This is a genomic window from Nonomuraea sp. NPDC001699 (assembly GCF_053596455.1).
In genome coordinates, this window is the sequence record NZ_JBSFGF010000021.1 from 1 (window position 1) to 57,671 (window position 57,671).

Genomic DNA, 57,671 nt, shown 5'->3' on the forward strand with positions numbered 1-57,671 from the left:
CTGGCACGCACGTCGTGCGGCGCCGCTTCCGTTCGACGCTACTTGCGCTTGCCGACCTCTTCGGTGAGCTGCGGGACGACCTGGTGCAGGTCGCCCACGACCCCGTAGTCGGCGAGCTCGAAGATCGGCGCCTCCGGGTCCTTGTTGATCGCGATGATGGTCTTCGCGGTCTGCATTCCGGCCCGGTGCTGGATGGCGCCCGAGATCCCGGCCGCGATGTAGAGCTGCGGCGAGACCGTCTTGCCCGTCTGGCCCACCTGGAACTGGTGGGGGTACCAGCCGGCGTCCGTGGCGGCGCGCGAGGCGCCCACGGCCGCGCCCAGCGCGTCGGCCAGGCCCTCGATGACGGAGAAGTTCTCGGCGGAGCCCACGCCCCGGCCGCCGGAGACCACGATCGCGGCCTCGGTCAGCTCGGGCCTGGCGCCCTTCTCCTGCTTGACGCGCTCGACGATGCGGGCGGCCTTCGCCGCCTCGCTCAGCGCGACCGACACCTCCTCGACGGCCCCGGCGCCCGCGGCGGCCTGCGGGGCCGTCGAGTTCGGGCGTACGGCGACGATCGGGGTGCCCCTGCGCACCTTGGAGTGCACGTTGACGCCGCCACCGAAGATGGACTGGTCGGCCACGAAGCCCTCGGACAGGCCCACGGCGTCGGTGATGACGCCGGAGTCGGTCTTGACGGCCAGGCGACCGGCGACCTCCTTGCCCTCGGCCGTGGCGGCCACGAGCACCGCGGCGGGCGACTTCTCGGCGACGAGCTGGGCCAGCAGCTCGGCCTTGGGCGCCACCACGTGGTCGACGATGTCGGCGGACGCGGCGTCGTAGATCTTCTCGGCGCCGTACTCGGCCAGCTTGGCCTTGGCGGCGTCGCCGAGGCCGGGGCCGGCCCAGACGGCGGCGGGCGTGCCGAGCGAGCGGGCCAGGGTCAGCAGTTCGAGCGTGACCTTCTTGACCTCGCCTTCGACCTGCTCCACGAGAACGAGAATCTCCGACATATCAGTAAAACCCCCGTTCTCAGATGAACTTCTTGGAGGCGAGGAAGTCGGCGGCCTTGGAACCGCCGTCGCCCTCGTCCTTGACGATCGTGCCGGCGGCGCGCGGCGGCGCGGCGGCGAAGTCGACCACCTCGGACCAGGCGGCACCCAGGCCGACCTGGGCGGCGTCGATCTCGGCGTCGGCGATGGCCAGCGTCTCGACCGGCTTCTTCTTGGCCGCCATGATGCCCTTGAAGGACGGGTAGCGCGGCTCGTTGATCTTCTCGACCACGGACACGACGGCCGGCAGCGTGGCCTGGACCTTGTCGTAGCCGTAGTCGGTGATGCGCTGGACGCTGATCGAGGAGCCTTCGACCTCGACCTTGTTGGCCAGGGTGAGCTGGGCCGTGCCCAGGCGCTCGGCCAGCATCGCGGCCAGCACGCCGGTACGGGCGTCGGTCGACTCGGAGCCCAGGACGACCAGGTCGAACCCGATCTTCTTGAGCACCTGGGCCATCGCGTACGAGGTGGACAGCGCGTCGGAGCCGTGCAGCGCGTCGTCGCTCAGATGGACGGCCTTGTCGGCGCCCATGGCCAGGGCCTTGCGGATGGTCTCGGTGGCCTTGCCCGGGCCCATGGTGAGCACGGTGACCTCGCCACCGTGCGCCTCCTTGAGCTTCAGCGCCTCCTCGACCGCGTACTCGTCAAGCTCGTTGACCACGCCGTCGACGGCGTCACGATCGAGCGTGTTGTCATCGGACCGCAGCTTGCGCTCGGTCGCCGTATCGGGGACCTGCTTCACGCAGACGACGATGTTCATGGCCGGTGGCCGACCTCCCGTGTTCGCGTGCGCCCACCGCGTCGCTGCGATAGGCGCCGAATGCAATGCTGACCAGACTGCCAGGTTCCCGACGGGCTCCTGACACGGGGTGGGTCAGAGTCGTGCCCTGGCTCCCGCGGTCATGTTACCCGTGGGTAGCTTACGCGCAAACCGGCGGTTCCCGCGAAAAGCCCTCCCGTTCCCACCATACCGAACTTTATTCGGTACGGTCCGACCGCCCCCATGGGGAAGTCAGGCGGACAACAGGAACACGATGCCCACCACCAGAGCCGTACCCGCGAACAGGGCCAGTGTGAACGTGCTGAACACCGCGGCGAGCCCGAAACAGAGCCCCACCACCCCCGCCACGCTCACCAGGTCGGTCACCATCCGGCTCTGCCGGAACGGCCCCCGCGAGAACAGCGCCACCCCGGCGTCGCTCACCACCCCCAGCGCGTAGGCGGCCAGCAGGAAGAGCGCCACCTCCGGCAGCGGCCCGCGGGCGGCCGCCGCCAGCAGCGACACGAACAGGCCCGAGCCGATGAGCCATCGCCTGCGCACCTTCTCCCGGTGCCGCGCCCTGGACTCCTCGACCGACCTGCGACGGCTGTCGCCCGGCCGCCACTCTCTCGTGCTCATGTCGTCGGCCGGCCGGGGACCCACCGCCGTGGCCGAGGGACGGGGACCGGCCGGGCGTACGTGCGGGACGGCGGCGACGCCCAGCCGGGCGCAGATCCGCGCGGCCGTGGGACGCGCGGCGGGGTCGGTGGACAGGCACTCGCGTAACAGCGGCGCCAGCCACTCCGGCACGCCCTCCAGGTCGGGCGGGTGGTGCACCACCCGGTAGGCCACCGCCGAGGCCGGCCCCTGCCCGTACGGCTGCCGTCCGGTGGCGGCGTAGGCCAGCGTCGCGCCGAAGGAGAACACGTCGGCCTCGACGCCCGCGCTCCCGCCTTCGAGGATCTCCGGGGCCAGGTAGCCGGGCGTGCCGACGACCGCGCCCGAGGCGGTGACCGACAGCGAGTCGAGCGCGCTGGCGATGCCGAAGTCGATGACGACCGGGCCGTCCTCGCTCATCATCACGTTGGCCGGCTTGAGATCGCGGTGGACGACCCCGGACTCGTGCATGGCGAGCAGCGCGTCGGCCAGCCCCGAGGCCAGGGCGGCCAGGTCGGCGACCGGCACGGGCACGGCGCTGAGCGGGCGGCCCTGGACGTAGCGGGTCACCAGGTAGGGCCTGGAGCCGTCGAGGGAGGCGTCGAGCACCTCGGCGACGTGCGGACCGCCGACCCGGCGCATGGTCTCGACCTCGCGGTCGAGGCGGCCGAGCGCGAGGCCGTCGGCCGCGACGTGCGGATGCAGCACCTTCACCGCGACCGTGCGCCCCTGGGCGTCGAGCGCCAGATGGACCTCACCGAAGCCGCCCGCGCCGAGCCGGGAGAGAAGCTCGTAGGGGCCGAGGCGCTCGCTCATACCTCATCTCTCCCCCGCCACGCCGACGGGGACACTCAGGACCACGGAGTCAGGAAGCCCAACCCCAGTCCGTCGAGCAGACTTTCGATCAGACCGGTGATCAGCCCGATCGTGCTCTGCCTGGCGTCGCTCGCCAGGCCGTCGATCACGCTCTGCGGGGCCCGCCAGGGCGCCCAGACCGGGTCCTGGCCGAGCGCGAACATCGCCGCGAACAGCGCCGCCGTGCCCACCGCGACGACCGCTACCAGCGCGGCGCCGGGGCTGCGCAGCACGCCGGTGAGCGTGCGGGTCACGGCCTTGCGCGGCGCGCCGCCGCCCGGCAGCACGAACAGGCCGCCGGCGAACGCGCCCGCGGCGAAGGCGGCGGCCTGGTTGGTGCCCATGCCGCCGGCCCAGTGGAGCGCGCCCCAGACGCACGCGCCGAACAGCAGCGCGAGCGGCACGTGGACCAGCGTCACCAGCGCGGCCTTGACCAGCGCCCACGGCGTGCCGACCAGCGCGAGCAGCGGATCGGCCGAGCTGCTGCCGCGGATCTGGCGGCGCTTGACCATGTCGCCGAACAGGTACTCGCCCACGCGCAGCACCACCGCAAGCGCGACGGCCACCGCGCCCACCACGACGGGCATCATGACCGTCAGCGCCACCAGCGTGACCAGCAGCAGCAGCCCGGTCACCTGGGCGCCGAACAGATACCTCTTCCGCTCCGCCGGCGGCACGTGGCTGCGCGGCTGGGGCGGCGGCGTGTAGGGGCGCGGCTGCGGCGGCGGCGCCGGGTAGCCCGCCACGCGCTGGTCGGTGCGCGGCACCGGGCGCGCCGACGTCGGCGCGGGCACGTAGGGCGGCGGCCGCTCGTCGCGCCGCGCGGGCGGCGGGGGCGGCGGGGGCGGCGCGGCCTTGCGGTACTCGACCGGCGGCAGCAGGTCGGAGAACGTGTCCATGGCGCGCGTGCCGCTGCCGATGCGCTTGGTGCCGGTCGGCCCCTCGAACTCGTTGAACGTGGTCACCGACGGGTCGAGCTCCCTGGCCATCCGCAGCAGCTCCTGCGCGCTCGGCCGGGCGGTGGGGTCGACCCGCAGCGCGCGCGACAACCAGCCGCGCAGCCACGCGGGCGCCCGGTCGAGCTGGGCCCGCCCCTCCATGATGTTGAAGCAGACCGCCTCGAACGTCCCGGTGCCGAACGGCGGCGCGCCCGTGGCGGCGAAGAACACCGTCGAGGCCAGCGCGTGCACGTCGGCCGCCTGGGTGATGTCGCTGTCGCGGATGATCTCGGGCGCCAGGTAGCCAGGCGTGCCGACGAACATGCCGGTCTGGGTCAGCCGGGTCGCGTTCACCAGGTGGGCGATGCCGAAGTCGATGACCAGCGGCTCGCCGTCGACCAGCATGACGTTGGACGGCTTGAAGTCGCGGTGGATCACGTCGGCCGCGTGGATGGCGACCAGCGCCTGGCACAGCCCCTGGGCCAGCCTGATGACCTGCCGCGCCTCCAGGGCGCCCTCGCTCAGCACGGTCTCTTCCAGCGTGCGGCCCGGGGCGAAGCGGGTCACGACGTAGGGCTGGCCCCCCACCAGCTCGGCGTCGATGACCTCGGCGACGTGCGGGCTGCGCACCCGTCGCATGGTCTCGACCTCGCGCGTGAGCCGGTCGCGGGCCTTGAGGTCGGCGGCCACGTGCGGGTGGAGCACCTTGATGGCGACCTCGCGGCCCTCACCGTCGAGACCCAGGTGGACGACCCCCATGCCGCCCTCGCCGATCTTTCTGACGATGCGGTAGGGGCCGAGGCGTTCCGGCGCTTGGATGCTCATCGCCACCTTCCTCGGCTCAGCCGCCCTTCAGGCTGGTGAGCTGCTTCGTCACGGGTGTGACGTCCAGCGGACTCCATACACTCCCCCTTGGCGTGTCCCCGAACGTGCCATAGGCGAGGATCAGCGAGAGCGCGGCGCCCACCGCCAGCACTCCCGCCATCACCATGGCCGCTGTTCTCGAGGGTACGAGCGATGAGAGCGTTCTGCGCATCTGCCGCCCCGGGCCCTCGACGCCCGGCCCCGCGCAGAGGGTCCAGAGCGCGACCGCGGCGCCCCACGCGAGGGCGTTGGCCGAGTCCATCTTGACCACCACGCTGAGCAGCAGCGTCACCGGCAGGCCGAGGATGAGGGCGTACAGGACGAGGGCGAGCGTGATGCCGACGGACTTGGCCAGCGCCTGCGGCCGGGCGAAGACCCTGAGCACGTCGAGCGCGGCGGCGCCGGCGGGCCGGCGGCCGTTGAAGGCCGGCTGGGCCAGGTCGGCCGCCCGCAGCAGCACGGCGATCGGGATCGCCACCACCGCCACGAGGACGGGCGCCGTCACCGCCGCCACGATCATGAGGATCAGCAACATCGCGCTCGCCACCCCGTACGCCTTCGAGCGCTGCAACGTCTGCCCCGGACGCGCGCCCGGGTTGTACGGCTCGTGAGCGGCCTGCGGGTCATGGGGCGGATATTGCTGCTGCACCGGGATGTAGGGCGGCGGCTGCGCGGGCACCGGGCCCGGCCTGCCGTAGTCGTGCTGCTCGGCCGCCGCGTTGCCCCGCCGGTGGTCGATCGCGTCCGGGCCGGCGTTGACCCGTCCGTAGTCCATGGCTTCGGGGACGACGTTGGCACGGCCGTAGTCCATCGGCTCCGGGACGGCGTTGGCGCGGCCGTGGTTCACGGGTTCCGGGCCGGCGGCGTACCGGCCGTGGTCCACCGGCTGGGGGCCGGAGCTGAGCCGGCCGAACTCGGCCGAGTCCGGGCGCACGCGCCGGGTGGGCACGTCGGCCTCGTGGTGGTCGATCTGCGGGTGCGACTGCGGCTGGGGGTGGAGCGGAGGCTGCTGCTGCGGCCAGGGCTGGCTGGGCCCGGCCTCGCGCTGGATCTGGCGAAGCTCCTCCGGCGACACCCGGCGGGTCGGCCACGGGTCACCCGCGCCCGGCAGCTCCGCGCCGTGGTCGGCCGGCCCGGCGCCCTGCCCGGACAGGCCCTGCCCGGACAGGCCCTGGCCGGGAAGCCCCTGGGCCGGCGGTCCCTGAACGGGCAGCCCCTGGGCGGGCGGTCCCTGGCTGGGCAGCAGCGAGACGAAGTGGGGGTCGGCGGGCGGCTGGACCGGCTGCTCCTGGCCGTCGATCAGCCGGCGCGGCGTCATCGGCGGCGTGGAGACGTCGTAGGAGGGCTTCTCCCCCACGAACGGCGCCCGCCTGGTCGGGTAGTCCTCGGGCGCGTCGGGCCGCGGCACGGTGGAGATCTCGTCGGGCCCGCCCAGCGGCGGCCTCGGCAACATCCGGGCCGTCTGCTCGGCCAGGTCGGCGGCCTTGGGCCGCTTGGCCGGGTTGCGCTGGAAGCCCGCCTTGAGCAGCGGCTGCAGCTCGGACGGCACGCCGCTGATGTCGGCCTTGCCGGCGGTGATGTTGTAGAAGATCATCTCCAGCGTGCCCTTGCCGAAGGGCGGCTGGCCGGTGGCGGCGTAGAGCAGCGTGCCCGCCCAGGCGTGGATGTCGACCTCGGGGCCGGCCTCCTGGCCTTCGATGATCTCGGGCGCGAGGTAGCCGGGCGTGCCGATGAACATGCCGGTCTGGGTCAGCCGGGTCGCGTCGACCGCCTGGGCGATGCCGAAGTCGATCAGGACCGGCTCGCCGTCGAGGATGAGCACGTTGCCCGGCTTGAGGTCGCGGTGGATCACGCCGACGGAGTGGACCTCCGACAGCGCCGAGGCCACGCCATGGGCGATCCGGACCAGCGCGGGCAGGTCGAGCGGCCCGTCGTCCTTGACGATCTCGTCGAGAGGACGGCCGGGCACGTAACGCGTGACGATGTAGGGACGATGACCGGTTACGTCCGCATCGACCACTTCTGCAATGAATTTGCTGCGGACCCGGCGCATGGTCTCGACCTCACGCGAAAGCCGCCGCCTGGCGACCTCGTCACCGGCGACCTCTCCGCGCAGGACCTTGACCGCCACCTGCCGGCCCTGAGGGTCGACAGCGAGGTGGACAACGCCCATCCCGCCTTCACCGAGCCGCCTGAGCAGCCGGTAAGGGCCTAGTCGGTCATCGTTCATGGCATGAAGCACCATACCGGCTTAATCCCCGCCCACGAGATGAACCATGAGGCCACATTCCCAGTCGTACAACGTCCGATACGGCCTCATCGGTTTCCCATCCAACGGTCTCGAATTGGCTTCAGTTCGGCTTCGGCGCCTTCAGGTGGTCAGGGACAGGACCTCGGCGCCCTTCAGCCCGGCCAGCGTGGCGCCCGGGACGGCGAGCTTCGACCTGCGCAGGCCGCTGCCGATCACCACCCTGGGATGGGCGGCGACGTGCTCGTCCACCAGGACGGGCCAGTCGGAGGGCAGCCCGAGCGGCGTGATGCCGCCGTACTCCATGCCGGTCAGCTCGACCGCGTCGGCCATCGGCGCGAAACTCGCCTTCCGGGCGTCGAGGTGCCTGCGCACCACGCCGTTGACGTCGACGCGCATCGTCGCGAGCACCATGCAGGCGGCGTAGCGCGTCTCGCCGCCGCGCTTGGCGGCCACGACCACGCAGTTGGCGGACTCGTCGAGCCGTACGCCGTAGCGTTCGCAGAACGCGGCCGTGTCGGCCAGGTCGGGGTCGATCTCCGTCACCTCGGCACCCTCGATGCCCGGGACGGCGAGCGCCACCGGCTCGGCCAGCAGGTCACCACGGTCGGTCGCGGGCACCCAGTGCAACGTCATCCTCGTCTCCTCGATCGCTCTTCCCCGACCGACCCTATGCCGGTCGCGAAAGCAGCGTGCGACGTCACGTGGACTGCAACACCCGCTGGTGCAGCAGGGTGACGACGCTGCGGGCGGACTCCATGGCGCCTGCCTGCCAGGCGATCAAGTGGGTGAGCCAGTCGCCCGCGAAGTAAACCCTTCCGGCGGGGCGTTGCAGAAGAGTGAAGGACGAATCAAAGGAGGGCCAGTACATCCAGCCTCCCTGGATGTGCTCCTGACGGTGCCAGGCGATGGAGACGCTGGACAGGAGGTCCTGACGGTATTTGTCGCCGTGGATCTTCCTGCCCTGGGTGAGCGCCTTGCGCCGTCTGTCCTCGGGGGTGAGGGAGCCGTACAGCTCGGCGTTCTGCTCGGTGTTGTAGTAGCCGACGATCAGGCCGCGTTCGGAGTGGTAGCCGTGGGAGGGGTACCAGATGTGGGTGATGTCCAGGTCGGTCTCGGTGACGCCGCCGTAGATGCGGTCCTCCAGCTCCCACCAGCGCCTGCCGTACTCCAGGCCGATCTTGCCGGCGGCGATGGGGATGGGGGTGCTCAGTGCGCTGGTGATCTGCGCTCCGAGGTTGTGCGGGATCTTGGCGAGGAGGTGCGGGGGGAGGGTGGCGACGCAGTAGTCGGCCTTGACGCTGCCGCCGCTGTACGCCACCTCGACGCCGTCGTCCAGGGTCGTGATCCTGGTGACCTTGGCGCCGGTCCTGATGCGGTCGGCCCCGACGGCCTCGGTCAGCTTCCTGACGATCGCGTCCATGCCGCCGACCGGCTGGAACATGGGGGTGGCCATGTCGTAGCCGAAGTCGTTGGTGATGGCGCGGCCGGTGGCGGCGGCCAGGACGTCGTGCAGGGTGCCGGGGGGCGGGACGGGGGTTCCGGTGTCGAGCGCCGGGTACTTCGTGAACCCGCGCCGGGATGAGCCCTCGTAGTCGAGCTTGGGCCCCAGGTCGCCGAACCGGCGGAGGAATTCGAGCAGGCGCTGCCGGTCGTCGGCGGTGATCGCCTTGTCGAGCGCACCGATATTTGTGGCTTTGGCCAGCAGTTCTGCGACATATCCGTACATGTCGGCTCGGGCGGTGCGAGCCCGCACGGTCCTGCCGTTGGTGTGGACGTACGCGGAGGCGTTGTTGTTGACGAACGTCTCGATCGGGACGCCCAGCTCGCGGCAGTAGTCGAGGGTGACCATCCAGGGGGCGATGCGTCCGGGCCCGGCGTTGAAGTAGACGCCCTCGCCGAGCCTGACGTCCTGGGCCGGGCCGTTCAGCTCGGTCAGGCGGTCGCCGCCGCGCAGCGTGAGGTTCCGGCCGCCGGCCCTGTCCCTGGCCTCCAACAGGGTGCAGTCGTAACCGGCCTTGCCCAGCTCGTACGCGGCGGTCAGCCCGGCCACGCCCGCGCCGAGGATCACCACCTTGGCCGCGCCCTTGCCGCGCAGGGAGAAGTCGCCGGGGCGCGGCGCGGCGAACTCCTTGTCCTGCTCGGAGGGGGCGAGCCCGAGCGCGCCCATGGCGGCGTACATGGCGCCCGCGCCGCCCACCGCCCCGATCCCGACGAGCAGCCCCCGCCGGGTCAGCGCCGCGCCTTCCACCGTCACCCGCTCCCTAGGTCAGCAGTTACCGACATGTCAGCCGTAGGGCCCGCTGCCGCAGGCCACCTGGCCGCCGATGGTGGCGAAGATCCCGAGCAACGCCATGATCTGGCGGAAGTCGTCGGTGGTGAACTCGGTGTGCCGCGAGCCGACGGTCTTCACGCCGGGCACCAGCGCCACCGCCGCCGCGATGGCGGTCGAGTTCCACTCCACTCCCAGCGTGTACGGCGCCTCCACCCGGTAGGGCGTGAAGTCGCTCAACCTGGAAAGCCCGCGAGCGGCGGCCTCACGAATCTTCGCCTGGGCGACGCTCGGCGGCAGCAACTCGGCCGAGAACTTGTCGATCCCCTTCTTCACCGCGACCGTCTCGACGTCGCCGAGCAGCTCGCGCGCCTCCTCGCCGACGGCCTCGTCCCCGGTCACCAGCACCACGGGCACGCCGTGGAAGCCCGCGCACGCCGCGACCAGCCGGGTCTCGCCGCACAGCTCGCCGTTGAGGTAGACGTTCTGGATCTCCTTGCCCATCCACGTGTGGTTGAGCACGCCGTGCTGGACGCCGGCCCTGGCGTGGTAGCCCACGAAGCACGCGGCCTGGAACGTGCCGTCGAGCCCCTGGGCCATGCGCTGGGCCTTGCCCGGCCCCCTGATCAGGGTGGCCCGCGGGTCCAGGAGGTCGATCCGCAGGTTCTTGGTGGACCCGTGCGCGTCGTTGACCAGCACCGACCCGGCGCCGGCCGCGAACGCGCCCTCGACGGCGGCGTTGGCGTCGGCGGTCATCAGCTCGCAGCCGCGGTCGTAGCCGCGCTTGCCGGCGTGCATCTCCTCGGGGTCGGTCAACCCCGTCACGCCCTCCATGTCCACCGACAGATAAACCTTCACGCAGTCAACTCCTCGTACGTCACCGGATCCGTCCCGTGGACGGTCACGCGCCCCACGTCTCCACCTGCCGCACCTCGGCCTCGGTCATGAGACCGACCTTGGAGGTCAGGAAGGCGGCCGCCTCCGTCCGCCACGGCTCGGGGATCTCCTCGATCGCCGGCGGGTAGCAGTGGTCGAGCCAGCTCGTGGACTCCTCGGTGGCCTCGAAGTAGTCGAGGGCCTTGGCGAACAGGGACCGTTCGATGCCGGGGACGCGGGCCAGGCCGTACTCGATCATCTCCTGGCCGCCGTAGGGCGGCGGCTGCAGCCACTTGCGGGCCACGGGACGGTCGGCGGTGACGGGCGTGTCCAGGGGACGGCGCTCGACGGCGGCCTGGATGAGCTCCTTGTACAGGCACTTGCCGCAGGTGCGGCAGGGGCCGTCGGTGCCGCGCAGACACCAGCGCACCTGGTCCTTGAGCTCTGAGTTCAGGGCCAGCCGCATGGTGACGGCCTCGCTCACGCCGCCGACCGGGAGCACGATGTGCACGCCCGCGGCGGCGAACAACCGGCCCCACGCGCCGTGCGGCGCCCACATGGGGTTGTCAGGCGTGAACCGCAACAAGTAACGGTCGCCGCCGAGCCAGCGTGAACCGAGTTCATAGCCGAAGCCCAGGCCACCGAGGTTCATCCGGTCGGCCAGCAGCAGCGCCCCCGCCGCGACGGCGTGGTGCTCCGGATAACCCGGACGCGGCTCGGCGAGGGTGAACTCCAGGTCGGAGGTGACGGTGGTGAGCTCGCGGCCGGTCCGCTCGGCGAGCTTGGCCAGCACGTCGGAGCGGTAGTGCGTCCACCGGTTGGGCACCCTCGGATGCGGCACCCGGCGGAAGTGCACGAACGGCGCCGACGGATGGATGGCCGCCGCGGCCACGGAGTCGGCGCCGCCGCTGTAGGAGAGGGCGAGCCTGTCCCCGGCCCGGCGCGGCTCGGCGCCGACCGGCCCGGCCTCGATGCCCCAGCCGTCGTGCAGGGCTCCGGCCACCTCCGCGGAGACGGCCCGGTCGAAGGTGATCCGCCGCCTGGTCCAGGGCGCCACGATCGTCCAGGCGGCCACGGCGAACAGGTCGGGGTGGGCGTCGGCGGGCACGCCGCCGATCGAGCAGGAGTTGGTGGCCAGCTTGACGGGGTGGTCGTCGGCCGCCCTGCCGGTGATCTCGTCCTCGGGGTCGAGGCGGAAGGTCAGCTCGCCGCCGGACCAGGTCACGCGCACGGCCGGCCCCCCTCGGCGGCCCCGGGGACGCGGGCTCTCAGGTCGTCGACGGCCTGCCAGACGAGCACCTCGTTCTGGAGCACGCCGTCGAGGGCCTTCGCGGTCTCCTGCGCCAGCCGGTGCGCGTCGTCCAGCTTGGCCTTGTCGATCAGCGGGGTGATCAGCGGCGGGCGGGCGTCACGCAGGCGCTCGACCTCGCCGTGCAGGGTGGCCATCTCCCTGCGCAGGGTCTGGACCTCCCAGAGCGCGTCCCGGATGTCCTGCCGGTGGTCGGCGACGGAGATGTAACGGGAGTCGAACCACGAACGCACGGCTTGACGCAGCCGGGCGGGGACCGGGACGCGCATCATGGAACGCCACCATACTGGCAAACCCGCTCCCCCCTGGACGGCCTACTCCAAAGGGTTGTATTCGTACGGCGGCCGGACGGTCACCGTCCGGTGAACTTGGGCTTGGCCTTCTCCGTGAAGGCCCGCATGCCGATCCGGGCGTCGTCGGTGGCGAACAGGCCCGAGAACTGCAGGCGCTCGATCTCCAGGCCCGAGGCGAGATCCACCTCGACGCCCTGGTCGACGGCCTGCTTGGCGGCGCGCAGCGCCACGGCCGGCCCGCCGACGAACGTGGCCGCCCACTCCAGGGCCGCCGTGTAGACCTGCTCGTCCGGCACCACCCGGTCGACCAGCCCGATGGCCAGGGCCTCGGCGGCGGCGACGTGCCGGCCGGTGAAGATCAGGTCCTTGGCGCGGGACGGGCCGACGAGGCGGGGCAGGCGCTGGGTGCCGCCCGCGCCCGGGATGAGCCCGAGCAGGATCTCCGGCTGGCCGAGCCTGGCCGACTCGCCCGCGACCCGGAAGTCGGCGCACAGGGCCAGCTCGCAGCCGCCGCCCAGGGCGTAGCCAGTGACGGCGGCGATGACCGGCTTGCCGATGCGGGCCACCGTGGTGAAGCACGCCTGGAGCGTGCGGGAGTGGGTGGACATGTCGGCATAGGACATGTCGGCCATCTCCTTGACGTCCACGCCGGCGGCGAAGACCTTCTCGCCGCCGTAGAGGATCACCGCCTGCACCTGGTCGTCGGCATCGACCTGAAGCGCCGCCTCGACGAGCTCCCGCTGCGTCTGGACGTCGAGCGCGTTCATTTTCGGACGGTCAAGACGGATCGTGGCGATCTGGTCGGCCACCTCGACGCTCACAAACTCACCCATGAGGCGAACCTAACAGAGCGCTCCCCGCTCACCCCGCTGCGGCCGACCTCACCGCGTCGGCGGTCTTCTCGCTGTTCGACACGCGTACCAGCGCCGCCGACAGGCGGACGAGCTCGTCGCCGGAGCCGGCCAGGCGGACCAGGCCGCGTTCCTGTCGGGGCAGCCCCAGCCGGGCGGCGCCGTCCAGCACCCGTCTGTCCAGGTGCGGCGCGACCTGCGGCCAGACGCCCTGGACCTCGCGCAGGAAGATGTCGGCGCCGGTCGGGCCGATGCCGGGGAACTCCCGCAGCAGCTCGCCGATCCGCCCGGGATCGCCCCCCGCCTCGTCGCGCAACCTGCGCAGGTCGCCCTTCCAGCGGTCGAGCAGCAGCTCGGCCCCCTTGCCGAGCATGGTCGAGGTGCGTTCGTCGTAACGCCTGTAGTGGCCGCGGCCGAGGGCGTCCACGCGGTCCTGCCAGCTCGCCCGCGCCATGGCCCGTGGCGTGCGGTACCCGGCCGCGAACAGCTCGCGCGCCGCCGCCACCGCCACCCCGGACGAGATCCGCGCGCTCAGCAGCGTGGCCAGCACGAGGAGCTGGTACAGCGGCCGCGGCCGGTCGGCGAGCTTGATGCCCGCCTCCCCGGCGAACGTCTGGCCGCACTGTTCGAGCAGGGCGTCCAGCACGCCCTTGTCCTTGTCAGCCATGACGCTCCGCTACCCCCGTGGCGGGCGCTCATCCCGGCCCGGCGCGTTTGCCGCCCTGGTCGCAGGGGAGGCGGGGGTTCTCCAGCGGGAAGGAGCTCATCGTGCTGACCCTGACTGACAACGCCGTGGTCGCCATCCGTGACCTGATGGTCGGCGAGGACGTGCCCGCCAATGCCGGCCTGCGGATCTCCCCCAAGCCGGACGAGGCGGGCACCTTGGAGGTGTCGCTCGCGAGCACGCCGTACGCCGGGGACCAGGTCATCGAACAGGAGGACGTCCGGGTCTTCGTGGCCGAGGACGCGGCGCCCATCCTCGACGACAAGTCACTGGACGCCCAGCCGGGCACGCCGGGGCATCCGACGTTCCGGCTGGACCGCCGTACCTGACCGCCGTACCTGAACCGCAGCCCCTGACGGACGCTCCCGGCGGCCCGCCCGGCAGCTCAGGGCCGCCGGGAGGCCGTCAGTGCGCCTCGCGGCCGGCGCGCACGGCGTCGGCCAGCTCGACCAGCAGGCGCTCGGTCTCGTCCCAGCCCACGCAGGCGTCGGTGACGCTCTGCCCGTACGTCAGGCCCTCCACCGGACCGGGCTCCTGCCGCCCCGGCAGCAGGAAGCTCTCCACCATCAGCCCCGCGATGCCCTGCTCGCCCGCCGCCAGGCGCCCGGCCACCTCGCGGACCACCGCCGCCTGCCGTACGTGGTCCTTGCCGCTGTTGCCATGGCTGGCGTCGATGATCAGCCGTTCCGGCAGCCCGGCCTTGGCCAGCAGCGCGAGGGCGTCGCCGATGGACTGGGGGTCGTAGTTCGGGCCGGTGCGCCCGCCGCGCAGGATGACGTGGCAGTCGGGGTTCCCGGTGGTCGAGACGACCGCGGCCCGGCCCTCGTCGTCGATGCCGAAGAACACCTGCGGGTGCGAGGCGGCCTTGACGCCGTCGATGGCGACCTGCACGTCGCCGTCGGTGGCGTTCTTGAAGCCGACCGGCATGGACAGGCCGGAGGTGAGCTGGCGGTGCACCTGGCTCTCGGGCGTGCGGGCGCCGATCGCGCCCCAGGTGACGGCGTCGGCGATGTACTGCGGGCTGGTGGGCTCCAGGAACTCGCAGCCCACCGGCAGCCCGGTGTCGAGCACGTCGAGCAGCACCGTCCTGGCTAGGCGCAGCCCGCGCTGGACGTCGTGGCCGCCGTCGATGTCCGGGTCGTTGATCAGGCCCTTCCAGCCGATGGTGGTGCGCGGCTTCTCGAAGTACACGCGCATGACGACGCAGAGGGCGTCCCCAAGGTCGCGGGTGGCGGCGGCCAGGCGGCGGGCGTAGTCGAGGGCGGCCTCGGGGTCGTGGACCGAGCACGGGCCGACGATGAGCAGCAGGCGGTCGTCGTCGCCGGCGAGCACATCGCGCACCGCGTTCCTGCTCGCCGCCACCAGGGCCTCGCGCTCGGGGCCCAGCGGCTGTTCACCGATCAGCTCGCGGGGCGTGGGCAGGGGTTCGAACGAGTTGATACGCAGGTCGCTGGTCGTGGTCATGGGCTGTGTCCTCCGCTTTCGATGGGAGTTGCGAAGGCGGTACGGCCCACATCCGTGGCCCCCGGAGCCGTCCGCCTGAACGACGAAAGGCAGAGACGGACGTCTCTGCCTTTGGGCTCCGGGTGATCAGTAAGTCAGCGCATGTGACCTTCGGCTCCACCCGGAGCCGCCACATAGCGCCAAAATCGGCTGATCACTGACATGCTGTTGACGCTAGCAGACGCCCGGTGACGGCTCCAAATCCCGTCCGCTATCCGAGATCGGATTCCCAGCCCGGTTCGCGCAGGTCGCCGAGCCCGTAGAGCCCGACCAGGGTGCCGTCGGCGCGGGTGACGACGACGTGGTCGACGTTCGCGCCTTCCATGCGCCTGGCCAGGGCGTCGAGCTGCTCGCTGGGCCGTACGGTGGTGACGCCGGTGTCCATGGCGGCCTCGGCGGTGCCGGTCAGGTCGGCGCCCTTGAGCTGGCGCGACCCGATGACCCCCTGCACCACGTCGTCCCTGTCCACCACGACGGCGAGCCCGGCCGGGTCGGCGACGATGCGTTCGCTGAGCTCCTCCAGCGGGTCCTCCAGATCGGCGGTGACCGGGTCGCGCCGGGCGCCCGAGCCCACCAGGACGGCCTCCCCCTCGTACGGCAGGTCGGCCGACAGCCAGTCCATCTTGCCGAGGCCGTAGTCGTGCACGTCGGCGAAGCCGAGCCGGACGAGCCGGTGAGCGGCGCGCGGGCTGAGGTCGCAGAGCCAGTCGTGGCAGTAGACGACGACCGGGCGCGACCGGTCCAGCAGGTCGTCGGCCAGCCGGTCGAGCGAGCCGAGCGGCAGGTGCACGGCTCCGGGCAGGTGCGCCCAGGCGTACTCCCGCTCGGGCAGCACCTCGGCGAGCTGGGCGCCGCGCGTCGCCAGCAGGTCCTGGACGCCCTCACGGTCGATGATCTCCGTCATGAGGCGCTCAGCGCTCCCCGCCGTGGGGCCGTTCTGACTTGGGCCCTTCGGCGCGGTCGCCGCCCACCTTGCGCGGGCTCTTGGCCGGGTCCGACTGGAGTTTCCTGGCCACGCGCTTCTTGAGCTCCTGCTCGCTCAGCCCTTGCCGGTCCAGCTGCTTGCGGAGCCGGCGGCGCTCGTTGTCGTAGGAGTGACTTCCGGGTCGAGGCATGACAGCTCCCCCTCTCCTCCGTAGGCCCGCCTACCCAGCCCCTCACCTGGTAGTCCTTCGTATCGGCCTGCCGGGCCCGGTCCGGCGGGCCGTTAAGCGATGAAAAATATCTTCGCAAAGTTCTCGCCAGAGAAGGAAAATGTTGAGACGCTGATCGCGCACCACCCCCCAGTCAAGGAGCGGTTCATGCGCAGAGCGCTGGCGATCGCGGTCGTCGCCTTGTTGCCCTTAACCCAAGTGCCCTCGGCCTCCGCCGAAGAGCCCGCCGACCGGCAGCAGGCATTCGCCGCGGCGGCCGACGAATTCAAGGTCCCACAGAGCGTGCTGCTCGGGGTCTCGTACCTGGAATCGCGGTGGGAGGCACACGCGGGCCAGCCGTCGAACAACGCCGGGTTCGGCCCCATGCACCTGACCGACGCGGCCGCGTACACCACCTCGAACCACCACGGAGAGGGCGAGGAGGACGCCCGCGGCGACGAGACCAGGCCGCTCGCGGCCACCCCGGCCCCCGCCCCGGCGGAGATCCCCGCCTCGCTGCGCACGATGGAGCGGGCCGCGCAGCTCACCGGCGAGAGCCACGAGCGCCTGCGCACCGACGACGCGGCCAACATCCGCGGCGGCGCGGCGCTGCTCGCCGACTACCAGAAGAGCCTCGGCGCGCCCCTGAGCGCCAACCCGGGCGAATGGTACGGAGCCGTCGCCAAGTACTCCGGCGCCGAAGAGGCCGACGCGGCCAAGTTCTTCGCCGACGAGGTCTACACCACCATCCAGGAAGGCGCCGAGCGCACCACGGACGACGGGCAGAAGGTCACCCTGCCCAAGGTCCCGGACCTGGAGAAGATCGAGAAGTGGCTGGAGAAGCTCGGCCTGCGCCCCGCGAGGCGCGACGGCGTCGAGTGCCCGGCCTCGATCTCCTGCGAGTGGATCCCCTCGGCCTACCAGGAGCTCCCGCCGGACGACTACGGCCACTACGACCTGGCCAACCGGCCGGTCAGCCAGAAGGTCGACTACATCATCATCCACGACATGGAGGGCTACTTCCTCCCGTCGATCAAGCTCAACCAGGACCCGAACTACGGCGCGAGCTGGCACTACTCGGTCCGGTCCAGTGACGGGCACATCGCCCAGCACATCAAGACCAAGGACGTCGGCTGGCAGGCCGGCAACTGGTACATCAACTCCAAGTCCGTCGGCATCGAGCACGAGGGCTTCCTGGCCGAGGGCAGCACCTGGTACACCGAGGCGATGTACCGCTCGTCGGCCCGGCTCGTCCGCTACCTGGCGCTCAAGCACGGCGTGCCGCTCGACCGCGCCCACATCCTGGGCCACGACAACGTCCCGGGCACGATCCCGAGCACGGTGCGCGGCATGCACGAGGACCCGGGGCCGTTCTGGGACTGGGCGCACTACTTCCAGCTCATGGGCGCGCCGCTGCACCAGCTCGGCGGTCCGAAGTCCGGCTCGGTCATGATCAAGCCGGACTTCGCCACCAACAAGCCCTACTTCTACGGCTGCGACCGCAAGAACCCCGAGGCGGCCTGCCCGCCGCTCAGCGCCGGCACCGTGTGGCTGCGCACCGAGCCGCGCGAGGACGCCCCGCTGATCAAGGACATCGGCAAGCACCCCACCGGCGGCTCGCTCTACAGCGTGTACGACCACAGCGCCAGGGCCAGCACGGGCCAGCGCTTCGCCGTCGCCGACCGTCAGGGCGACTGGACGGCCATCTGGTACCTCGGTCAGAAGGCGTGGTTCAACAACCCTGCGGGCGCCCCGACCGCGGTCCCGTCCATGGGGCTGGTCGTCACGCCGAAGCCGGGCAAGGCGACCGTACCGGTGTTCGGGCGGGCCTATCCGGAGCAGGAGGCGTATCCGGCCGACATCCCGTACCAGGCGGTGACGCCGCTGCAGTACACGTTCTCGGCGGGCGAGAAGTACACGCTGGCCGGGCCGGCCGCCGCCGAGTACTTCCGGGCGGTCACGTTCAACCTGGAGGACCACAAGGTGGTCAGGGGGAAGACGAAGTACCTGGAGATCCAGTTCGGGCACCGCGTGATGTACGTCAAGGCTGACGACGTGCAGGTGACGTTCTCCGGGTGAACTCCTTGACGGCGCGCCTGGTGCTCGCGAGCGCCTCCTGAGAGGAGTCGAACGTACGCTGGGCGACGCCGACGAACACGCAGTCGACGACGAGGAGCTGGCTGATCCTGCTGGCCAGGGCGCCGGGACGGAACTCCGTCTCGCGCCCGGCCGAGATCAGCACGTGCTCGGCCAGCTCCGCGATCGTCGAGCGCGGGTTGTTGGTGACGGCCACCGTGGTGGCCCCCGCCTCACCCGCCCGGCGCAGCGGCTCGATCACGTCGGGGGTCTCCCCCGAGGTGCTGATGCCGATCGCCACGTCGCCCGTCTTCAGCAGGACGGCGCTGGTCAGGGCGAGATGCGCGTCCTGGAAGGCGTGGCTGGACAGGCCGATGCGCAGCAGCTTCTGGGCGACGTCCTCGGCGACTAATCCCGAGGCGCCCACGCCGTAGGCGTCGATGCGCCTGGCCCCCACGATCGCGTCGACGACCAGGCCCAGGCGCTCGCTGGTGAGCTGGGCGACGGTGTCGTTGATGGCCTCCGACTCGGCCCTGGCCACCTTCTGGATGACCTCCGACAGCGGGTCGTCGGGCGCCAGGTCGCCGGGCACGAGCCGGTCGGGCTGCGCGGCCGCCGCGGCCAGGGCCAGCCTGAGCTGGGGGTATCCGGCGAAGCCGAGCAGCCGCGCGGTGCGCACGATCGTGGCCTCGCTGGTGCCGGAGGCGGCCGACAGCTCGGTGATGGTGCTGCGCGCGACCGTCGCCGGATCTTCCAGGATGAGCCGGGCGACGGTCTGCGCGGCAGGCGTCAGGGACGGCAGGACACCGCGGACCGTGGCCACCAGATTGTCGGCCCGCAGGCCGTTCCCGCTGTCGTCCACGGTCCTGATTATGCACCGCTCGACCACCGGCCCGACCTCGTCCGGATATATCAGCGCAACGTACCGTTCGTCATACCTACCGGCTCCTCGGGGACGGCGATCAGCCCCAATTCCGCCGGAGTGGCAGCGAACGGGTGATGCGGGACGACCCGGACGGTGTACCCGAAAGCCCCCGTACGGTCGAGCGGCACCCGGCCCGTGTAGTGGGCGTGGCCGTCGTCCTCCAGCGATTCCACCGCCAGCCGGGCGTAGCGCGGGTGGACCAGCTCGTCGTGCGGCCCGACCTTGCCGTACGCGGCCTCGACCAGCACGTCGCCGGGCTCCAGGTCGCCGAGGGCGATCGTGGCCCGCAGCTCGACCGCGGCGCCCACCTCAGGGGTGTCGCCCACGCCCGACGCCTCGACATGCTCGACCCGCACCCCCGGCCAGGCCCGCGTGACGCGCACCCGCCAGGCCGCGAACGCCCTGGCCGCGGCGTAGGAGTCGGCCGACAGCGCGCGGGCCGACTTGGCAGCCGGGGTGTAGAGGCCCACGACGTAGTCGCGGAGCATGCGCCCGGCCAGCACCTTGGGCCCGAGCGAGGCCAGGGTGTGCTTGACCATCTCCATCCACCTGCGCGGCAGCTCGTCGAAGGGCCGGTCGTAGAAGCGGTCGGACACCTCGTGCTCGATCAGGTCGTACAGGGCGCCGGCCTCCAGCTCGTCGCGCCGGTCGGGGTCGCTGACCCCGTCGGCGGTGGGGATGGCCCAGCCGTTTGTGCCGTCGTACCACTCGTCCCACCAGCCGTCGCGGATCGACAGGTTGAGCCCGCCGTTCAGCGCCGACTTCATGCCCGAGGTGCCGGACGCCTCCAGCGGCCGCAACGGGTTGTTCAGCCACACGTCGCAGCCCTGGACCATGAGCTGGCCGAGCGTCATGTCGTAGTCGGGCAGGAAGACGATCCGGTGGCGCACGTTGTGCTGGTCGGCGAACTTGACGATCTGCTGGATCAGCTTCTTGCCGCCCTCGTCGGCCGGATGCGCCTTGCCGGCGATCACGATCTGCACCGGCTTGTCCGGGTCGAGCAGCAGACGGGCCAGCCGCCGGGGATCGCGCAGCATCAGCGTGAGCCGCTTGTACGACGGCACCCGCCGGGCGAAGCCGATCGTCAGCACGTCGGGGTCGAGCGCGTCGTCGATCCAGCCCAGCTCGGCGACCGAGGCGCCGCGCTCGCGCCACGACCTGCGCAGCCGCTCGCGGGCGCCCTCGACCAGCCGCCTGCGCAGCTTGCCGCGGATCTCCCAGATCTCCTTGTCGGAGATCTTCTGGACGCCCTCCCAGCCGCGGGCCCGCTCGATCAGCGAGGGCAGCTCGCGGCCGGCCAGCTCCATGAACTCGCGCCCGACCCACGTGGGCGCGTGCACGCCGTTGGTGATCGAGCCGATCGGCACCTCGTCGAGGTCGAAGCCGGGCCACAGGTCCTTGAACATCTCCCGGCTGACCTCGCCGTGCAGCTCGGAGACGCCGTTGACGCGCTGGGCCAGGCGCATGCCCATGACGGCCATGTTGAACCGTCCGGGCTCGGCCTCGGCCCCCAGGGCCAGGATGCGCTCGACGGGCACGGTCGGCCAGGCGGCCTCGCCGCCGAAGTGGCGTTCGATCAGGTCGCTGGGGAAGCGGTCGATGCCCGCGGGCACCGGCGTGTGCGTGGTGAACACCGTGCCCGCGCGTACGGCCTCCAGAGCCTCGTCGAAGGACATGCGCGACTCGGTCAGCTCGCGGATGCGCTCCAGGCCGAGGAAGCCGGCGTGGCCCTCGTTGGTGTGGAAGACCTCGGGCTCGGCGTGGCCGGTGACGCGGCAGTAGGCCCTGATCGCGCGTACGCCACCCACGCCCAGCAGGAGTTCCTGCATGAGCCGGTGGTCGGTGCCGCCGCCGTAGAGGCGGTCGGTGACGTCGCGGGCGGCGGTGTCGTTGTCGGCCACGTCGGAGTCGAGCAGCAGCAGCGGCACCCGGCCCACCTGCGCCACCCAGACCTGGGCGTGCAGGACGCGGCCCTCGGGCAGGCCGAGCCGGATCTTGACGGGTTCGTCGCCGTCCTTCAGCAGGGTCAGCGGCAGCCCGCCGGCGTCGAGCGCCGGATAGTGCTCAAGCTGCCAGCCCTCCGGCGAGAGCGACTGGGTGAAGTAGCCGTGGCGATAGAGCAGGCCGACCGCGAGGATCGGCACGCCCAGGTCGCTGGCCGCCTTGAGGTGGTCGCCGGCGAGGATGCCGAGACCGCCCGAGTACTGGGGCATCGCGGCGGCGATGCCGTACTCGGGGGAGAAGTAGGCGATGGCGCGTGCGACGTCGGGCAGCGTCTGGTACCAGCGCGGCGATGTCATGTATTCGCGCAGGTCGTCGGCCGCGTCGGCGAGACGGCGGAGGAAACGGCGGTCGGCGGCCAGCTCGTTGAGCCGGGCCGGTGTGACGGCGCCGAGCAGGGCCACGGGATCGTGGCCGACCTTTTCCCACAGAGCCGCGTCGACCTCGGCGAAGAGGTCGAGTGTCTCCGGGTGCCAGGACCATCGGAGATTGTGCACGAGCTCGCCCAGGGCGGCCAGCTCCGTGGGCAGGACGGTGCGGACGGTAAACCGGCGGATAGCTCTCACGTTTCTGCACCCTACGGGCTAGGAGGGACCTCTCAGTCCTTCACCCCCAAGAAGCACCTTCAAACCCCGGCCCGCAACAAGCATGAAGTCGGACGATTGGGGCAACTTTCCTCTTTGTTGGCTCTCCCGGGAACACACTCGGGAGGTCTATCCGCTGCTGTCCAGTATTTACGTGCAAGGATCGTTACTGCCGGGGTAGGCCGTATCCAGCGGTCCCTCACGGTTGCGAAATCTTGCACATACGGAAAGCCTCCGGCGGCGCCGAGCGCGCCGTCGCAAACCCTGCGATTGCGATGATCGGACGAATTCCCATCACGGACATCTCCCCCGTCGTCGACTGCGGGCAGTGGCCCGCCAAGGCGGTCGCCGGCGAGACCTTCCAGGTCTCGGCCACCGTCTTCCGAGAGGGCCACGATGCCGTGGCCGCGGGCGTGGTGCTCACCTCGCCCGATGGACAGCGTGGCCGCCTGAGACCCATGCGCGAGCTCGCCCCCGGCACCGACCGCTGGGGTGTGGACGTGTGCATGCCGGCCGAGGGCGACTGGATGTTCCGCGTGGAGGCGTGGAGCGATCCCATCAGCTCGTGGCTGCACGACGCCGAGATCAAGATCCCGCGCGGGCTCGACAGCGACCTGATGTGCGAGGAGGGGGCCCGCCTGTTCGAGCGGGCCGCCAAGGCCGTCCGTACGGCCGACTGCCCCGCCCTCCCCGGCGGCCAGGCGGGCGCCGCGAACGGCCACTCCAGGAACGGGATGGGCAACAGCAAGGGCAACGGCAACGGCGACAGCGCGTGCGGGCACCGGGCGGCGCTGCTGTCGGTCGCGGCCACGCTGCGTGACGAGGAGCTCGACCCGCGGGCGCGGCTGTCCATCGCCCAGGTCCCCGAGACGGCCGCGCTGCTGGCGGCGCACCCGTTCCGCGAGCTGGTGACCAGGGCGAAGCCGTACAAGGTCAGGGTCGACCGGCGCAGGGCGCTGTACGGCTCCTGGTACGAGTTCTTCCCCAGGTCCGAGGGCGCGGTCGTCAGCGAGACCGGCGTCTCGAAGTCGGGCACCTTCCAGACGGCGGCCAAGCGGCTGCCCGCCATCGCCAAGATGGGCTTCGACGTCGTCTACCTGCCGCCGATCCACCCCATCGGCCAGACCTTCCGCAAGGGCCGCAACAACACGCTCAGCCCGGAGCCCGACGAGCCCGGCTCGCCGTGGGCGATCGGCTCCGAGGACGGCGGTCACGACGCGATCCATCCCGATCTGGGCACCCTTGAGGACTTCGACGAGTTCGTCAGCCGCACCCGCGCCCTGGGCATGGAGGTCGCGCTCGACTTCGCCCTGCAGTGCGCGCCGGACCACCCGTGGGTCAAGGAGCACCCGGAGTGGTTCACGATCCGGGCGGACGGGACGATCGCCTACGCCGAGAACCCGCCGAAGAAGTACCAGGACATCTACCCGATCAACTTCGACAGGGACCCCGAGGGCATCTTCGCCGAGGTCCGGCGGGTGCTGCGGCACTGGATGGAACACGGCGTGCGGATCTTCCGGGTGGACAACCCGCACACCAAGCCGGTGTCGTTCTGGGAGCGCATGCTGGCCGACATCCACGCCACCGATCCGGACGTGGTGTTCCTGGCGGAGGCGTTCACCCGGCCCGCGATGCTCCAGACGCTCGCGAAGGCCGGCTTCCACCAGTCGTACACGTACTACACATGGAAGAACTCCAAGTACGACGTGGAGACGTACCTCTCCGAGCTCGCGCACGAGACGTCGGCGTTCCTGCGGCCGAACCTGTTCGTCAACACCCCGGACATCCTGCACGAGTACCTGCAGCACGGCGGCGTGCCGGCGTTCAGGATCAGGGCCGTGCTGGCCGCTCTCGCGTCGCCGACCTGGGGGGTCTACTCCGGGTACGAACTCGCCGAGAACGTTCCTGTGCGCCCAGGGAGTGAGGAATACCTTGATAGTGAGAAATATCAGTACAAGCCACGCGACTGGGCGGCGGCCGAACGCGACGGAAGGACCCTCGCCCCGCTCATCACCCATCTGAATTTGTTCCGAAGAGCGCATCCGGCGTTGCAGGAATTGCGTAACCTACGGTTCCACAGGGTCGACCATCCGGACATCGTCTGCTTCTCCAAACGGCTTCCGGGCGCCTATGACACGGCCACACGAAGGCACGGGCTGGGCGACGTCGTTCTGGCGGTTGTCAATCTGGATCCGTACCACACCCACGAGGCGACGGTAGATCTCGACCTGCCCGCCATCGGTCTCGACTGGAACGCCGAATTCGTCGTGGACGACGAACTGTCGGGCGAGTCCTACCGCTGGAGGCAGAGCAACTATGTGCGTCTCGACCCTCACATCCAGCCTGCCCACATTCTCACCGTACGAGCCGCGCCACGGTAGAACAGAATTCAGCGGGGAGTCTTCAACGTGTGTGAAAGCGCCCTCCTCATGAGCCCCTCGTGGGGGAGCTCATGAGCGCCACACCCATTCCCAACACCTTTGACGAGGAAAAACCGCGCGACCCTTACTGGTACAAGCGCGCCGTCTTCTACGAGGTTCTGATCAGGGGATTCGCCGACTCCAACGGCGACGGGACCGGAGACATCAGAGGTCTGATCAGCAAACTCGACTATCTGCAGTGGCTGGGCGTCGACTGCCTCTGGCTGCTGCCCCTGTACGAGTCGCCGCTGCGTGACGGCGGCTACGACATCGCCGACTTCATGAAGATCCTGCCCGAGTTCGGGGACCTGGGGGACTTCGTGAAGCTGGTCGACGAGGCGCACAAACGCGGCATGCGGGTGATCGCGGACCTCGTCATGAACCACACCAGCGACGCCCATCCCTGGTTCCAGGCCTCCAGGCACGATCCGGAGGGCCCGTTCGGCGACTTCTACGTCTGGTCGGACACCGATGAGAAGTACCAGGACGCCCGGATCATCTTCGTCGACACCGAGACGTCCAACTGGACCTACGACCCGGTGCGCGGCCAGTACTACTGGCACCGCTTCTTCCACCACCAGCCCGACCTCAACTACGAGAACCCGGACGTGCAGGAGGCCATGCTGGAGGTGCTGCGGTTCTGGCTGGACCTCGGCATCGACGGCTTCCGCCTCGACGCGGTGCCCTATCTCTTCGAGGAGGAGGGCACCAACTGCGAGAACCTGCCCAGGACGCACGAATACCTCAAGAGCATCCGGCGCGAGGTCGACCGCCTCTTCCCGGACCGGGTGCTGCTCGCCGAGGCGAATCAGTGGCCTTCGGACGTGGTGGAATATTTCGGCGATCCAGTAGGCGGCGGGGACGAATGCCACATGGCATTCCACTTCCCGCTCATGCCCCGCATTTTCATGGCGGTCCGCCGGGAGTCGCGTTACCCCATCTCTGAAATCCTGGCACAAACGCCGAAAATTCCGGAACATTGCCAATGGGGGATTTTCCTCCGCAACCATGATGAGCTGACGCTCGAAATGGTGACGGACGAAGAACGCGACTACATGTACACCGAGTACGCCAAAGATCCCCGTATGCGGGCGAACGTCGGCATCCGCCGGCGGCTGGCGCCCCTGCTGGAGAACGACCGCAACCAGATCGAGCTGTTCACCGCGCTGCTCCTGTCGCTGCCGGGCTCTCCCGTGCTCTACTACGGCGACGAGATCGGCATGGGCGACAACATCTGGCTCGGCGACCGCGACGGCGTCCGTACCCCGATGCAGTGGGACCCCGACCGCAACGCCGGGTTCTCCGACTGCGACCCCGGGCGGCTGTACCTGCCCGTGATCATGGACCCGATCTACGGCTACCAGGCCATCAACGTCGAGGCCCACCAGAAGAACGCGGGATCGCTCCTCCACTGGACCAAGCGGATGATCGAGATCCGCAAGCGTCACCCCGTCTTCGGGCTCGGCGAGTTCGCCGAGCTGAACTCCTCCAACCCCAGCGTGCTCGCGTTCGTCCGGGAGCTGGGCGACGACCGGATGTTGTGCGTCAACAACCTGTCGCGCTTCCCGCAGCCGGTCGAGCTTGACCTGCGCAGATTCGTCGGCGTCTCCCCCGTGGAAACCATGGGAGGGGTCCCATTCCCGGCAATTGGCGAACTACCGTATCTTTTGACGCTTCCCGGGCATGGGTTCTATTGGTTCACACTCCCACCGGCACACACCCAGGAGGAGTAGGGCGTGATAGACGAGCTCCTTGCCGCATGGATCGGCCGCCAACGATGGTTCGGCGGCAAGGGGCGCCCGATCGACCGTTTGTCGATCGAATCGGACGTCGAGCTGACGCCAGGACTCCGGCACCTGATCGTGGCCGTCTGGCAGGAAGGCTCGCGCGACCGGTACCAGATCTTCATGGGCGAGCGGCACGAGCTGCCCGACCGGCTCAACCACGCCCTCATCGGCAGTCTCGGCGAGACCTTCTTCTACGACGCCGTCCATGACGCGGACAGCATGAGCTGGCTGCTGGAGGGCATGGCGGGCGACGAGACCCGCAGCGGGCTGCGCATGCGGCACGCGCCCGGCGTCACCATCGACACCGGCCAGCGCAGCCTGGTGCTGGGGGCCGAGCAGTCCAACACCTCGCTCGTGTACGGCGACTCCTACATCTGCAAGCTGTTCCGGCGGCTGATCCCCGGCGTCAATCCCGAACTGGAGATCATCAGCGCCCTGGCCGCCCGGCACGCGCCGAACATCGCCCAGCCGTACGGGTGGATCGAGGCCGACCTGGACGGCACGGACACCACGCTCGCCTTCATGCAGGAGTACCTGTCCAACGCCAACGACGGCTGGGACCTCGCGCTGACCAGCGTCCGCGACCTGTACGCGTCGCTGCCGGAGGTCACCGCCGCCGAGGCGGGCGGCGACTTCGCCGCCGAGTCCGTACGGCTCGGCGTGGCCACCGCCCGCGTCCACCACGAGCTGGCCGCCGCCTTCCCCACCGGGCTGGTCGAGATCCACGAGGTCAAACGCATGGCCGAGGGGTTCCGGCGGCAGCTCGGCCGGGCCGTGGCCGAGGTGCCCGAACTGCGGCCGCACATGCCGGCCCTGGAGGACGCCTATCACCAGGTGGAACTGCTCACCAGGGAAGTGCCCGTGCAGCGTGTTCACGGGGATTACCACCTCGGCCAGGTGATGCGCACGCCCACCGACTGGGTGGTGCTCGACTTCGAGGGCGAGCCGGGGCAGCCGCTGGCCGAGCGCCGGGCGCTGTCGTCGCCGCTGCGGGACGTGGCGGGGATGTTGCGCTCGTTCGACTACGCGGCCAGGCACCTGCTGGCCGGCCACTCGCAGGCCGCCGAGCTCCTGCCCCGGGCCGAGGCCTGGGCCGACCGCAACCGCACCGCCTTCCTGGAGGGGTACCGGGAGGGAGGCGGCGTGATCACGGTGGGCGACGCGGCGCTGCTGCGGGCGTTCGAGCTGTCGAAGGCGGTGTACGAAGTGGTCTACGAGGCCCGCAACCGCCCGTCCTGGGTCTCCATCCCCCTGGCCGCCTTCCAGCCCCGCCCCTCCTGACCCTGCCGGCCGGTCCGATGCCGGACTCGGGCTCAGCGCAGCTCTTCGACCAGGCCGGGCAGTCCTTCGGCGCCGTGTCCGCGGGCGACCCGCTGGTCGATGATGGTCTTCATCGGCAGCAGGAGGTCGGGCTTGACCTGCTGTTCCCTGAAGGCGCGCACCAGGTTCTCCATGCCGGACCTGTTGATCTCCAGGTTCGACATCAGGGTCGTGTAGTCGCGGGACTCGACGGACCTGGCCCACTCCGGCTGGAGGGAGGCCATCGCGTTGAGCCACGGGACCAGGAGGGTGCTGGTGAAGTCGGTCAACGGATAACCGGCGGCGTCGACGAGCGCCATCGCCTCCAGGGCGCCGGCGATCTGGCCGTACATGCCGGTCAGCATGGCCAGGTCGAGGAGCGGGGCCATGCCGGGGTCCGTGCCCACGTAGCGGGGCTCGGCCATGGCGCGGAACGCCTCCTCGTAGTGGTCGTACGCCGCCTGCGAACCGCTGTAGAGCACGAGCGCGCCGGGCCGGCCGATCATCTGGGGCACGGCCATGATGCCGCCGTCCACGTACTCGCCGCCGCGCGCGGCCACCCATTCGGCCGCCTGGCGGGCCTCGACGGGCCGGCCGGTGGTCAGGTTCGCCACCACGCGGCCCTCCAGCGGGGCGTCGGCCAGCAGCTCGTACACGGCCGGGTAGTCGAGCACGCAGACGATCACCAGCGGACTCGCCGCGACCGCCTCCGCCACCGTCGCGGCGCGGGTGGCGCCCCTGGCGACCAGGGGGTCGGCCTTGTCCGCCGAACGGTTCCACACGGTGACGCGGTGCCCGGCGTCCAGGAGGCTGCCGGCGAGCGCCGCGCCCATGAGGCCGAGCCCAATGACCGAAATTTCTTGTGACATTTCGTGATTCCTTAGTGTTTGACTGATGCGTTCACCCTGCCTGCGGGGGGTTATGGTCTGATTCGGAGTTGCTTATGGGGGGCGGAGTGCGGTTCGGGGTGCTGGGGGCGCTCGCCGTGTGGGGGCCCGGGGGCGAGCCGGTCCAGGTGCTGGAGGTCAAGGTCCGGGCGCTGCTGGCCGACCTGCTGATCCACGCCGGACGGCCGGTCTCCGCCGACCGGCTGATCGAGGACCTGTGGAGCGGCAGGCCGCCGGCGAACGCCCTGGCCGCGCTCCGGGTGAAGGTGTCCCAGCTCCGCCGGGCGCTGGGCGACCGGGAGCTGGTGGCCTACCGGGCGCCGGGTTACCTGCTGCGGGTGGAGCCCGAGGCCGTGGACGCCGGGCGGTTCGCGGCCCTCGTCGGGCAGGCGCAACGCAGCGCCGACCCCCGGACCCGCGCCGGGCTGCTGCGGCAGGCCCTCGACCTGTGGCGGGGGGCCGCGTTCGCGGAGTTCGCCGACGAGGAGTTCGCCAGGACGGCCGTGGCCAGGCTCGACGAGCAGCGGCTGGTGGCCGTGGAGGAGCTGGCCGAGGCGCGGCTCGGGCTGGGCGAGCACGCGCTGCTGGCGGCCGAGCTGACCGACCTGGTGACCGAGCACCCGCTCCGCGAGCGGCTGCGGGCCGCGCACGTACGGGCCCTGTACCGGGCGGGGCGGCAGAGCGAGGCGCTGGCCGGCTACGCCGACCTGCGGACGCGGCTGGCCGACGAGCTGGGGCTCGATCCCGGTCCCGAGCTGGTGGCGCTGCACCAGGCGATCCTTGAGCAGGACCCGGCGCTCGACGGGCCTGGACGGCGGCGGACGAACCTGCCCGCGCCGCTCACCGGCCTCGTGGGGCGGGAGGAGGCGGTGGCCGAGGTGCGCGCCCTGCTGCGGGGCAACCGGCTGGTCACGCTCACGGGCCCCGGCGGGGTCGGCAAGACCCGCCTCGCGCTCGCCGCGGCGGACTCCCCCGGCCCGGCGGGCTTCGGCGGCGGCGTGTGGCTGGTGGAGCTGGCCGGGCTGCGCGCCGGGGCGCCGGCGGTCGAGGTGGCCGAGGCGGTCGCGGGGGTGCTCGGCCTGCGGGACGACGTGGCCGGCGCCGCCGAGGACCTGACCGCCCGGCTGGCCGGCGTCCTGGAGGGCATGGAGACGCTGCTCGTCCTGGACAACTGCGAGCACGTCGTCGAGCAGGTCGCCGCGCTGGCCGGACGGCTGCTGCGGGCCGCCCCCGGCCTGCGGATCCTGGCCACCAGCCAGGAGTCGCTGCGCATCGAGGGCGAGGCCCTGTGGAGCGTCCCGCCATTGGGACGGGAGGCGGCGGCGGAGCTGTTCGCCGCCCGCGCGGGCATCGAGCCGGACGCCGACGTCGCCGAGATCTGCGCCCGGCTGGACGGCATCCCGCTGGCCCTGGAGCTGGCCGCGACCCGGATGCGCACGCTCACCCCGCGCCAGCTCGCCGAACGGCTGGACGACCGGTTCAGGCTCCTCGCCTCCGGCCGGCGCGGCGCGCCCGCGCGGCAGCAGACCCTGCGCGCGATGATCGACTGGAGCTGGGAGCTGCTGCGCGAGGACGAGCGCGTCGTGCTGCGGCGGCTGGCCGTGCACGCCGACGGGTGCACGCTGGAGGCGGCCGAGGAGGTCTGCGCCGAGCCGGGGGTCGACGTCCTGGACGCGGTGGCCAGGCTGGTGGACCGGTCGCTGGTGGTGCGGGCGTGGGGCGACGGGGAACCCCGGTTCCGGCTGCTGGAGTCGGTGGCGGCGTACTGCGTGGAGCGGCTGGACGCGGCGGGCGAGCCGGCGGACGTCCGGCTCCGGCACGTGCGCCACTACACGGGCCTGGCCGAGCGCGCGGAGCCGTACCTGCGGGGGCACGGGCAGCGGCGCGCGCTTGCCCGGCTCGACGCGGAGAGCGGCAACCTGCGCGCGGCGCTGGAGACGGCGGTGCGGCTCGGCGCGGCGGCCGAGGCGCTGCGGCTGGTGAACGCCCTGGCCTGGTACTGGGTGCTGAGCGGCCGGCTGGGCGAGGGCAAGCGGGCACTGGAGGCGGCGCTCGCGATCCCGCCGGACGATGAGGCGGACGACGATCCGGGCGCCCCGCGGGCCAGGGCGTGGCTGGCGGGCATGCGGCTGCTGGTGGGACAGCCGCCGGGCCCGGACGTGGCGGAGCTGTTCCCGGCGATCGAGGACGCCCGGGAGCGGGCCAGGGCGCGGTGGTTCGTCGGGTTCGCCCTGTTCGGGTACGACGACCTCTCGGTCAGCGCAGGAATGGTCGAGACGGCGTTGTCGGAGTTCGGCGAGCTGGACGACGAGTGGGGCATGGCCGCCGCCCTGACCGTCAGCGCCAGGTGGGCGGGGATGCGCGGCGACCTGGAGGGCATGCGGCACGCCGGCGAGCGCGGCCTCGCGCTGTTCAGGCGGGCCGGTGACCGCTGGGGCGAGCTGCGGGCGGCGGAGTGCCTGGGCAGCCACGCCGAGATCATCGGCGACTACGACCGCGCCGCCGGGCTGCGCGCGGAGGGCCTGCGCATGGCCGAGGAGCTGGGCCTGTGGAGCTCGGTCTCCGACGCGCTGTCCCGTCTGGGCCGGATCGCCATGTTGCGCGGCGACCACGCGGCGGCCGAGGACTACCACGAGCGGGCCAGGCGGCTGGCGGTGTCGCAGTCGAACCGTCCGGCCGAGGAGTTCGCCGAGATCGGGCTGGCGCTCGGCGCGCGCCGGCAGGGACGCCTCGACGAGGCCGAACGGCTGCTGACAACCTGGCTGGACTGGGTGCTGGACGTCTCCGGCGAGCCGGGCGCGGCGCTGATCCTGGCGGAGCTGGGGTTCGTGGCCGAGCTGCGCGGCGACGCGGCGGGCGCGCTGGAGTTCCAGCTTCGCGGGCTGGCCGCCGCGCGCAAGATCGGCGACCCGCGCGCGACCGCCCTCGGACTGGAGGGCCTGGCTGGGGCGCGGGCGCTCGGCGGGCGGCACGAGGACGCGGCCCGGCTGCTGGGCAAGGCCGCCGCGCTCAGGGCGTCCGTCGGCGCGCCGCTTCCGGCGGGCGAGCGGGGCGACGTGGACCGGATCACGGCGCTCGTGATCGCGAGCCTGGGAGCGGCGGCGCTGGCGACCGGCCTCGCCGAAGGGGCCGGCATGACGGTGGACAATCTTCTCCAGGACGCCGCAGGGGGGTGACCCGCGCTCTTCAGGGCGTGTCCAGCCACGACACGGCCAAGGATCATCCATGACGATCCCGCCTACTTCTGCGATCATCCCGGGATTTTGCACATTCGGTGATTGTCACCGTGAAAGCGGGCAGTGCCTGAGATGGACGGTCATCATAAGGCAGGGTTGGGAGCATGCCCATGAGGACAGAGCTCGACCGCCTGGCTGGCGGGGCACACCACGATCCGCACTCCGTGCTCGGAGCGCATCCCGTCTCGGGCGGCGTGGTGTTCCGCGCGCTGCGCCCGCTGGCCGAGCGGGTGCAGGTGGTGCTCGACGACGGCACGGCCCACGACATGAGACATCAGGCCCACGGCGTGTTCGAGACCACGGTCGGCGGGCTGGACAAGGTGCCCGACTACAAGCTGCGCGTCCGGTACGCCGGCGGGGAGCCGTACGAGGTCAGGGACCCGTACCGGCATTGGCCCACGCTGGGCGAGGTGGACCTGCACCTCATCGGCGAGGGGCGGCACGAGCGGCTGTGGGAGGTCCTGGGCGCCCGCGTGATGGAGCACCAGGACGTGCCCGGCACCGCGTTCGCCGTCTGGGCCCCGAACGCGCGCGGCATCAGGGTCGTCGGCGACTTCAACCATTGGGACGGCACCGCCTACCCGATGCGCTCGCTCGGCCGGTCGGGCGTGTGGGAGCTGTTCGTCCCCGGCCTGGACGCCGGTGAGCGGTACAAGTTCCAGATCCTCGGCGCCGACGGCCTCTGGCGCGACAAGGCCGACCCCATGGCCCGGCGGACCGAGGTGCCCCCGATGACCGCCTCCGTGATCGACCAGTCCTCCTACACCTGGGCGGACGACGACTGGATGGCCGAGCGGCACGACCGGCCGGCGCAGCTCGGGCCGATGAGCGTCTACGAGGTGCACCTCGGGTCGTGGCGGCCGGGGCTGTCGTACCTGGAGCTGGCCGACCAGCTCTCCGAGTACGTGGCCGACATGGGGTTCACGCACGTGGAGCTGCTGCCGGTCGCCGAGCACCCGTTCGGCGGCTCGTGGGGCTACCAGGTGACGTCCTACTACGCGCCGACGGCCAGGTTCGGCACCCCTGACGAGTTCCGGCACTTCGTGGACCGCATGCACCAGCGCGGCATCGGCGTGCTGCTGGACTGGGTGCCGGCCCACTTCCCCATGGACGAGTGGGCTCTGGCCCGCTTCGACGGCACCCCGCTGTACGAGCACGCCGACCCGGCCAGGGGCGAGCACCCCGACTGGGGCACCTACGTCTTCGACTTCGGCCGCAGGGAGGTCAAGAACTTCCTGGTCGCGAACGCGCTCTACTGGCTGAAGGAGTTCCACGTGGACGGCCTGCGCGTGGACGCGGTCGCCTCGATGCTCTACCTCGACTACTCGCGCCGCGAGGGCGAGTGGACCCCCAACGTCTACGGCGGCCGGGAGAACCTGGACGCGGTCGAGTTCCTCAAGGAGATGAACTCGGTCTGCTACCGGGAGGCTCCGGGCATCTCGACCGTCGCCGAGGAGTCGACGGCCTGGCCCGGCGTCTCGCGGCCGGTGCACCTGGGCGGGCTCGGCTTCGGGTTCAAGTGGAACATGGGCTGGATGCACGACACGCTCGAATACCTGCGCCGCGAGCCGATCTTCCGCCAGTACCACCACCACCAGATGACGTTCTCCCTCATCTACGCCTATTCCGAGAACTACGTGCTGCCGCTGTCGCACGACGAGGTCGTGCACGGCAAGGGCTCGCTGCTGGGCAAGATGCCGGGGGACGAATGGCAGCGCTTCGCCCAGCTCAGGGCGTTGCTGGCGTTCATGTGGGCGCATCCGGGCAAGCAGCTGCTGTTCATGGGCGGCGAGTTCGGCCAGGGCTCGGAGTGGTCGGAGGAACGCGGGCTCGACTGGTGGGTGCTGGAGTTCGACGGGCACAAGGGCGTCCAGCGGCTCGTCCGCGACCTCAACAGGCTCTACAAGGAGACCCCTGCGCTGTGGGAGCAGGACGGCAGGCCGGAGGGGTTCCGCTGGATCGACGCCGACGACGCGTCCGGAAACACGTTCTCGTTCGTCCGGTACGCGGCGGACGGGTCGGCGGCGGCCTGCGTGGTCAACTTCAGCGGCGGGCCGCACGAGAGCTACCGGCTCGGCCTCCCGTACGGCGGCCACTGGGCGGAGGTCGTCAACACCGACGCCTACGACTACTGGGGCAGCGGCGTGGGCAACATGGGAGGGGTCGAGGCCGAGGCCGAGGCGTGGCACGGGCTGCCGTTCTCCACGACGTTGCGAGTGCCGCCGATGGGCGCGGTGTGGCTGACCAAGGAGGCGCCGGCCGATCCGCTGAACATTTGAGGTGCGTGCGCTGAAAGTTCGGTGAGAAACAGGGCTGGACCCTGTGCTGGCGGGATAAATCGCCCTAAACTCCGAGATCATCCCCTTCGGAGGACGCGTGCGATTTCGCCCCCTGATCGTGAGCTCGATCGTGCTGGCCCTGTTATCAGCCTCGGTCCCGGCGTTCGCCGACGACCCGACGCCGACGCCGACGCCCTCCCAGAGCAAGCTGGAGGAGGGCCTCGCGCTCGACGGCGACACCACCCGCGCCATCGTGGAGCTGACCGACGCGGCGCAGCACGAGCCGGTGGCCGGCGCGGCGGCGGCCCAGAGCGTCGACGTGCTGCTGCAGCCGCAGAGCCAGCCGTTCATGGTGGTGGAGGGCACCGCCGAGGAGCTGGCCAGGCTGGCCGAGGACCCGCGCGTGACCTCCATCCACCGCGACCGGACGTACGCGCCGGCCGAGGTGGGCTCCAACATCACCCAGATCGGCGCGGACAAGGCCCACGAGAAGAACTTCACCGGCGCGGGCCAGAACGTCGTCATCCTGGACACCGGGATCGACCGCGACCACCCGTACTTCGCGGGCCGGCTCGCCGGTGAGGCGTGCTTCTCGGCGGTGGAGAGCGGCGTGGAGTCGCTGTGCCCCAACGGGCAGCCCCAGCAGACCGGCGAGGGCGCGGCCGACGCCACCACCGCCAAGTGCCTGTCCGGCGGCGTGAACCTGTGCGAGCACGGCACGCACGTCGCCGGCATCGCGGCGGGCAGCGGCGGCGTGGCCCCGGGCGCCGGGATCATCGCTGTGCAGGTGTTCAGCCGGGTCAACGACGAGGACATCTGCATGGGCGAGTCGTCGTGCCTGCTGGCCTTCGAGTCGTCGCTGCGGCTGGCCATGGACTACGTGACCACGCTGACCCAGCCCATCGCGGCGGTGAACCTGAGCCTGGGCGGCGCGCTTTCGGAGACCGACTGCGACGCCACCGAGGAGGGCGCGGTCTTCAAGCCGAAGATCGACGCCCTGCTGGCCAAGGGCATCGCGACCGTGGTCGCCGCCGGGAACGAGTTCTTCGAGGGCGCCTCCTACCCCGCCTGCGTCTCCTCGGCGGTCGCGGTCGGCGCGAACGACGGTGCCGACGCCATCGCCGACTTCTCCAACCGGGGCTCGCTGGTCGACTTCTTCGCCCCGGGCGTGGACATCCAGTCCTCGGTGCCGGACAACCAGATGGCCGTGCACAGCGGCACCTCGATGGCGACGCCGCACGTGGCCGGCGCGCTGGCGCTGATGAAGGCGGCCTCGCCGCAGACGCCCATCGCCGACCTGATCAACACGCTGAAGACCACGGGCCGGCCCTACCAGTACGAGGCCAACGGCGCGCAGGTCACCACCCCCCGCCTGGACGTGGGCGCCGCCCTGGCCGGCACCCCCACCCAGCCGCCGATCAGCCAGGCGCCGACGGCCGGCCCCGGACCCGACCCGACGGACGGCAGCGGCCCCACGCCCGAGCCCGACCCCACGGACGAGCGGGACCCCGCGCCGGCCCCGACGTCCTCGGCCACGCCGGTCCCGCTGCCCACGGTCACGGTCACGGTGACCGTCACGCCGACGCCCGCCCCCTCGGCCGCCGCCGTCTGCACGCGCGGCACGGCCGGCGCCCGGATGACGGCCGGGAAGTGGGCCGTGGAGATCCACCGCAGCAGCGGGACGATCCCCGACAACACGCTCAACTGCTACCTGAAGCTGATCGGCAAGGCCAGCAAGGTGTTCCCGGAGCTGACCAAGGCGTCGTCGCTGGGCAAGGCGTACCGGGTGCTGAAGGGCACGAAGACGACCAGGGACAAGCTGGACGGCGCGCTGCTGACGGCCTGGCTGAACTGGGCGCACGGCACGAACGGCACCACCGTGCTGACCGCCGCGGAGAAGGTGCGGCTGAGCGGCTCGGCGTCCAAGGCGGCGCTGAAGAAGGCGACGAAGAACGTGCTCAGATCCCTCTGAGCGGCTTCACCAGGGCGAGGGCCGGTCACCTCCGACCGGCCCTCGCGCTTTCCCGCCGCAAGGCAAAAAGGCACTCAGCTTTCCCTGCTTTCACATAGGTCACGCACATCGCACTTGTCACACCCGGGGATGGACACCTCACATCGGACGATCCTCGGAGGAATAAGTGAGGCTACGGTCCCTGTCGGCCTGCGCCGCCGCGCTGGCCGCGACATCCGCCGTGCTCTGTACGGCGCCACCCGTGCACGCCGACGCGCACGACACCGGCGACCCGGTCATCAGCCCCGCGCTGGTCGCGGAGGTCCAGGCCAAGAGCAAGGTGCGCTCGATCATCCAGCTCAAGCCGGGTCAGAACGTGCAGGCCGTGGCCAAGGACCTCGAACAGGCCTCCGAGGGCAGCCGGGTCCTGGAGGCGGCCCAGTCCCCCCACTTCTTCGTCGCCGAGCTGGACGGGAAGACCCTGGCCCAGCTCAGCAACGACGAGCGCGTCCAGGCGGTCTACAAGGACGAGCTGCGGCCGGCCGTCCTGGACACGAGCACCCGGCTCATCGGCTCCGACCGGGCCAACGCGGCCGGCTGGACGGGCCGGGGCACGACGGTCGCCATCCTCGACACGGGCATCGACCGCGACCACCCGTTCTTCGCCGGCCGGATCGTGGACGAGGCGTGCTTCTCCTCCTCCGACGCGAGCGACGGATCGGTCTCGCTCTGCCCGAACAACCAGCCGAGCCAGACCGGCCCGGGCGCCGCCGACGCCGAGACCGCCCAGTGCGTCGTGGACGGCGTCAACGCCTGCTCGCACGGCTCCCACGTCGCGGGCATCGCCGCCGGCCGGATGACGACCGGCGCCCCCTCCGACGGCGTCGCGCCCGGCGCGGGCATCCTGCCGATCCAGGTGTTCAGCCGCATCGACAGCGCGATGACGTGCGCGGTCATCGGCTCCCAGGCGCCCTGCTTCCTCAGTTACACCTCCGACCAGAAGCTGGCGCTGGAGTACGTAGCGCGGGTGGCCGCGGCCCAGCACGTCGCCGCGGCGAACCTGAGCCTGGGCGGCGGCGGGCCCTACCGGGCGAGCTGCGACTCTGACCCGAACGCGGCAGGGCTCAAGCCGGACTTCGACGCGCTGATCTCCCTCGGGGTCGCGCCCGTGGTCGCGGCCGGCAACAACGGCTTCCCCGACGGCGTCTCGGCGCCCGCCTGCATCTCCTCCGCGATCGCGGTGGGCGCCACCGACGACCGGGACGCGGTGGCCGGCTTCTCCAACCGGGGCACGCTGCTCGACCTGTTCGCGCCGGGCGTGGGCATCAGGTCCGCGGTCCCGGACGACACCTACGCCGACAAGAGCGGCACGTCGATGTCCACGCCGCACGTGACGGGGGCGTTCGCGCTGATGCGGCAGGCGTACCCGAACCTCACGGTGGCGCAGCTCCTCCAGCGGTTGCAGTCCACCGGCCGGAGCATCGGCTACGCCTCGGGAGGCGCCCAGGTGCGCACGGCACGCATCGACGTGTTCGCGGCCACGGCCCAGGGCGCGCCCAGGGCCTGAGACCGGAAGGGCCGGACGCCCGATCCGGCCCTTCCACGACGAAGCCTTGCAAACCACCCTCTTCCACGCCCCACCCGAAATGTGTCGCTTAGGGTGGCTATATGGACGCAGGCAGGGCGATCTTCGAAACCGTCGACAAGCTTCGCCAGCGGCGCACCGGCCCGCTGGTCCTGGAGCTCGATCTCACCGAGGGCCTCACGGAGGGACCGCCGGCCGACCCGGTCGCCGCGGTGTTGTCCATGCGCAGGACCCGCCTGTCGGACGTGCTGTCCGGGCTCCGGCGGGCCGGCCGGGACTCCAGGGTCAAGGCGCTGGTGGTCAAGCTCGGCGGCAACCCCCTGGGCCTGGCCATGGTGCAGGAGCTGCGCGAGGCCGTCACCCGCTTCCGCGCCTCCGGCAAGCTGACCGTGGCCTACGCCGAGACGTTCGGGGAGTTCAGCGGGGGCACGGTCCCCTACTACCTGGCCACCGCGTTCGAGCGGGTCTACCTCCAGCCCAGCGGCGACGTCGGGCTCACGGGCGTGGCGATGGAGCAGCGCTTCCTCAAGGGCGCGCTGACCAAGCTGGGCGTGGAGGTGGAGGCGGGGCAGCGGCACGAGTACAAGACCGCGGTCAACACCTTCACCCAGGAGCACATGACCGAGCCCCACCGCGAGTCGATGACCCGCATCGTGGAGTCGGTCGCCGAGCAGCTCGTCCGCGGCATCGCCGAGGGCCGCAGGCTCGACCCCGGCAAGGTGCGCGAGCTGATCGACCGCGGCCCCTTCACCGCGTCCGAGGCGCAGGAGACCGGCCTGGTGGACGCCCTCGCCTACCGCGACGAGGTGTACGACGAGGTCAGGCAGGCCGCGGGCGGCGAGGCGCACCTGCTGTTCGTCTCCCGGTACGCCAGGAGCGCGGCGGTGCGGAAGTTGCCGCACCCAATGGCCGACAGCATCGCGCTCGTGCACGGCCACGGCCAGATCAGGAGCGGCCGCAGCGGACGCAGCCCGCTCGGCGGGGGCGGCGCGATGGGCTCCGACACGATCAGCGCGGCGCTGCGCGCGGCCCGCCGGGACGAGCACGTCAAGGCCGTGGTCTTCCGCGTGGACAGCCCCGGCGGCTCGTACGTGGCCTCCGACACGGTGTGGCGCGAGGTGACGCTGACCCGCCGGGTGAAGCCGGTGATCGTCTCCATGGGCGACCTGGCGGCGTCGGGCGGCTACTTCGTGTCCATGGGCGCCGACGTGATCGTGGCCCAGCCCGGCACCCTGACCGGCTCGATCGGCGTTTATGGCGGCAAGCCCGTCATGGCTGACTTGCTCCAAAAAATCGGGATAAATACTGAACTGGTCGCCGACGGGGTGAACGCCGGCATGTTCTCCACCGCCCGGGGCTTCTCCCCCGAGCAGTGGGACCGGGTGAACGCCTGGCTCGACCGCATCTACGACGACTTCGTGGGCAAGGTCGCCCAGAGCCGCGGCCTCACCCGCGAACGCGCCCACGAGCTGGCCAGAGGCCGCGTCTGGACCGGCGCGGACGCCCACGCCAACGGCCTGGTGGACGAGCTGGGCGGCCTTGAGCACGCCCTCGGCCTGGCCCGCGAACGCGCCGGGCTGGCCGACGACGCCCCCGTGCGGGTCTACCCCAGGCTCAACCCGCTGGAGCGCCTGCGGGGCCCGGAGTCCAGCGAGGACAAGTCCGCCGCCCTGGCCAGGATGCGCCTGGACGCCTGGGGCCCGCTGGCCCGCCTGTCGGCCGAACTGGGCCTGCCCGCCACCGGCCCGCTCTCTTTGCCCGGTTGGTACATCATCAGATAATTTGATCTTGTATCCACCCTGATCCACGGGGATCTGGGAACCCGGCCAAGCGCGCCTGGACCCGGGTGGACGGCGCGGTCAGCGTCTCCCCGGACGAGCGCTGGCAGGTGAAGCAGGCAGACGGTGCGAGTGGCGCGCCGAAGGTGACCTTCCTGGACCGCCGGTCGGGCAAGGAGAGCGAGGTCGAGCTGCCCGTGCCGGAGGACCCCGAGCGGGAGGGCCAGTACCTGCAAACGCTCTGGCCCACCTGGTCGCCGGACGGCCGCCGCCTGCTGCTCAACGTGTTCGAGCCGGGCGGCGAGCCGCGTTCGGCGGGCATCGTGCTGATCGACGTGCCCTCGCTGGAGGCCCGGTTCGTCCGGATCGAGAAGGCGCTCATCACCGTGGGCGGCTTCCAGTGGACGCACGACGGCAAGGGCGTGGTCGTGCGCTGGGGCAAGAACGGCTCCTCCGCGGTCCGCCGCTACGACCTCACCGGCGCCGTCACCCGGACCTGGGACGTGCGGGGACGCCCGGCCGCCTCCGGGCTCGGCGCGTTCAGCCCGTCGGGCCGTCGCTTCGTCACCGCCTGCACCTCGCTGGAGAAGGCCGCCTGCGTCTGGGACACCCGTACCGGCAAGGCCGTCACCCAGATCAAGCTGGCCTTCAGCCCGGTGTGGGGCCCGACGCTCGGCTGGTACGACGAGCGGCACCTGCTCGCCCCGGTCAAGGACGGCGTGGGCGTCGTCGACCTCACGGGCCGGGTCGTCGAGACGCTGGTCAAGGCCGGTAGGAAGACGAACCTGTATCCGCATTTCGAGCACCGGGGCTGAAGAAGGCCGCGGCCCGCTCCAGGGCGCCGGTGTCGCGCAGGATGTCGCCGGGGCGGTTGGCGTAGCCCACGAGCGCGCCGCCCCACGACCCGAAGTACTCCGCCGACAGGCGCAGCGTGCCGACCAGCGGATCGGCCACGGACTCGTCCTCCTCGCTGATCGTGGTGACCGCCCAGACGGTCTTGCCCGCCATGCGCGCCTTGAAGTCGTACCCGGGGACGCGCATCCAGGCCGACCAGTAGTCCAGGTAGAGCTTGGTGGTGGCGGAGACGCTGTACCAGTAGAGCGGGGAGACGATCACCAGGTCGGTGGCGTCGAGCGTGGCCTCGGCGAGCAGCTTCTCCGCGCCCTCGGGGACGGGGTAGACGCCGTCGCCGGTGTGGCGGATGTCCTGGAAGGGCGGGAGCGGGTGGTCGTCCAGGCGCAGCCAGCGTTGCCGGACGTCCGGCGCGAGAGTGGCCGCGGCGTGCCTGGCCAGGGTCTCGGTGTTGCCGTCACGGCGGCTGCTGCCCAGGAGGAAGAGGAAACTGCGCATGCATCATCCCATCGGCCGGTAGCGGGCGCGCAGCCGTACCAGTGGCTGAAGCCCGGGGGTGACATAGGGGACGGCGAGCACCTGGGCGACGAAGAGCGTGTGGTCGCCGGCCGGGACGACCTGGGTCGTCTCGGCCTCCAGGGCCGCCACACCGCCCTCGACCACCAGCGCCTCGGTGTGCGTCCCCCGGTGGTGGGGGGTGCCCGCCACGAGGAGGCGGGCGCTGGGACGTCCGGCGGTGGCGAAGCGGCTGGCGACGGCGGCCTGGCCGGAGGACAGCAGCGAGGCCGCCCACCGGTCCTGCCGGAGCAGCACCTCGCAGAGATAGCCGCGCGAGGCCAGGCTGACCAGCACGAGCGGCGGCTCGGCCGAGACGGACATCAGCGTCGAGACGGTCACGCCCAGGTCGTCCCGCCCGTCCTGGACGGTGATCACCGCGACGCCCGCGGCCAGTTGCGCCATCGCCTCCGTGAACTCGCTCACAGCGGGGACCTCCCCCCGGAGGCCCCCGCCGCGGGCGTCAGGCGAGGCCGTTGGAGGTCAGCCATTCCTTGGCCACCGTGGCGGGCTCGTCCTTGTTGACGGAGATCTTCTGCATCATGTCGAGCAGGGACTGCGTGCTCAGCTTGGCCGAGACGCCGTTGAGCGTGGTGCGGATCGCGTCGTTCGCACCGGCCTTGAACAGCAGGGGCGTGACGTTCTGGGCGGGGAAGATGTTCTTGGTGTCCTGGAGCGGCACCAGGTTGTTGGCCAGCATCTTGGGGTCCGTGGTGAACACGTTGCCGACCTGGATCGAGCCGTCCTTCAGAGCGTCGGCCGTGGCCGGGCCCTTGGGCTCCCACTGCTTGAACTCGATCCCGTAGACCTCCTTGAAGCGCGCCTCCCACCGCTTCTTGAACTCCGGCGGGCCGCCGACCACCATGTTCTTGGAGACCTTGGCCAGGTCCTCCATGCTGTTCAGCGACTGCTTGGTCTGGGTCTCCTTGGTGACCGAGAGGCTGTCCTTGTCCTCGGCCGGGGAGGAGTCGAGCACTTCGAGCTCGGCCGGGAGCTTCTCCTTCAGCGCCGCGTTGACCTCGTCGGTCGTCGAGGCGGTGTTCTTCAGGTCGATGAAGGCCAGCAGGTTGCCGTTGTACTCGGGAACGATGGTCAGGCCGCCGTTCTTGACCTGGTCGTAGACCGCCTCGCGGCTGCCGATGCGCGGCTTCTCCTCAACCTGCACGCCCTTGGCCTCAAGCGCCTGGGCGTAGATCGACGCGAGCAGCACGCTCTCGTCGAAGTCGAAGGAGCCGATGACGGCCTTGCCCCCGGCCGCCGCGGCCGACCCGCTGGGCGCCGCGCTCGTGGTGTCGAGCGGGTTGCCCCCACCGCCCCCACCGCCACCGCAGGCGGCCAGCGCCAGCGTCGCCGACACGAGCACCGCCGCGGTGCCGATCATGCGTCTCATCTCGAATTTCCCTTCTAAAGCGGCAGGTAATACCGGAGACTATCGAACCTTCAGTCTCTGGCTCACCCCCGGCGAAACGGTCACCCTCTGGATGAGGGCGAACACGATCTGCACGACAAGCGCGAACAGCACAATCAGTACTGAACCCCCCACGACGCTCGCGTAATCCTTCGTCGCGAAACCGTCGATCACGAATCGGCCGAGCCCGCCGAGCCCCGTGTACGCGGCGACCGTCGTGGTGGAGACCACCTGGATCGCCGACAGCCTGAGCCCGAGCAGGATCAGCGGCAGCGCCACCGGGACCAGCACCCGGCCGAGCACCTGCCCGCCGCGCAGCCCCATCCCGTACGCCGCGTCGCGCAGCTCCGGATCGACGCCCTTGATGCCCTCGTAGGTGTTGACCAGGATCGGCGGCACCGACAGCAGCACCAACGGGATGATCACCGGCCAGATCGAGGACGTGCCCAGCAGCAGCACGAACAGCACCAGCAGGCCGAGCGTGGGCAGCGCCCTGGCCAGGTTCGCCGAGATGACGACCACGACCTCGCCCCGGCCGGTGTGCCCGATGGCCAGGCCCAGCGGCACCGCGATCAGCATCGCCAGCGCCAGCGCCAGGACCGAGAACTCCAGGTGCTCCAGCAGCCGCGCCGGGATGCCGTCGGGGCCGGTCCAGTTCGCCCCGGTGCCGAAGAAGTCGGCCAGCCAGCCGAAGAACGAGCCCAACCAGCTCACGACGTCCCCTTCCGCGCGCGTACCCAGGGGGTGAGCAGTCGCTGGGCCAGGACCAGCAGGCCGTCGGCGACCAGCGCCAGCGCGACGATCAGCACGATGCCGGTGATCACCGGCGGCATGAACGGGTTCTGGTAGGCCCGGGTGAACAACCCGCCGAGCCCGCCCTGGCCGATCAGCGCGCCCACGCTGACCAGGCTGATGCTGGAGACCGCGACCACGCGCAGCCCGGCCAGCACCACCGGCGTGGCGATGGGCAGCTCGACTTGGAGCAGGCGGCGCATGGGCGTGAACCCCATGGCGACGGCCGACTGTCGGACATGGTCGGGCACCGAGTTCAGCCCGTCGACCACGGCGGGGATGAGCACGGCCATGCCGTAGAAGGTCAGCGGGATGATCACGGTGGTCTGGGACAGCCCGGTCACCGAGATCAGCAGCATGAACACCGGCAGCGACGGCAGCGCGTAGACGACGTTCATCAGGCCCGAGGTGGGCTGGTAGAGCCAGCGCCAGCGCACGCAGGCCAGGCCGAGCGGCAACGCGAGCACCAGCGCGGCCAGGATCGGCACCAGGGACATGGTCAGGTGGTCGGTCAGCAGGTTCCTGATGCTGTCGGCGCGGCCGGTGTCCCAGTTGCGCGCGATCCACTCCCAGATGCTGGGCGGACCTTCACGCATCGGCGGCCTCCGCCAGCGCCTCGTCCAGGGCCTCCCTGGTGGCCACGCCGACGACCCTGCCGTCCTCGTCCACGGCGACCGAGCAGCCGGAGGGCGACAGCAGCGCCGCGTCCAGCGCCGACCGCATCGAGTCGCGGCCGAGCACGAACGTCCCGTACGGCTCCAGCTCCTCGGGCCGCGAACCGGCGAACCAGCCCACGGGCCGGTCGTCGTCGCTCACGACCAGCAGCCACGGCTCGTCGCTCGCCGCCCGCTCGCGCACGGTCAGGTCGGTACGCAGCCTCAGCCCCTTCGTGGAGATGAACTGCAGCCGCCTGATGCCCCGGTCGTGGCCCAGGAACTCGCGGACGAAGTCGTCGGCCGGCTCCGACAGCAGCGTCTTGGGGTCGGCGAGCTGGGCCAGCCGTCCGCCCACGCGCAGCACGGCCACGCGGTCGCCGAGCTTGATCGCCTCGTCGATGTCGTGGGTGACGAACACGATGGTCTTGTTCAGCTCCGCCTGGAGCCTGATCAGCTCGTCCTGGAGGCTGGTGCGGACGATCGGGTCGACCGCGCTGAACGGCTCGTCCATGAGCAGCACCGGCGGGTCGGCGGCCAGCGCCCTGGCCACGCCCACGCGCTGCTGCTGCCCGCCGGAGAGCTGGAACGGGTAGCGGTCGGCGAACGCCGCGTCGAGCCCGACGCGTTCGAGCAGTTCCATGGCCCGCGCGCGGGCCTTCTTCCTGTCCCAGCCCAGCAGGTACGGGACCGTCGCGATGTTGTCGACGATCTTCCGGTGCGGGAAGAGACCCGCCTGCTGGATGACGTACCCGATGCCGCGGCGCAGCGTGGGCGGGTCGATGCCGCTCACGGGCACCCCGTCGAGGAGGATCTGTCCTTCGGAGGCGTCGATCATGCGATTGATCATCCGGAGGGACGTCGTCTTCCCGCAGCCCGAGGGGCCCACCAGCACGGTGATCTCGCCGGTGGGCGCCTCAAGGCTGAGTGCGTCCACGGCGGTGGTGCCGTCTGGATAGCGTTTGGTGACAGCGTCGAATGTGATCACGCGTGACCTCTCGCTCGATGGCAGGGCCGCGGCCCCCCTGCCACGACCGCCGCATGATCTCGGTGGCCCACAAGACTACGGCGGCCCGGACCCCCGTGTCCCCACGGGGGACGGCTTAAGCGTTTCACTGACCAGGGAGATTTACCGAAATTTCCGATCAAGTGGTGCGCCGGACCTGGGTGAGTTGGCATGATTACCTCCACAATCTCCAGACGCGTACCCCTCACCTCAGCGTCCGCACATTTAGCAAGAGGATCGGCCCCGTGCCCCAGCCGCTCACCGGTCAGCGCCCCCGCGCAGAACTGATCGCAGAGCTCTACGACCGCCATGCCGCCGGGCTGTTCGCGTACTGCGCCGACCAGCTCGGCGATCCGGGCACTGCGTCCGACGTCCTGGCGTCCGTGCTCGGCGGAGTGCTCGCCGGCGTCCCCGACGCCGTCCCGCCCCGCGCCGCCCTGTACGCCTACGCCCGCCGCCAGATCCACCGGCGGGACGTCGTCTACACCCCTCCCGTCGTGGACCCGCTCGTCGACCCGGCCTCTGCGCTGGTCGAGCGCGTGCTGCGCGAGCTTCGCCCGCAGCAGCGCGAGGTGCTCGTGCTGTGCGCGGTGTGCGAGCTGAGCAGGGCCGAGCTGGCCTGGGTGCTCGACGTCGCGCCCGACACCGCCGAGGAGCTGGTCGTCGGGGCGAGCCACCGCTTCCGCCAGGTCCTGGGCATGGCCCTGGCCGCGCTGGCCGAAGGGCGGGTGCCGAAGCCGCTGTCCGACGTGTACGGCGCGCTCGCGGTCGCGCCGCTGCGGGACGTCCTCGGACGTCTGCCCTGGCCGGAGCCGCCCGCGATCCTGCGCGTGCACTTCGCCGGGTCGGTTCCCGCCGAGCCGGGGCCGCTGTTCGTCAAGCCGCTCTGGCCCGCGCCGCCGCAGTGGCCGCTGCCGCTCGCCGAGGCCGACCCGGCGACCAGCACCGGGATCTTCCCGGCGGACCTGCTCACGCCGCCCTCCGGCGAGCGGCCGTCCGTGCACGAGGCGACGACCGCGCCGATGCCCAAGTTGCGCGACCCGCTGGGCGCGCTGGACTCGATGGGGCCGCTGCGGGACCCGGCCGCGCGGGCGGCGGCCGTGCGGCCGTTCCTCACCAGACGCCCGCAACCGTCGCAGGCCCTGCCGGAGCCCTCACTCCAGCCCTTCAGTACGGGCGACTTCACCGCACCTCCCGTGGCGGACGCCGCGCCCGAGGCCGTCGTTCCGCCGCCCGGGGAGCGGCCCTTCTTCCTGGGCACGCCCGTGCCCGCGGACGTGCTGGACGACGAGCCGGTGACGTTGGAGATGCCCGCCATCAGGGACGTGCCGCCGCGCACGGACCCGCCCCACGCCCCGCAGCGTCCCGCCGCACAAAGCCCCACCGCACAACGTCCCGTCCCGCAACGGCCCGCGCCGCAGCGGCCCCTCGCGGCGGAGCAGCCGGTCAAGGAGGCCGCGCCGCTGTTCACCCCGAGGTCCAGGGCCACCGCCGAGCCGGTCTACCGCATGCCCGCGCCCGAGCCCCCGTCCGGCCCGGCCGCCTCCGACCCGGCCTTCTCCGACCCGGCCCTGTCCGACCCGGCCCTGTCCGGCTCCGACCTGTCCGAATCCCCCCTGTCCGGCTCCGGCCTGTCCGACGTCAACCGGCCCGGCGCGGCGCCCGGCGAGCGGAGCCGGGCCGCGGACTTCGCCTTCGAGCTCGCCCGCGAGCTCGCAGCCGACCGCGAACTCCACCCCGATCCGATCCGCGACCTCCAGGGCCCGTCCCGCCGCAAGCCCGGCGCCGGACCGGCCCGCTCACCGGGGAGAGGCGGCGCCAAGCCCGGCGCCCGCAAGCAGCCGTCGGGCAAGAAGAAGGCCGCGGCCAGGAAGAAGGCGCTCAAGCGGCGCAGGGAACGGCACCACGACTGGGCCTGGGAGTTGATCGGGTTCCTGATCTGCGTGGCGATCGCGATGATCGTGTTCTTCTCCGTGCCGATGTTCCTGGGCCCGTGAACGCCTACATGGTGTTGACGATCAGCCCGATGTGCGTGAAGTAGTTCAGCGCGCCGAACAGGAGGAACGCCACCCCGGCGACCCCCCAGCACACCCCGGTCACGGTCGTGACCGGGCCACCCCTGGCCCGCAGCGCGAACGGGAACAGCACCGCCCCCACACCGACCAGCACGTACAGGCCGGAGATGAAGGTTGCCTCCAGCAGCGGCATGCCGGCGAAGGCCCCCGAGATCGGCTCCTGCGGCGGCGCGGCGAACAACATGTACGTCCACCCCGCCGCGGCGATCCCGAAGCAGGCCAGCCCCATGGCGAAGACGAACAGCGAGATCGGCCCGGCCGTACGCGCCACGAGCTTGCGCCGGTCGGGCGCCACGGCGACCAGCGCCCAGCGTTTCCACAGGTAGATCGCGGCGGCCAGCAGCAGCACGCCGAACGCCAGCGAGGGCTCCCCGAAGATGATGTTGTCGAACGGGAAGCCCTGCCCGGCCAGCGGCCAGGTGAGCGTCATGTGCAGCCCGGTCACCGTCAGGACGGCCCCCATCGCGCCGAACGCCAGCGCCCAGCCCTCCACGTGCTCCAGCGGGTCGCCTCTGAGCAGCCGGCGGCCGAAGGAGACCACGAGCAGCAACCCGACGCCGGCCGCGACCGCCATGATCGTGTTGTACGTGGGCATCCTGGTCCAGTCGATCTTCAGCTCCGGCTGCGCCAGGACCCCCCAGAATCCACTCATACAGACGCGATTACCCTAAGCATCCAATTGCTAACACAATGTCACGCAGACGACAGGATCAGGCCGCTCGTCGGCACGCCGGTCCCCGCCGTGACCAGGACGTTCCGCACCCCGGCCACCTGGTTGGCGGCCGTCCCGCGGACCTGCCGGACGGCCTCGGCGATGCCGTTCATGCCGTGGATGTACGCCTCGCCCAGTTGCCCGCCGTGCGGGTTGACGGGCAGGCGGCCGTCCAGCTCGATGCCGCCGTCCCGCAGGAAGTCCGGGGCCTCGCCGCGCCCGCAGAAGCCCAGCTCCTCCAGCTGGGCCAGGACGAACGGGGTGAAGTGGTCGTACAGGATGGCCGTCTGGATGTCCTGTGGGGACAGCCCGGACATCTCCCACAACTGGCGGCCGACGACGGACATCTCCGGCAGGCCGCTCATGTCGTCCCGGTAGTAGCTCGTCATCATCATCTGGCCCGCGCCCGCCCCCTGCGCCGCCGCCGTGATCACCGCGGGCGATCTGCGCAGGTCGTGGGCGCGTTCGGCGGATGTCACAACCAGGGCCACCGCGCCGTCGCTCTCCTGGCAGCAGTCGAGCAGGTGCAGCGGCTCCACGATCCACCTGGACGCCTGGTGCTCCTCCAGCGTGATCGGACGCCCGTGGAACCAGGCGGCCGGGTTCGTGGCGGCGTGCCGGCGCATGGCCACCGCCACCCGCCCGAAGTCCTCCGACGTCGCCCCGAACTCGTGCATGTACCGCCGTGCGAACATGGCGACCCACGCGGCCGGGGTCATCAGCCCGTACGGCACGTGCCAGCTCATCTCCAGGCCCTGGGAGGTGGGCTCCCCGGTCAGCCGCGCGTTCGGCTGGCCGAAGCGGCGGCCGGAGCGCTCGTTGAAGGCCCGGTAGCAGACCACCGTGCGGGCCATGCCGGTGGCCACGGCCATGGCCGCGTGCGCGACGGTGCCGCAGGCCGCGCCGCCGCCGTACTCGACGCGGGAGAAGAAGGTGAGGTCGCCGACCCCGGTCTCCCGGGCGACGGCGATCTCCTGGTTGGAGTCCTGGGTGTAGGTGACCATGCCGTCCACCTCGGACGGCGGCACCCCGGCGTCGTCCAGGGCGGCGAGCACGGCCTCGGCCGCCAGCCGCAGCTCCGACCGGCCCGAGTCCTTGCTGAACTCGGTGGCGCCGATGCCCGCGATCGCCGCGCGCCCGCCCGGCATCACGCGCTCCCCGGCAGGACGAAGGTGACGGTGCCGGTGGCGTGGTCGCCCAGGCTCACCCGGCCGCGCACCTGCGCGGTGTACCGGTCGCCGTCGCGCTCGACGATCACGCCGCTGAAGCTCAGCCGGTCCCCCGCGTACGCCGGGACGCCCAGCCTGACGTTGATGCTCGTGATGACCGCCTCCGGGCCCGTCCAGTCGGTGACATAGCGTTCCACCAGGCCCATGGTGGTGAGGATGTTGAGGAAGATGTCCTTCGAGCCCTGGGCGCGGGCCTTGGCGGTGTCGTGGTGCACGGGGGTGAAGTCCCTGGTGGCCAGGGCCGTGGCGATCACCGTCGTCGGGGTCAGGTCGACGGTCAGCTCGGGCAGGGCCGTGCCGGTGGCGGGGGTCACGGCTCCTCCGGCGTCCACATCGGCAGGACGAGCTCGTCGTCCATCGACCGGTACGTCACCCGCAGGGCCATCCCGACCTCCACCTTCTCGGCCGGGCAGTCCACGACGTTGCCCACGATCCGCACTCCTTCCGGCAGTTCCACCACACCCACCACGAACGGGACCTCGCGCCCCGGCACCGGCGGATGGTGGTGGACGACGTAGCTGTACAGGGTGCCGCGGCCGCTCACGACGACGTGCGACCGGTTCGCCGAACGGCAGGCCGGGCACATCGGGCCGGGCGGGTGCCGCAGCTCGCCACAGTCCGCGCAGCTCTGGACGCGCAGCTCGCCGTCCCGCACGCCCTCCCAGAAGAACGCGGTGTCCCTGTTGACCGCCGGCCGCAGCGGGTACGGCTCCCGCGCGCGCGGGGCAGGAGCCTTGGGACGGAACTTCAGCACCCGGAAGAGCATCTCGGCGACGGGCCGGTCGTCGTCGCCGTACCAGGTGACGTTCCAGGTGGCGAAGTAGCCCTCACCCAGGGCGGTGCGCTTCGGGCCGGACAACGACGTGAAGCGGGTGGCGGGCGTCAGCAGCTCGCCGATCCCGGCGTACCGGTGGTAGGTCTGCTCGCAGTTGGTCGCCACGACCCCGGTGAAGCCCGCGGCGTCGAGCGCGGCCAGCAGGTCGTCCACCGGCGAGCGGTCCTTGGCCCGCGAGCCGGGCCCCTGCATGGTCCACACCTGGGCCATCGCGGGCGGGGCCACCCCCTCCTCCAGGTAGCGCGGGTTGGCGTCGCCCATGGCCTCCAGCCAGTGGCGGATCATGGGCGCGTTCACCGGGTCGGCGGCCGGGGTGCCGCGCAGCTCCCCCATCGCCACCTGCTTGCCGGCCAGCTCGCGCAACTCGGCGTCTGTCATCGCGGCGGTCATCGCGACGGCCATCGGGTCGGTCATCGGGTCGGTCATCGCGGCGGCCTCGGCAGGCTCAGGCCGAGCATCGCGATCAGCTCGCGCTGCACCTCGTTGACCCCGCCGCCGAACGTCAGCACCACCGCGCCCTTGACGCCGTGGTCCATGCGCTCGGCCAGCTCGGCCGTCTCCGGGTCCGAGGGGTCGCCGTACCTGGACACGACGTCGCAGACCAGCCGGCCGATCTCCTGCATGCGCTCGGAGCCGTAGATCTTGGTGGCCGAGGCGTCGGGCGCGCCCAGCCAGCCGAGGTCCATGTTGGCCGCCACCTGCCAGTTCAGCAGCTCGTTCGTACGGAAGGCGGCCCGCACCCGGGCGAGGGCGCGGCGTACGTCCGGGTTGTCCGTCAGCCCGGCGTGCCTGGCCCAGGCGAGGAAGCGGTCGTAGGTCTGGCCGAGGTTCCCGGCGGGGCCGAGGGTGACGCGTTCGTGGTTGAGCTGGTTGACGATCAGGTCCCAGCCGCGGTCCACCTCGCCGACCACCATGTCCACCGGGACGCGGACGTCGGAGAAGTAGGTGGAGTTCGTGTGGTGGCGGCCGTCCATGGTGACGATCGGGGTCCAGGAGAAGCCGGGGTCGTCGGTGGCGGCGATCATCATCGTGATGCCCTTGTGCTTCTTGGCCTCGGGGTTCGTCCGGGCCGCCAGCCAGATGTACTGGGCGTAGTGCGCGCCGCTGGTGAAGATCTTCTGGCCGTTGACGACGTAGTGGCCGCCGTCGAGCACCGCCGTGGTGCGCAGGGAGGCCAGGTCGGTGCCGGCCTCGGGCTCGCTGTAGCCGATCGCGAAGTGGCACTCCCCGGCCAGGATGCGCGGCAGGAAGCGGTCCTTCTGCTCCTGGGTGCCGTACTGCATCAGCGTCGGGCCCACCGTCTGCACGGTGATGATCGGGTACGGCACGCCCGCGCGGGCGATCTCGTTGGCGAAGATCTGCTGCTCCAGCGGGCCGTAGCCGCCTCCGCCGTACTCCTTGGGCCAGCCCAGCCCGAGCTTGCCGTCGCGGCCGAGTCGGCGGCAGTGCTCCATGTACGCCTCGCCGAACGGATCGTCGGCGATCTTGGCGCGGTCCTCGGCGGTCAGGCAGCCGCGGAAGTACTCGCGCAGCTCGTCGCGGAGCGCGCGCTGCTCGGGGGTCAGGTCGATCAGCATCAGACGAGGGCTCCGATCAGGTCGAGCTGGGCGTCGGCGCCGCCGAGCAGGTGGGACAGGTGCTTGGCCTGCGCGAAGTAGCGGTGCAGCGGGTAGGTGACGTCCAGTCCGAGGCCGCCGTGCAGGTGCTGGCAGGTGTAGAGGGCCTTGACGGCCTCGCAGACGTGGAACGCGGCCAGCGCCACGTCCTCGTCGGCGGGCAGCCCCTCGCCCAGCCGCCAGGCGGCCGACCACATGGCGACGTCGAGGGCCCGTCCCGCGATGTAGACGTCGGCGATCTGCATGGTCACGGCCTGGAACTCGGCCAGCGCCCGGCCGAACTGCCGCCTGGTCCTGATGTAGGCGGTGGTCAGGTCGAGCGCCCCGGCCAGGACGCCGCTCGCCTGCGCGGCGACGGCCACGGTGAACAGCCGCCCGGCGTCGGCGGCGGCCTCGGGCCCGGCCACCCGCTCGGCGGGCGTGCCGTCCAGCAGGACCGTGGCGGCCGGCTCGCCGGTCGAGGTGAACTCCGGGCTCGCGGACGGCGACGCCACCAGGAACAGCCCCTCGTCCGCGGTGACCAGGACGTCGTCCGCCGGGTACGGCACCGAGACCTTCCGCCCGGTCAGCGACCAGCCGTCACCCTCGCGGCGGGCGGCCGTCTCGGGCGGATCGGCCGGGGCCCGGCCGGGCTCGCGGCGGGCCAGCGTGCCACGCGTGACCCGTCGCCGCTGGTCAGGGCTGCCGTGACGGGCCAGCGCCAGCGTGCTCACCAGGACGGGCAACGCCGGTACGGCCGCCGCCCGCGCCCCGACCTCGCGCAGCACCACGGCCATCTCGACCGGTCCGAGCCCCGCGCCGCCCGCCTCCTCGGACGCGCACACGCTCATGAGCCCGGCCCGCCACAGCCCGTCCCCGGCCGTCGCGCCGCCCTCCTTCCCGGCGGCTCCGGTCCCTTCCCCGGCGGCGGCCTCCTCCCTGGTCAGAACTTCGGTGGTCAGCTTTTTCAGGTCCTGCTGGGTCTCGTCCAGGTTGAAATCCATCAGCTCTCCAAGAGGTGGTGCCTGCCGTGCTCGACGAACTCGTCCTCGATCGCCTTGACGTCCACGCCGGTCAGGGGGCGCAGCCCGGCCGGGGACCGCCACCAGACGGGGTCGCCGGTCCGCCACGCCTCCTTGGCCAGGATCCGCTTGATGACCTTGTGAGAAGGGGTCAGCGGAAGTTCACTACAAATCCGGATATAGCGGGGTAAGGACTTGGGGCCCAGGTCGGTCCGACCTGCCAGGAACGTGGTGAACGCCCCGGCGTCGAAGGGGCCGTCCAGGATCAGCGCCGCCATCACCTGGTCGCCGGCCGCCGCGTCCGGCACCGGGTAGACCGCCGCCTCCACCACGCCGCCGAACTCGCGCAGGGCGGCCTCCACCGGCGCGACCGCCAGGTTCTCGCCGTCCACGCGCAGGCGTTCGGTGCCGCGCCCGGCGAAGAAGACGTGCCCGGCGGGGTCGGCGTAGGCCAGGTCGCCGGACCAGAACGCGCCGTCCCTGACGCGTTCGGCGTCCGCGTCCGGGTCGTTGTAGTAGCCCTCGAACAGGCCAGGGCCGGAGGTGTTGACCAGCTCTCCGACGGCCTCGTCCGGGTTGAGCAGGCGGCCGCCCTCGATGCGGGCGGGCGGGCACGGGCGTCCGGTGAGTGGGTCGAGGATCTCCACGCCCGCGCCCAGCCTGCCGAGGCTGCCGGGCGGGCCGCCGGGGTCGGGGGTGAAGGAGATGGCCGTCTCGGTGGAGCCGAAGGCGTCGATCACCCGGCAGCCGAACCGTTCGCCGAACCGCCTGGTCGCGACCGCGCTGCCCTCGTTGCCGAAGGCGATCCTGAGGGGGTTGTCGGCGTCGTCCGGGCGTTCGGGCGTGGCCAGGACGTAGGAGAGCGCCTTGCCGACGTAGTGCAGGTACGTGCAGCCGTGCCGCCGTACGTCCGGCAGCAGGCCGGAGGCCGAGAACCGCCTGCGCACGGCCAGCGCCGCCCCCGAGGCCACGGCCGGGGCGTAGGCGGCCATCAGGGCCCCGGAATGGAACAGCGGCATCGAGCAGTAGACGACGTCCTCGGGCGTGAGCAGCGCCGCCAGGCTCAGCCCCGGCAGCGCCAGCTTGCGCTGCGTGATCCGGACGGCCCTGGGCCGGCCCGAGGTGCCCGACGTGAAGATCAGCATCACCAGGTCGCCGGGCCCCGGCTCGGCGGCCCGGCCCTCGCCCTCCCCCAGGGACGACACCATGGACAGCGGCAGGCTCTCCAAACCCAGCGCCTCGGCGACCGGCCGGGCCAGGCCCGCAAAAGGGGCGTCCCAGAGCAGGAGGTCCACGTCGGTGGCGCGGGCGTCCCGGATCAGCTCGTCCACCGGGCGTGTCGGGTTCAGCGCGACCAGCACGTGCCCGCCGAGCGCCGCGCCGCCGAGCAGGAAGAGCAGCTCCGGGACGTTCTCCCCCAGCACGCCCACATGCAGACCCCGGCCGCGCCCGCTCAGCCAGGCCGCCGCCGCCCGGCAGCGGGCGACGTGCTCGCGCCACGACCACACCGCGCCCTCGAACATCAGCCCAGGTCGGTCGTCCTGCGCCCGGTCGAGGAGCAGGGCCGCCAGCGTCTGCGCGATCATCGAGCCTCCAGCAAGCGCTAGGTAAGCCGAATGGCAAACTAGAACAGATTCTAATATCTGTCCAGTGCCGGCCTTGTTCGCCATGTTCCGACATAGTCCTGTAACGCCGTAGACATGGGCCGATACGGCCTGTTTGTGACTCGCGAGTAACAAGCCGCGTTGTCGAGAAATCAGATAACGTGTTCTTATGCGTACCTCGCCCGGGTCATTCTCCGCGCCCCCCAGCGACACCGAGGGGGCCGCCGAGGGCCGCGCCGCGGCGGGCGGTCGCAGTGTCCGCACCCGCAGCCAGCACCAACGCCGCAAGCGCATCGTCCAGGCCGCCGCCGCGCTGGCCTCGCGCGGCGGCGTCGAGGCCATGCAGATGCGCACGGTCGCCGAGCGCGCCGGCGTCGCGCTGGGCACGCTCTACCGCTACTTCCCGTCCAAGATGGACCTGGTCGTGGCGGTCGTGGGCGAGGAGATCGACCTGCTGGAGAGCAGCATCGAGCGCCGCCCGCCCGGGGCCTCCACGCCGGCCAGCCGGGCCGTCGACGTGCTCATGCGGGCCACGCGGGGGCTGATGCGCGAGCCGGAGCTGGCCGACGCGCTGATCCGGTCGCTGATCATGGCCGAGGTCCAGACACCGTTCGGCGACCGCATGACGGGCCTGCTGCTACGCGTGTCCGCCGACGGGCTGACGGTCGACCAGGCCGGCGAGGAGCAGCTCGACCTCGCGGGCTCGCTGGCCAGCGTGTGGGTGCAGGAGCTGCTGGAGATGTTGCGGGGTCGGCGCACGTACGACCAGATCCAGCGGCGCATCGAGACCGCCGCGAATCGCCTCCTGTCCGACATCTAGCCTCTTGTCGGACATCTCCGTCATGCCCTAAAAGCGGCCGGGGCCGCCACCGAAATTGTCGGTGGCGGGAGCTATACAGGGGGCATGAGCGACAAGCCGACGAGCGACGACTTCCTCCGGCTGGCCGATCCGATGCGGCGCGAGCTGTTCGCACACTGCTACCGGATGCTGGGGTCGGTGCACGACGCCGAGGATCTCGTGCAGGAGACGTATCTGCGCGCGTGGCGGGGTTACGACGGGTTCGAGGGGCGGTCGTCGCTGCGTACGTGGCTCTACCGCATCGCCACCACCGCCTGCCTGACCGCGCTCGACAGCCGCGGCCGGCGGCCCCTGCCGACCGGCCTCGGCGCCCCGAGCACCGAGGCGAGCGCGCCGCTGGTCCAGGACGGCGAGGTGCCCTGGCTGGAGCCGGTGCCCGACACGCTGGCCGGGGTCGAGGCGGGCGGCGATCCGGCCTCGATCGTGACCTCTCGCGAGAGCATCAGGCTCGCGCTCGTCGCCGCGCTGCAGCACCTGCCGCCCCGGCAGCGCGCGGTGCTGATCCTGCGCGACGTGCTCAGGTGGCGGGCGGCCGAGGTGGCCGAGGCGGTCGGCCTGTCCACGGCGGCCGTCAACAGCATCCTCCAGCGGGCCCGCGCGCAGCTCAGCGAGGTCTCGCCGACTCTCGACGACCCGGTCGAGCCGCTGTCGGCCGAGCAGCGCCACCTGCTCGACCGCTACGTCGCCGCGTTCGAGAACTACGACGTCGACGAGCTGGTCTCGCTGTTCACCAAAGACGTGATCTGGGAGATGCCGCCCTACGTGGGCTGGTACGAAGGCCCCGACGCGATCGGCGAGCTGGTCTCCAACCAGTGCCCCGCGAGCCGGCCCCACGACCTCAAGCTGCTTCCGGTCGCCGCCAACGGCCAGCCCGCGTTCGCCGTCTACTTCCGCGAGGGCGACACCTACCGCCCCTTCGCGATCATGGTGCTGGCGCTGCGCGACGAAGGCATCAACCACGTCGCCATGTTCTTCGACCTGCAGCTTTTCGACACCTTCGGGCTGCGTGCCGAGATCCCCGCCGGAAGCGAGGCTTCCACCGGAAAGTAGAACGCGTTACAGTCGCGGCCAGAGCAACGTTCTGGAGGCGACTGTGGGTACACCGGTGATCGTCGAGGCCGTTCGCACGCCCATCGGCAAGAAGGCGGGATGGCTGTCGGGGCTCAAGCCGCAGCAGGTCCTGGCCGCGGCGCTGAACGGGCTGGTCGAGCGCGCCGGCGTCGACCCGGCCGCCGTCGGCCAGGTGTTCGCCGGATGCGTCACCCAGGCGGGTGAGCAGGGCGGTCACGTCGGCCGCCATTCCTGGCTCTACGCCGGGCTCCCCTACCAGACGGGGGTCACCACGATCGACGCCCAGTGCGGCTCCTCGCAGCAGGCCGTGCACCTGGCGGCGGCGTTGGTCAGGGCGGGCGTCATCGAGGCGGGCATCGGGTGCGGGGTCGAGGTCATGAGCAGGGCGCCGCTCGGCAGCAACGTGCGGCCCGCCCGGCCGCGTCCCGACGACTGGAGCATCGACCTGCCCGACCAGTTCACCGCGGCCGAGCGGATCGCGCGGCGGCGGGGGCTGACCAGGGAGCGGCTCGACTGGTTCGGCGCGCGCTCGCAGCGCCTGGCGGCCAAGGCGTGGGCCGACGGGCGGTTCGACCGGGAGATCGTGCCCGTCGGGTCCGTACGCAGAGATCAGGGGTTACGCGAGACCACGGTGGAGAGCCTGGCCGGGCTCAAGCCGGTCGCCGAGGGCGCCCTGCACACGGCCGGCACGTCCTCGCAGATCTCCGACGGCGCGGCCGCCGTGCTGGTGACGAGCGAGCAGGAGGCCCGCCGGCAGGGGCTGCGGCCCAGGGCGCGCATCCTGGCGCAGGCGCTCGTCGGGGCCGAGCCGTACTATCACCTCGACGGTCCCGTGGAGGCGACCGCGAAGGTGCTGGCGGCGGCCGGGATGACCATGGGCGACATCGACAGGTTCGAGGTGAACGAGGCGTTCGCGTCCGTGGTGCTCTCGTGGGCCGCCGCGCACGAGCCCGACTTCGACCGGGTCAACGTCAACGGCGGGGCCATCGCGCTCGGCCATCCCGTCGGGGCCACCGGCGCCCGGCTCATCACCTCCGCCCTGCACGAGCTCGAACGCTCCGACGGCAACACCGCGCTGGTCACGATGTGCGCGGGCGGCGCACTGGCCACGGCGACGATCCTCGAACGCATCGCCTGATCTACCATTCAACGCACGTGCTCGATCGGGGGAACCGGTGGGGAAGACCAGGCGCAGGCCGTACTCGGAGCAGCGGCCGCAGGAGCTCGGCGGCGGGGTGTGGAGCGTGCCGGTGCCCATCCCGGGCAATCCTCTCGGCTACACGCTGGTCTACGCCGTCGAGTCGCCGCGCGGGCCGGTGCTGGTCGACGCCGGCTGGAACCATCCCGACGCCTGGGAGGCGCTCAGCGGCGGCCTGGCCGAGCTCGGGCTCGACGTCGCGGCCGTGAGCGGTGTGGTCGTCACCCACTTCCATCCCGACCACGCCGGGCTCGCCGGGCAGGTCAAGGAGGCGTCCGGGGCCTGGATCGCGATGCACGAGGCGGACGCGGCGCTGGTCCGGCTCATGCACGGGCTCGCCGCGGAGGAGCACGCGAGCTTCCAGTCCGACATGCTCCGGCGGGCCGGGGCCGATCCCGCCGAGGCGCGCGAGGCGATGGGCGCCCGGCCGACGCCGCCCGCGCTGCCCGACCGCGAGCTGCGCGACGGCGACCTGGTGGACCTGCCGGGCCGCAAGCTGCGGGCCGTGCACACCCCCGGTCACACGCCGGGCCACATCTGCCTGCACCTGGAGGACGCCGACCGGCTGTTCACCGGCGACCACGTCCTTCCCGACATCACCCCGCATATCGGGATCTATCCCTACGACCGGGACGACGTCGATCCGCTGGGCGACTTCATGGACTCGCTCGACCGGGTCGGCGAGCTGGGCCCCCTGGACGCTTTGCCCGCACATGAGTGGATATTTCCTGATGTTGCCGCACGCGCCGCCGAGATCCGCCACCATCACGAGGAGAAGCTGATCCGGTTGCGCACCCTCCTGGCCGAGCGGTCGCGACCGCTGACCATCTGGGAGGTCGCCGCGATGATGACCTGGAACCGGCCCTGGGACGACCTGGCCCCCGTGCTGCGCGGCATGGCGGCCGGCGAGGCCGCGGCCCATCTGCGCACGCTGGAGACCCGGGGTCTGATCCGCCGCGTCCCGAACGTCGATCCCGTACGCTTCCAGGCTCTAGACTCCTAGACATCCGATGTCTAGGGAGAAGAGTGTGGCGGTCACCGACGCGGCCATCGACAAGATCAAGCAGATGATCCTCTCCGGCG

At 71.5% G+C, this 57,671-nt stretch carries 48 protein-coding genes (1 of these 48 running past the window's edge); 17 read left to right on the plus strand and 31 right to left on the minus strand.

Translation table 11 applies throughout. From position 1 onward, the window contains the following. Nucleotides 1–38: 38 nt before the first annotated feature. The 12 genes from ACWCSU_RS40400 to ACWCSU_RS40455 all read right to left on the minus strand — a co-directional run bounded on the left by ACWCSU_RS40400 (nt 39) and on the right by ACWCSU_RS40455 (nt 13,621). Entirely contained in the window at nt 39–992 is a 954-nt protein-coding gene (locus ACWCSU_RS40400; RefSeq protein WP_397037870.1) for an electron transfer flavoprotein subunit alpha/FixB family protein, read from the minus strand. Nucleotides 993–1,011: 19 nt separating this feature from the next. Next, entirely contained in the window at nt 1,012–1,791 is a 780-nt protein-coding gene (locus ACWCSU_RS40405; protein WP_357697526.1) for an electron transfer flavoprotein subunit beta/FixA family protein, read from the minus strand. Nucleotides 1,792–2,043: 252 nt separating this feature from the next. After that, on the minus strand, nt 2,044–3,264 hold the full coding sequence (locus ACWCSU_RS40410) for a serine/threonine-protein kinase (protein WP_449942022.1): 1,221 nt from the start codon (nt 3,262–3,264) through the stop codon (nt 2,044–2,046). A gap of 35 nt (nt 3,265–3,299) precedes the next feature. Then, nucleotides 3,300–5,066 (minus strand): serine/threonine-protein kinase, encoded by a 1,767-nt coding sequence (locus ACWCSU_RS40415; RefSeq protein WP_364085218.1) that lies wholly within the window; start codon nt 5,064–5,066, stop codon nt 3,300–3,302. 16 nt (nt 5,067–5,082) lie between these two features. Next, nucleotides 5,083–7,350, minus strand: a complete 2,268-nt coding sequence (locus tag ACWCSU_RS40420) for a protein kinase domain-containing protein (RefSeq protein ID WP_449942023.1) — start codon at nt 7,348–7,350, stop codon at nt 5,083–5,085. 126 nt (nt 7,351–7,476) lie between these two features. Continuing rightward, nucleotides 7,477–7,989, minus strand: a complete 513-nt coding sequence (locus ACWCSU_RS40425) for a YbaK/EbsC family protein (RefSeq protein WP_357697520.1) — start codon at nt 7,987–7,989, stop codon at nt 7,477–7,479. A gap of 64 nt (nt 7,990–8,053) precedes the next feature. Beyond that, entirely contained in the window at nt 8,054–9,610 is a 1,557-nt protein-coding gene (locus ACWCSU_RS40430; protein WP_357697518.1) for a flavin monoamine oxidase family protein, read from the minus strand. A gap of 30 nt (nt 9,611–9,640) precedes the next feature. Then, nucleotides 9,641–10,483, minus strand: a complete 843-nt coding sequence (locus ACWCSU_RS40435) for a M55 family metallopeptidase (RefSeq protein WP_357697516.1) — start codon at nt 10,481–10,483, stop codon at nt 9,641–9,643. Nucleotides 10,484–10,526: 43 nt separating this feature from the next. Beyond that, a complete protein-coding gene (locus ACWCSU_RS40440) occupies nt 10,527–11,732 on the minus strand; it encodes a DUF6395 domain-containing protein (RefSeq protein WP_449942024.1) in 1,206 nt (401 codons plus the stop codon). Then, a complete protein-coding gene (locus ACWCSU_RS40445; protein ID WP_357697512.1) occupies nt 11,723–12,082 on the minus strand; it encodes a hypothetical protein in 360 nt (119 codons plus the stop codon). Before ACWCSU_RS40445 ends, ACWCSU_RS40440 begins: the two co-directional genes overlap by 10 nt. An 80-nt stretch (nt 12,083–12,162) precedes the next feature. Next, nucleotides 12,163–12,936: an enoyl-CoA hydratase/isomerase family protein gene (locus ACWCSU_RS40450; protein ID WP_364085236.1), complete on the minus strand. Its 774-nt coding sequence runs from the start codon at nt 12,934–12,936 to the stop codon at nt 12,163–12,165. Between the two features lie 28 nt (nt 12,937–12,964). Then, on the minus strand, nt 12,965–13,621 hold the full coding sequence (locus ACWCSU_RS40455; RefSeq protein ID WP_357697508.1) for an endonuclease: 657 nt from the start codon (nt 13,619–13,621) through the stop codon (nt 12,965–12,967). A 101-nt stretch (nt 13,622–13,722) separates the two neighbouring features. Between ACWCSU_RS40455 and ACWCSU_RS40460 the strand changes: the two genes are divergently transcribed. Continuing rightward, nucleotides 13,723–14,007: a Fe-S cluster assembly protein HesB gene (locus ACWCSU_RS40460; protein WP_357697506.1), complete on the plus strand. Its 285-nt coding sequence runs from the start codon at nt 13,723–13,725 to the stop codon at nt 14,005–14,007. Nucleotides 14,008–14,083: 76 nt separating this feature from the next. Here the strand turns inward: ACWCSU_RS40460 and ACWCSU_RS40465 are convergent, their stop codons facing one another. The 3 genes from ACWCSU_RS40465 to ACWCSU_RS40475 form a co-directional block, all read right to left on the minus strand. After that, the gene (locus tag ACWCSU_RS40465; protein ID WP_364085242.1) at nt 14,084–15,142 is read right to left on the minus strand and encodes a 3-deoxy-7-phosphoheptulonate synthase; all 1,059 of its coding nucleotides are present in this window, start codon (nt 15,140–15,142) and stop codon (nt 14,084–14,086) included. Between the two features lie 250 nt (nt 15,143–15,392). Beyond that, nucleotides 15,393–16,085, minus strand: a complete 693-nt coding sequence (locus ACWCSU_RS40470) for a CBS domain-containing protein (protein ID WP_364085245.1) — start codon at nt 16,083–16,085, stop codon at nt 15,393–15,395. Between the two features lie 7 nt (nt 16,086–16,092). Further along, a complete protein-coding gene (locus ACWCSU_RS40475; protein ID WP_364085248.1) occupies nt 16,093–16,296 on the minus strand; it encodes a hypothetical protein in 204 nt (67 codons plus the stop codon). Nucleotides 16,297–16,482: 186 nt separating this feature from the next. Between ACWCSU_RS40475 and ACWCSU_RS40480 the strand changes: the two genes are divergently transcribed. Then, nucleotides 16,483–18,393: an N-acetylmuramoyl-L-alanine amidase gene (locus tag ACWCSU_RS40480; protein ID WP_357697498.1), complete on the plus strand. Its 1,911-nt coding sequence runs from the start codon at nt 16,483–16,485 to the stop codon at nt 18,391–18,393. On the opposite strand, the gene ACWCSU_RS40485 is transcribed toward ACWCSU_RS40480, so the two are convergent. Continuing rightward, nucleotides 18,356–19,252, minus strand: coding sequence for a MurR/RpiR family transcriptional regulator (locus ACWCSU_RS40485; protein WP_357697496.1), 897 nt, complete (start codon nt 19,250–19,252; stop codon nt 18,356–18,358). The two genes, ACWCSU_RS40480 and ACWCSU_RS40485, sit on opposite strands and share 38 nt — an antisense overlap. Nucleotides 19,253–19,302: 50 nt before the next feature. Then, nucleotides 19,303–21,882, minus strand: a complete 2,580-nt coding sequence (gene glgP / locus ACWCSU_RS40490; protein WP_449942025.1) for an alpha-glucan family phosphorylase — start codon at nt 21,880–21,882, stop codon at nt 19,303–19,305. Nucleotides 21,883–22,175: 293 nt separating this feature from the next. On the opposite strand from glgP, the gene ACWCSU_RS40495 reads away from it, so the two are divergent. The 3 genes from ACWCSU_RS40495 (at nt 22,176) to ACWCSU_RS40505 (ending at nt 27,388) form a co-directional block, all read left to right on the plus strand. After that, the gene (locus tag ACWCSU_RS40495; protein ID WP_449942026.1) at nt 22,176–24,281 is read left to right on the plus strand and encodes an alpha-1,4-glucan--maltose-1-phosphate maltosyltransferase; all 2,106 of its coding nucleotides are present in this window, start codon (nt 22,176–22,178) and stop codon (nt 24,279–24,281) included. A 71-nt stretch (nt 24,282–24,352) separates the two neighbouring features. After that, nucleotides 24,353–26,053, plus strand: coding sequence for a maltose alpha-D-glucosyltransferase (gene treS / locus ACWCSU_RS40500; RefSeq protein WP_357697490.1), 1,701 nt, complete (start codon nt 24,353–24,355; stop codon nt 26,051–26,053). 3 nt (nt 26,054–26,056) lie between these two features. Next, complete coding sequence (locus ACWCSU_RS40505; RefSeq protein ID WP_449942027.1) at nt 26,057–27,388, plus strand: maltokinase N-terminal cap-like domain-containing protein; 1,332 nt, start codon at nt 26,057–26,059, stop codon at nt 27,386–27,388. A gap of 32 nt (nt 27,389–27,420) precedes the next feature. Here the strand turns inward: ACWCSU_RS40505 and ACWCSU_RS40510 are convergent, their stop codons facing one another. Continuing rightward, nucleotides 27,421–28,275 (minus strand): NAD(P)-dependent oxidoreductase, encoded by an 855-nt coding sequence (locus ACWCSU_RS40510; RefSeq protein ID WP_449942028.1) that lies wholly within the window; start codon nt 28,273–28,275, stop codon nt 27,421–27,423. 74 nt (nt 28,276–28,349) lie between these two features. Here ACWCSU_RS40510 and ACWCSU_RS40515 point away from each other — a divergent pair, with 74 nt between their 5' ends. The 6 genes from ACWCSU_RS40515 to ACWCSU_RS40540 all read left to right on the plus strand — a co-directional run bounded on the left by ACWCSU_RS40515 (nt 28,350) and on the right by ACWCSU_RS40540 (nt 39,937). Continuing rightward, a complete protein-coding gene (locus ACWCSU_RS40515) occupies nt 28,350–31,469 on the plus strand; it encodes a BTAD domain-containing putative transcriptional regulator (protein ID WP_449942029.1) in 3,120 nt (1,039 codons plus the stop codon). A gap of 170 nt (nt 31,470–31,639) precedes the next feature. Continuing rightward, nucleotides 31,640–33,808 carry a 1,4-alpha-glucan branching protein GlgB gene (gene glgB, locus ACWCSU_RS40520; protein WP_397037890.1) on the plus strand — a complete coding sequence of 723 codons (2,169 nt, stop codon included), beginning with the start codon at nt 31,640–31,642 and terminating at the stop codon, nt 33,806–33,808. Nucleotides 33,809–33,905: 97 nt separating this feature from the next. Then, the gene (locus ACWCSU_RS40525; RefSeq protein WP_449942030.1) at nt 33,906–35,780 is read left to right on the plus strand and encodes a S8 family peptidase; all 1,875 of its coding nucleotides are present in this window, start codon (nt 33,906–33,908) and stop codon (nt 35,778–35,780) included. Nucleotides 35,781–35,946: 166 nt separating this feature from the next. Beyond that, nucleotides 35,947–37,326 carry a S8 family peptidase gene (locus ACWCSU_RS40530; protein WP_449942031.1) on the plus strand — a complete coding sequence of 460 codons (1,380 nt, stop codon included), beginning with the start codon at nt 35,947–35,949 and terminating at the stop codon, nt 37,324–37,326. 101 nt (nt 37,327–37,427) lie between these two features. Beyond that, nucleotides 37,428–39,125: a signal peptide peptidase SppA gene (sppA, locus tag ACWCSU_RS40535; RefSeq protein WP_449942032.1), complete on the plus strand. Its 1,698-nt coding sequence runs from the start codon at nt 37,428–37,430 to the stop codon at nt 39,123–39,125. A gap of 65 nt (nt 39,126–39,190) precedes the next feature. Beyond that, nucleotides 39,191–39,937 (plus strand): TolB family protein, encoded by a 747-nt coding sequence (locus ACWCSU_RS40540; protein ID WP_449942033.1) that lies wholly within the window; start codon nt 39,191–39,193, stop codon nt 39,935–39,937. Here the strand turns inward: ACWCSU_RS40540 and ACWCSU_RS40545 are convergent. The 6 genes from ACWCSU_RS40545 to ACWCSU_RS40570 are packed head-to-tail and all read right to left on the minus strand — an operon-like array spanning nt 39,885 to nt 44,370. Further along, nucleotides 39,885–40,472 (minus strand): flavodoxin family protein, encoded by a 588-nt coding sequence (locus tag ACWCSU_RS40545; protein WP_357697472.1) that lies wholly within the window; start codon nt 40,470–40,472, stop codon nt 39,885–39,887. The two genes, ACWCSU_RS40540 and ACWCSU_RS40545, sit on opposite strands and share 53 nt — an antisense overlap. A 3-nt stretch (nt 40,473–40,475) precedes the next feature. After that, nucleotides 40,476–40,955 (minus strand): flavin reductase family protein, encoded by a 480-nt coding sequence (locus tag ACWCSU_RS40550; protein ID WP_357697471.1) that lies wholly within the window; start codon nt 40,953–40,955, stop codon nt 40,476–40,478. 37 nt (nt 40,956–40,992) lie between these two features. After that, complete coding sequence (locus ACWCSU_RS40555; RefSeq protein ID WP_449942034.1) at nt 40,993–41,919, minus strand: ABC transporter substrate-binding protein; 927 nt, start codon at nt 41,917–41,919, stop codon at nt 40,993–40,995. 39 nt (nt 41,920–41,958) lie between these two features. Continuing rightward, complete coding sequence (locus ACWCSU_RS40560; protein WP_357697468.1) at nt 41,959–42,651, minus strand: ABC transporter permease; 693 nt, start codon at nt 42,649–42,651, stop codon at nt 41,959–41,961. After that, a complete protein-coding gene (locus ACWCSU_RS40565) occupies nt 42,648–43,325 on the minus strand; it encodes an ABC transporter permease (RefSeq protein WP_357697466.1) in 678 nt (225 codons plus the stop codon). Before ACWCSU_RS40565 ends, ACWCSU_RS40560 begins: the two co-directional genes overlap by 4 nt. Further along, nucleotides 43,318–44,370, minus strand: coding sequence for an ABC transporter ATP-binding protein (locus tag ACWCSU_RS40570; protein WP_357697464.1), 1,053 nt, complete (start codon nt 44,368–44,370; stop codon nt 43,318–43,320). The genes ACWCSU_RS40565 and ACWCSU_RS40570 overlap by 8 nt, the downstream gene beginning before the upstream one ends. Nucleotides 44,371–44,633: 263 nt before the next feature. Here ACWCSU_RS40570 and ACWCSU_RS40575 point away from each other — a divergent pair, with 263 nt between their 5' ends. Next, nucleotides 44,634–46,385 carry a sigma factor-like helix-turn-helix DNA-binding protein gene (locus tag ACWCSU_RS40575; RefSeq protein ID WP_449942035.1) on the plus strand — a complete coding sequence of 584 codons (1,752 nt, stop codon included), beginning with the start codon at nt 44,634–44,636 and terminating at the stop codon, nt 46,383–46,385. Between the two features lie 4 nt (nt 46,386–46,389). Here ACWCSU_RS40575 and ACWCSU_RS40580 read toward each other — a convergent pair whose 3' ends face one another. Genes ACWCSU_RS40580 through ACWCSU_RS40610 form a run of 7 tightly spaced genes read right to left on the minus strand, consistent with a single transcriptional unit; the run spans nt 46,390 to nt 53,442 of the window. Continuing rightward, complete coding sequence (locus ACWCSU_RS40580) at nt 46,390–47,115, minus strand: DUF981 domain-containing protein (protein ID WP_449942036.1); 726 nt, start codon at nt 47,113–47,115, stop codon at nt 46,390–46,392. Nucleotides 47,116–47,156: 41 nt separating this feature from the next. Then, the gene (locus ACWCSU_RS40585; RefSeq protein ID WP_357697458.1) at nt 47,157–48,323 is read right to left on the minus strand and encodes a lipid-transfer protein; all 1,167 of its coding nucleotides are present in this window, start codon (nt 48,321–48,323) and stop codon (nt 47,157–47,159) included. Next, nucleotides 48,323–48,718, minus strand: a complete 396-nt coding sequence (locus tag ACWCSU_RS40590; RefSeq protein WP_364085305.1) for a MaoC/PaaZ C-terminal domain-containing protein — start codon at nt 48,716–48,718, stop codon at nt 48,323–48,325. Before ACWCSU_RS40590 ends, ACWCSU_RS40585 begins: the two co-directional genes overlap by 1 nt. Next, complete coding sequence (locus ACWCSU_RS40595) at nt 48,715–49,665, minus strand: bifunctional MaoC family dehydratase N-terminal/OB-fold nucleic acid binding domain-containing protein (RefSeq protein ID WP_449942037.1); 951 nt, start codon at nt 49,663–49,665, stop codon at nt 48,715–48,717. The genes ACWCSU_RS40590 and ACWCSU_RS40595 overlap by 4 nt, the downstream gene beginning before the upstream one ends. Then, nucleotides 49,662–50,816 carry an acyl-CoA dehydrogenase family protein gene (locus tag ACWCSU_RS40600; protein ID WP_357697452.1) on the minus strand — a complete coding sequence of 385 codons (1,155 nt, stop codon included), beginning with the start codon at nt 50,814–50,816 and terminating at the stop codon, nt 49,662–49,664. The genes ACWCSU_RS40595 and ACWCSU_RS40600 overlap by 4 nt, the downstream gene beginning before the upstream one ends. After that, the gene (locus tag ACWCSU_RS40605; protein ID WP_449942038.1) at nt 50,816–51,838 is read right to left on the minus strand and encodes an acyl-CoA dehydrogenase family protein; all 1,023 of its coding nucleotides are present in this window, start codon (nt 51,836–51,838) and stop codon (nt 50,816–50,818) included. The genes ACWCSU_RS40600 and ACWCSU_RS40605 overlap by 1 nt, the downstream gene beginning before the upstream one ends. Then, nucleotides 51,838–53,442, minus strand: a complete 1,605-nt coding sequence (locus ACWCSU_RS40610) for an AMP-binding protein (RefSeq protein WP_449942039.1) — start codon at nt 53,440–53,442, stop codon at nt 51,838–51,840. Before ACWCSU_RS40610 ends, ACWCSU_RS40605 begins: the two co-directional genes overlap by 1 nt. Nucleotides 53,443–53,629: 187 nt before the next feature. Here ACWCSU_RS40610 and ACWCSU_RS40615 point away from each other — a divergent pair, with 187 nt between their 5' ends. The 5 genes from ACWCSU_RS40615 to ACWCSU_RS40635 form a co-directional block, all read left to right on the plus strand. Then, the gene (locus tag ACWCSU_RS40615; RefSeq protein WP_357697446.1) at nt 53,630–54,280 is read left to right on the plus strand and encodes a TetR family transcriptional regulator; all 651 of its coding nucleotides are present in this window, start codon (nt 53,630–53,632) and stop codon (nt 54,278–54,280) included. Nucleotides 54,281–54,364: 84 nt separating this feature from the next. Then, nucleotides 54,365–55,369, plus strand: a complete 1,005-nt coding sequence (locus ACWCSU_RS40620; RefSeq protein WP_449942040.1) for a sigma-70 family RNA polymerase sigma factor — start codon at nt 54,365–54,367, stop codon at nt 55,367–55,369. Between the two features lie 43 nt (nt 55,370–55,412). Next, the gene (locus ACWCSU_RS40625) at nt 55,413–56,528 is read left to right on the plus strand and encodes a steroid 3-ketoacyl-CoA thiolase (RefSeq protein WP_449942041.1); all 1,116 of its coding nucleotides are present in this window, start codon (nt 55,413–55,415) and stop codon (nt 56,526–56,528) included. Nucleotides 56,529–56,565: 37 nt separating this feature from the next. Beyond that, entirely contained in the window at nt 56,566–57,591 is a 1,026-nt protein-coding gene (locus ACWCSU_RS40630; RefSeq protein WP_364085323.1) for an MBL fold metallo-hydrolase, read from the plus strand. Between the two features lie 25 nt (nt 57,592–57,616). After that, on the plus strand, nt 57,617–57,671 hold the beginning of the coding sequence (locus tag ACWCSU_RS40635; RefSeq protein WP_357697438.1) for a FadR/GntR family transcriptional regulator. 620 nt of this gene lie beyond the right edge of the window; only the first 55 of its 675 coding nucleotides appear in the window; the start codon lies at nt 57,617–57,619; its stop codon lies beyond the right edge, outside the window.

What these genes read in the sequence shown, in the direction of transcription:
- ACWCSU_RS40400 (WP_397037870.1), bottom strand. Translation starts at nt 992, where the DNA reads ATGTCGGAGATTCTCGTTCTCGTGGAGCAGGTCGAAGGCGAGGTCAAG.
- ACWCSU_RS40405 (WP_357697526.1), bottom strand. Translation starts at nt 1,791, where the DNA reads ATGAACATCGTCGTCTGCGTGAAGCAGGTCCCCGATACGGCGACCGAG.
- ACWCSU_RS40410 (WP_449942022.1), bottom strand. Translation starts at nt 3,264, where the DNA reads ATGAGCGAGCGCCTCGGCCCCTACGAGCTTCTCTCCCGGCTCGGCGCG.
- ACWCSU_RS40415 (WP_364085218.1), bottom strand. Translation starts at nt 5,066, where the DNA reads ATGAGCATCCAAGCGCCGGAACGCCTCGGCCCCTACCGCATCGTCAGA.
- ACWCSU_RS40420 (WP_449942023.1), bottom strand. Translation starts at nt 7,350, where the DNA reads ATGGTGCTTCATGCCATGAACGATGACCGACTAGGCCCTTACCGGCTG.
- ACWCSU_RS40425 (WP_357697520.1), bottom strand. Translation starts at nt 7,989, where the DNA reads ATGACGTTGCACTGGGTGCCCGCGACCGACCGTGGTGACCTGCTGGCC.
- ACWCSU_RS40445 (WP_357697512.1), bottom strand. Translation starts at nt 12,082, where the DNA reads ATGATGCGCGTCCCGGTCCCCGCCCGGCTGCGTCAAGCCGTGCGTTCG.
- ACWCSU_RS40450 (WP_364085236.1), bottom strand. Translation starts at nt 12,936, where the DNA reads ATGGGTGAGTTTGTGAGCGTCGAGGTGGCCGACCAGATCGCCACGATC.
- ACWCSU_RS40455 (WP_357697508.1), bottom strand. Translation starts at nt 13,621, where the DNA reads ATGGCTGACAAGGACAAGGGCGTGCTGGACGCCCTGCTCGAACAGTGC.
- ACWCSU_RS40465 (WP_364085242.1), bottom strand. Translation starts at nt 15,142, where the DNA reads ATGACCACGACCAGCGACCTGCGTATCAACTCGTTCGAACCCCTGCCC.
- ACWCSU_RS40470 (WP_364085245.1), bottom strand. Translation starts at nt 16,085, where the DNA reads ATGACGGAGATCATCGACCGTGAGGGCGTCCAGGACCTGCTGGCGACG.
- ACWCSU_RS40475 (WP_364085248.1), bottom strand. Translation starts at nt 16,296, where the DNA reads ATGCCTCGACCCGGAAGTCACTCCTACGACAACGAGCGCCGCCGGCTC.
- ACWCSU_RS40480 (WP_357697498.1), top strand. Translation starts at nt 16,483, where the DNA reads ATGCGCAGAGCGCTGGCGATCGCGGTCGTCGCCTTGTTGCCCTTAACC.
- ACWCSU_RS40495 (WP_449942026.1), top strand. Translation starts at nt 22,176, where the DNA reads ATGATCGGACGAATTCCCATCACGGACATCTCCCCCGTCGTCGACTGC.
- treS (WP_357697490.1), top strand. Translation starts at nt 24,353, where the DNA reads ATGAGCGCCACACCCATTCCCAACACCTTTGACGAGGAAAAACCGCGC.
- ACWCSU_RS40510 (WP_449942028.1), bottom strand. Translation starts at nt 28,275, where the DNA reads ATGTCACAAGAAATTTCGGTCATTGGGCTCGGCCTCATGGGCGCGGCG.
- ACWCSU_RS40515 (WP_449942029.1), top strand. Translation starts at nt 28,350, where the DNA reads ATGGGGGGCGGAGTGCGGTTCGGGGTGCTGGGGGCGCTCGCCGTGTGG.
- glgB (WP_397037890.1), top strand. Translation starts at nt 31,640, where the DNA reads ATGAGGACAGAGCTCGACCGCCTGGCTGGCGGGGCACACCACGATCCG.
- sppA (WP_449942032.1), top strand. Translation starts at nt 37,428, where the DNA reads ATGGACGCAGGCAGGGCGATCTTCGAAACCGTCGACAAGCTTCGCCAG.
- ACWCSU_RS40545 (WP_357697472.1), bottom strand. Translation starts at nt 40,472, where the DNA reads ATGCGCAGTTTCCTCTTCCTCCTGGGCAGCAGCCGCCGTGACGGCAAC.
- ACWCSU_RS40555 (WP_449942034.1), bottom strand. Translation starts at nt 41,919, where the DNA reads ATGAGACGCATGATCGGCACCGCGGCGGTGCTCGTGTCGGCGACGCTG.
- ACWCSU_RS40565 (WP_357697466.1), bottom strand. Translation starts at nt 43,325, where the DNA reads ATGCGTGAAGGTCCGCCCAGCATCTGGGAGTGGATCGCGCGCAACTGG.
- ACWCSU_RS40580 (WP_449942036.1), bottom strand. Translation starts at nt 47,115, where the DNA reads ATGAGTGGATTCTGGGGGGTCCTGGCGCAGCCGGAGCTGAAGATCGAC.
- ACWCSU_RS40585 (WP_357697458.1), bottom strand. Translation starts at nt 48,323, where the DNA reads ATGCCGGGCGGGCGCGCGGCGATCGCGGGCATCGGCGCCACCGAGTTC.
- ACWCSU_RS40595 (WP_449942037.1), bottom strand. Translation starts at nt 49,665, where the DNA reads ATGACCGACCCGATGACCGACCCGATGGCCGTCGCGATGACCGCCGCG.
- ACWCSU_RS40600 (WP_357697452.1), bottom strand. Translation starts at nt 50,816, where the DNA reads ATGCTGATCGACCTGACCCCCGAGCAGCGCGCGCTCCGCGACGAGCTG.
- ACWCSU_RS40605 (WP_449942038.1), bottom strand. Translation starts at nt 51,838, where the DNA reads ATGGATTTCAACCTGGACGAGACCCAGCAGGACCTGAAAAAGCTGACC.
- ACWCSU_RS40610 (WP_449942039.1), bottom strand. Translation starts at nt 53,442, where the DNA reads ATGATCGCGCAGACGCTGGCGGCCCTGCTCCTCGACCGGGCGCAGGAC.
- ACWCSU_RS40615 (WP_357697446.1), top strand. Translation starts at nt 53,630, where the DNA reads ATGCGTACCTCGCCCGGGTCATTCTCCGCGCCCCCCAGCGACACCGAG.
- ACWCSU_RS40620 (WP_449942040.1), top strand. Translation starts at nt 54,365, where the DNA reads ATGAGCGACAAGCCGACGAGCGACGACTTCCTCCGGCTGGCCGATCCG.